This window comes from Anaerostipes sp. 494a, assembly GCF_001940315.1.
GTDB classification, from domain to species: domain Bacteria; phylum Bacillota; class Clostridia; order Lachnospirales; family Lachnospiraceae; genus Anaerostipes; species Anaerostipes faecalis.
The window spans coordinates 1,560,001-1,605,000 of record NZ_MJIF01000001.1; the positions used below are offsets into that span (position 1 = coordinate 1,560,001).

At 33.0% G+C, this 45,000-nt stretch carries 49 protein-coding genes (1 of these 49 only partly in view); 28 read left to right on the forward strand and 21 right to left on the reverse strand.

The window, feature by feature from the left end; genetic code table 11:
- Nucleotides 1-19: 19 nt before the first annotated feature.
- The 11 genes from xylB to dnaA all read right to left on the reverse strand — a co-directional run bounded on the left by xylB (nucleotide 20) and on the right by dnaA (nucleotide 13,255).
- Entirely contained in the window at nucleotides 20-1,489 is a 1,470-nt protein-coding gene (gene xylB, locus BHF70_RS07870; protein ID WP_075759710.1) for a xylulokinase, read from the reverse strand.
- A gap of 87 nt (nucleotides 1,490-1,576) precedes the next feature.
- Nucleotides 1,577-2,134, reverse strand: a complete 558-nt coding sequence (locus BHF70_RS07875) for a Fe-S-containing hydro-lyase (protein WP_075759711.1) — start codon at nucleotides 2,132-2,134, stop codon at nucleotides 1,577-1,579.
- A gap of 12 nt (nucleotides 2,135-2,146) precedes the next feature.
- Complete coding sequence (locus BHF70_RS07880) at nucleotides 2,147-2,989, reverse strand: fumarate hydratase (RefSeq protein ID WP_075759712.1); 843 nt, start codon at nucleotides 2,987-2,989, stop codon at nucleotides 2,147-2,149.
- Nucleotides 2,990-3,010: 21 nt separating this feature from the next.
- Nucleotides 3,011-3,574: a TcaA NTF2-like domain-containing protein gene (locus BHF70_RS07885; RefSeq protein ID WP_075759713.1), complete on the reverse strand. Its 564-nt coding sequence runs from the start codon at nucleotides 3,572-3,574 to the stop codon at nucleotides 3,011-3,013.
- Between the two features lie 83 nt (nucleotides 3,575-3,657).
- On the reverse strand, nucleotides 3,658-4,722 hold the full coding sequence (locus BHF70_RS07890; RefSeq protein ID WP_075759714.1) for a vWA domain-containing protein: 1,065 nt from the start codon (nucleotides 4,720-4,722) through the stop codon (nucleotides 3,658-3,660).
- Nucleotides 4,723-4,808: 86 nt separating this feature from the next.
- Nucleotides 4,809-7,283, reverse strand: coding sequence for a DNA gyrase subunit A (gene gyrA / locus BHF70_RS07895; RefSeq protein WP_075759715.1), 2,475 nt, complete (start codon nucleotides 7,281-7,283; stop codon nucleotides 4,809-4,811).
- Nucleotides 7,284-7,297: 14 nt separating this feature from the next.
- Nucleotides 7,298-9,220, reverse strand: coding sequence for a DNA topoisomerase (ATP-hydrolyzing) subunit B (gene gyrB, locus BHF70_RS07900; protein ID WP_075759716.1), 1,923 nt, complete (start codon nucleotides 9,218-9,220; stop codon nucleotides 7,298-7,300).
- Between the two features lie 9 nt (nucleotides 9,221-9,229).
- Complete coding sequence (gene recF, locus BHF70_RS07905; RefSeq protein WP_075759717.1) at nucleotides 9,230-10,315, reverse strand: DNA replication/repair protein RecF; 1,086 nt, start codon at nucleotides 10,313-10,315, stop codon at nucleotides 9,230-9,232.
- 11 nt (nucleotides 10,316-10,326) lie between these two features.
- On the reverse strand, nucleotides 10,327-10,536 hold the full coding sequence (locus tag BHF70_RS07910; protein WP_075759718.1) for an RNA-binding S4 domain-containing protein: 210 nt from the start codon (nucleotides 10,534-10,536) through the stop codon (nucleotides 10,327-10,329).
- A 14-nt stretch (nucleotides 10,537-10,550) separates the two neighbouring features.
- Nucleotides 10,551-11,654, reverse strand: a complete 1,104-nt coding sequence (gene dnaN, locus BHF70_RS07915; RefSeq protein ID WP_075759719.1) for a DNA polymerase III subunit beta — start codon at nucleotides 11,652-11,654, stop codon at nucleotides 10,551-10,553.
- A 269-nt stretch (nucleotides 11,655-11,923) separates the two neighbouring features.
- A complete protein-coding gene (dnaA, locus tag BHF70_RS07920; protein WP_075759720.1) occupies nucleotides 11,924-13,255 on the reverse strand; it encodes a chromosomal replication initiator protein DnaA in 1,332 nt (443 codons plus the stop codon).
- A 503-nt stretch (nucleotides 13,256-13,758) separates the two neighbouring features.
- Between dnaA and rpmH the strand changes: the two genes are divergently transcribed.
- The 8 genes from rpmH to rsmG are packed head-to-tail and all read left to right on the forward strand — an operon-like array spanning nucleotide 13,759 to nucleotide 20,344.
- Entirely contained in the window at nucleotides 13,759-13,893 is a 135-nt protein-coding gene (gene rpmH / locus BHF70_RS07925; RefSeq protein ID WP_008392981.1) for a 50S ribosomal protein L34, read from the forward strand.
- Nucleotides 13,894-13,941: 48 nt separating this feature from the next.
- Nucleotides 13,942-14,283 carry a ribonuclease P protein component gene (gene rnpA / locus BHF70_RS07930; protein WP_075759721.1) on the forward strand — a complete coding sequence of 114 codons (342 nt, stop codon included), beginning with the start codon at nucleotides 13,942-13,944 and terminating at the stop codon, nucleotides 14,281-14,283.
- A 6-nt stretch (nucleotides 14,284-14,289) separates the two neighbouring features.
- Nucleotides 14,290-14,532 carry a membrane protein insertion efficiency factor YidD gene (yidD, locus tag BHF70_RS07935; protein WP_075759722.1) on the forward strand — a complete coding sequence of 81 codons (243 nt, stop codon included), beginning with the start codon at nucleotides 14,290-14,292 and terminating at the stop codon, nucleotides 14,530-14,532.
- On the forward strand, nucleotides 14,529-15,533 hold the full coding sequence (locus BHF70_RS07940; RefSeq protein WP_075759723.1) for a YidC/Oxa1 family membrane protein insertase: 1,005 nt from the start codon (nucleotides 14,529-14,531) through the stop codon (nucleotides 15,531-15,533). The genes yidD and BHF70_RS07940 overlap by 4 nt, the downstream gene beginning before the upstream one ends.
- 2 nt (nucleotides 15,534-15,535) lie before the next feature.
- The gene (gene jag, locus BHF70_RS07945; RefSeq protein WP_075759724.1) at nucleotides 15,536-16,324 is read left to right on the forward strand and encodes an RNA-binding cell elongation regulator Jag/EloR; all 789 of its coding nucleotides are present in this window, start codon (nucleotides 15,536-15,538) and stop codon (nucleotides 16,322-16,324) included.
- Nucleotides 16,325-16,371: 47 nt separating this feature from the next.
- Nucleotides 16,372-17,745, forward strand: a complete 1,374-nt coding sequence (mnmE, locus tag BHF70_RS07950) for a tRNA uridine-5-carboxymethylaminomethyl(34) synthesis GTPase MnmE (protein ID WP_075759725.1) — start codon at nucleotides 16,372-16,374, stop codon at nucleotides 17,743-17,745.
- Nucleotides 17,711-19,630, forward strand: coding sequence for a tRNA uridine-5-carboxymethylaminomethyl(34) synthesis enzyme MnmG (gene mnmG, locus BHF70_RS07955; protein WP_075759726.1), 1,920 nt, complete (start codon nucleotides 17,711-17,713; stop codon nucleotides 19,628-19,630). Before mnmE ends, mnmG begins: the two co-directional genes overlap by 35 nt.
- A gap of 3 nt (nucleotides 19,631-19,633) precedes the next feature.
- Complete coding sequence (rsmG, locus tag BHF70_RS07960; protein ID WP_075759727.1) at nucleotides 19,634-20,344, forward strand: 16S rRNA (guanine(527)-N(7))-methyltransferase RsmG; 711 nt, start codon at nucleotides 19,634-19,636, stop codon at nucleotides 20,342-20,344.
- Here the strand turns inward: rsmG and BHF70_RS07965 are convergent.
- Nucleotides 20,341-21,291 (reverse strand): alpha/beta fold hydrolase, encoded by a 951-nt coding sequence (locus tag BHF70_RS07965; protein WP_075759728.1) that lies wholly within the window; start codon nucleotides 21,289-21,291, stop codon nucleotides 20,341-20,343. The two genes, rsmG and BHF70_RS07965, sit on opposite strands and share 4 nt — an antisense overlap.
- Nucleotides 21,292-21,422: 131 nt before the next feature.
- On the opposite strand from BHF70_RS07965, the gene BHF70_RS07970 reads away from it, so the two are divergent.
- From BHF70_RS07970 to BHF70_RS08000, 7 genes are all read left to right on the forward strand, one after another.
- Nucleotides 21,423-22,178: a hypothetical protein gene (locus tag BHF70_RS07970; RefSeq protein WP_075759729.1), complete on the forward strand. Its 756-nt coding sequence runs from the start codon at nucleotides 21,423-21,425 to the stop codon at nucleotides 22,176-22,178.
- Between the two features lie 12 nt (nucleotides 22,179-22,190).
- Complete coding sequence (gene argS, locus BHF70_RS07975) at nucleotides 22,191-23,876, forward strand: arginine--tRNA ligase (protein ID WP_075759730.1); 1,686 nt, start codon at nucleotides 22,191-22,193, stop codon at nucleotides 23,874-23,876.
- Between the two features lie 156 nt (nucleotides 23,877-24,032).
- A complete protein-coding gene (locus BHF70_RS07980; protein WP_075759731.1) occupies nucleotides 24,033-24,803 on the forward strand; it encodes a ParA family protein in 771 nt (256 codons plus the stop codon).
- Nucleotides 24,803-25,714: a ParB/RepB/Spo0J family partition protein gene (locus tag BHF70_RS07985; protein ID WP_075759732.1), complete on the forward strand. Its 912-nt coding sequence runs from the start codon at nucleotides 24,803-24,805 to the stop codon at nucleotides 25,712-25,714. Before BHF70_RS07980 ends, BHF70_RS07985 begins: the two co-directional genes overlap by 1 nt.
- Nucleotides 25,715-25,730: 16 nt before the next feature.
- A complete protein-coding gene (locus BHF70_RS07990) occupies nucleotides 25,731-26,222 on the forward strand; it encodes a DUF4446 family protein (protein WP_075759733.1) in 492 nt (163 codons plus the stop codon).
- Between the two features lie 12 nt (nucleotides 26,223-26,234).
- Entirely contained in the window at nucleotides 26,235-27,512 is a 1,278-nt protein-coding gene (serS, locus tag BHF70_RS07995) for a serine--tRNA ligase (RefSeq protein ID WP_075759734.1), read from the forward strand.
- Nucleotides 27,513-27,525: 13 nt separating this feature from the next.
- The gene (locus tag BHF70_RS08000; protein WP_075759735.1) at nucleotides 27,526-27,735 is read left to right on the forward strand and encodes a response regulator; all 210 of its coding nucleotides are present in this window, start codon (nucleotides 27,526-27,528) and stop codon (nucleotides 27,733-27,735) included.
- A gap of 176 nt (nucleotides 27,736-27,911) precedes the next feature.
- On the opposite strand, the gene BHF70_RS08005 is transcribed toward BHF70_RS08000, so the two are convergent.
- On the reverse strand, nucleotides 27,912-28,127 hold the full coding sequence (locus BHF70_RS08005) for a hypothetical protein (RefSeq protein ID WP_075759736.1): 216 nt from the start codon (nucleotides 28,125-28,127) through the stop codon (nucleotides 27,912-27,914).
- A gap of 43 nt (nucleotides 28,128-28,170) precedes the next feature.
- Complete coding sequence (locus tag BHF70_RS08010) at nucleotides 28,171-28,521, reverse strand: cupin domain-containing protein (RefSeq protein WP_075759737.1); 351 nt, start codon at nucleotides 28,519-28,521, stop codon at nucleotides 28,171-28,173.
- Between the two features lie 232 nt (nucleotides 28,522-28,753).
- On the opposite strand from BHF70_RS08010, the gene BHF70_RS08015 reads away from it, so the two are divergent.
- The 4 genes from BHF70_RS08015 to BHF70_RS08030 all read left to right on the forward strand — a co-directional run bounded on the left by BHF70_RS08015 (nucleotide 28,754) and on the right by BHF70_RS08030 (nucleotide 32,336).
- Complete coding sequence (locus tag BHF70_RS08015; RefSeq protein ID WP_075759738.1) at nucleotides 28,754-29,497, forward strand: DeoR/GlpR family DNA-binding transcription regulator; 744 nt, start codon at nucleotides 28,754-28,756, stop codon at nucleotides 29,495-29,497.
- Complete coding sequence (gene pfkB / locus BHF70_RS08020) at nucleotides 29,498-30,403, forward strand: 1-phosphofructokinase (protein ID WP_075759739.1); 906 nt, start codon at nucleotides 29,498-29,500, stop codon at nucleotides 30,401-30,403.
- Nucleotides 30,404-30,493: 90 nt separating this feature from the next.
- Nucleotides 30,494-31,045 (forward strand): 5-formyltetrahydrofolate cyclo-ligase, encoded by a 552-nt coding sequence (locus BHF70_RS08025; protein WP_075759740.1) that lies wholly within the window; start codon nucleotides 30,494-30,496, stop codon nucleotides 31,043-31,045.
- 130 nt (nucleotides 31,046-31,175) lie between these two features.
- Nucleotides 31,176-32,336, forward strand: a complete 1,161-nt coding sequence (locus BHF70_RS08030) for a hypothetical protein (RefSeq protein ID WP_075759741.1) — start codon at nucleotides 31,176-31,178, stop codon at nucleotides 32,334-32,336.
- Nucleotides 32,337-32,424: 88 nt separating this feature from the next.
- Here the strand turns inward: BHF70_RS08030 and BHF70_RS08035 are convergent, their stop codons facing one another.
- Both BHF70_RS08035 and BHF70_RS08040 read right to left on the reverse strand, forming a co-directional pair.
- A complete protein-coding gene (locus BHF70_RS08035) occupies nucleotides 32,425-33,495 on the reverse strand; it encodes an undecaprenyldiphospho-muramoylpentapeptide beta-N-acetylglucosaminyltransferase (RefSeq protein ID WP_075759742.1) in 1,071 nt (356 codons plus the stop codon).
- A 13-nt stretch (nucleotides 33,496-33,508) separates the two neighbouring features.
- Nucleotides 33,509-33,754 (reverse strand): TIGR03905 family TSCPD domain-containing protein, encoded by a 246-nt coding sequence (locus BHF70_RS08040; RefSeq protein WP_075759743.1) that lies wholly within the window; start codon nucleotides 33,752-33,754, stop codon nucleotides 33,509-33,511.
- 219 nt (nucleotides 33,755-33,973) lie between these two features.
- On the opposite strand from BHF70_RS08040, the gene BHF70_RS08045 reads away from it, so the two are divergent.
- The 5 genes from BHF70_RS08045 to BHF70_RS08065 all read left to right on the forward strand — a co-directional run bounded on the left by BHF70_RS08045 (nucleotide 33,974) and on the right by BHF70_RS08065 (nucleotide 37,479).
- Complete coding sequence (locus tag BHF70_RS08045; protein ID WP_075759744.1) at nucleotides 33,974-34,411, forward strand: PTS sugar transporter subunit IIA; 438 nt, start codon at nucleotides 33,974-33,976, stop codon at nucleotides 34,409-34,411.
- A gap of 147 nt (nucleotides 34,412-34,558) precedes the next feature.
- The gene (locus BHF70_RS08050; protein ID WP_075760563.1) at nucleotides 34,559-35,251 is read left to right on the forward strand and encodes a 5'-methylthioadenosine/adenosylhomocysteine nucleosidase; all 693 of its coding nucleotides are present in this window, start codon (nucleotides 34,559-34,561) and stop codon (nucleotides 35,249-35,251) included.
- Between the two features lie 84 nt (nucleotides 35,252-35,335).
- Nucleotides 35,336-36,025 (forward strand): hypothetical protein, encoded by a 690-nt coding sequence (locus tag BHF70_RS08055; protein ID WP_075759745.1) that lies wholly within the window; start codon nucleotides 35,336-35,338, stop codon nucleotides 36,023-36,025.
- 44 nt (nucleotides 36,026-36,069) lie between these two features.
- A complete protein-coding gene (locus tag BHF70_RS08060; RefSeq protein WP_075759746.1) occupies nucleotides 36,070-36,876 on the forward strand; it encodes a delta-lactam-biosynthetic de-N-acetylase in 807 nt (268 codons plus the stop codon).
- 84 nt (nucleotides 36,877-36,960) lie between these two features.
- The gene (locus tag BHF70_RS08065) at nucleotides 36,961-37,479 is read left to right on the forward strand and encodes a dUTP diphosphatase (protein ID WP_075759747.1); all 519 of its coding nucleotides are present in this window, start codon (nucleotides 36,961-36,963) and stop codon (nucleotides 37,477-37,479) included.
- A 358-nt stretch (nucleotides 37,480-37,837) separates the two neighbouring features.
- On the opposite strand, the gene BHF70_RS08070 is transcribed toward BHF70_RS08065, so the two are convergent.
- The 4 genes from BHF70_RS08070 to BHF70_RS08085 form a co-directional block, all read right to left on the reverse strand.
- The gene (locus BHF70_RS08070) at nucleotides 37,838-38,245 is read right to left on the reverse strand and encodes a hypothetical protein (RefSeq protein ID WP_075759748.1); all 408 of its coding nucleotides are present in this window, start codon (nucleotides 38,243-38,245) and stop codon (nucleotides 37,838-37,840) included.
- A gap of 254 nt (nucleotides 38,246-38,499) precedes the next feature.
- Entirely contained in the window at nucleotides 38,500-39,198 is a 699-nt protein-coding gene (locus BHF70_RS08075) for a DUF4367 domain-containing protein (RefSeq protein WP_075759749.1), read from the reverse strand.
- A complete protein-coding gene (locus tag BHF70_RS08080) occupies nucleotides 39,191-39,742 on the reverse strand; it encodes an RNA polymerase sigma factor (RefSeq protein ID WP_075759750.1) in 552 nt (183 codons plus the stop codon). The genes BHF70_RS08075 and BHF70_RS08080 overlap by 8 nt, the downstream gene beginning before the upstream one ends.
- 137 nt (nucleotides 39,743-39,879) lie before the next feature.
- On the reverse strand, nucleotides 39,880-40,143 hold the full coding sequence (locus BHF70_RS08085) for a hypothetical protein (protein WP_075759751.1): 264 nt from the start codon (nucleotides 40,141-40,143) through the stop codon (nucleotides 39,880-39,882).
- A gap of 142 nt (nucleotides 40,144-40,285) precedes the next feature.
- On the opposite strand from BHF70_RS08085, the gene BHF70_RS08090 reads away from it, so the two are divergent.
- Nucleotides 40,286-41,341 carry a PTS transporter subunit IIC gene (locus BHF70_RS08090; RefSeq protein ID WP_083638375.1) on the forward strand — a complete coding sequence of 352 codons (1,056 nt, stop codon included), beginning with the start codon at nucleotides 40,286-40,288 and terminating at the stop codon, nucleotides 41,339-41,341.
- Here BHF70_RS08090 and yyaC read toward each other — a convergent pair.
- Nucleotides 41,307-41,879 (reverse strand): spore protease YyaC, encoded by a 573-nt coding sequence (gene yyaC, locus BHF70_RS08095; RefSeq protein ID WP_242946351.1) that lies wholly within the window; start codon nucleotides 41,877-41,879, stop codon nucleotides 41,307-41,309. The genes BHF70_RS08090 and yyaC overlap by 35 nt on opposite strands.
- Before the next feature lie 161 nt (nucleotides 41,880-42,040).
- Between yyaC and BHF70_RS08100 the strand changes: the two genes are divergently transcribed.
- The 3 genes from BHF70_RS08100 to BHF70_RS08110 all read left to right on the forward strand — a co-directional run.
- Nucleotides 42,041-43,198, forward strand: a complete 1,158-nt coding sequence (locus BHF70_RS08100) for a LysM peptidoglycan-binding domain-containing protein (RefSeq protein WP_075759752.1) — start codon at nucleotides 42,041-42,043, stop codon at nucleotides 43,196-43,198.
- An 82-nt stretch (nucleotides 43,199-43,280) separates the two neighbouring features.
- Nucleotides 43,281-44,474, forward strand: a complete 1,194-nt coding sequence (locus tag BHF70_RS08105) for a DUF5711 family protein (RefSeq protein WP_075759753.1) — start codon at nucleotides 43,281-43,283, stop codon at nucleotides 44,472-44,474.
- 13 nt (nucleotides 44,475-44,487) lie between these two features.
- A protein-coding gene (locus BHF70_RS08110) for a CvpA family protein (protein WP_075759754.1) crosses the window boundary here: on the forward strand, nucleotides 44,488-45,000 show its 5' portion. It continues 6 nt past the right edge of the window; the window shows 513 of its 519 coding nt (coding positions 1-513); its start codon is at nucleotides 44,488-44,490; the stop codon falls past the right edge of the window.

A 45,000-nucleotide genomic window follows, 5' to 3' on the forward strand; every position in this document is an offset into this window, starting at 1 on the left:
TACTTATTTCTTCTTTTATTTATTTTAATTTTTTAAACAGATTTTTCACTGTAGGATAGATTTCTTTAAATATCTGATATTTTTCTTCATATTTTTTTGCCAGTTTTTCATCAGGTTCAACTGTATCCACTACTTTTACCAGTTTTTCAGCAGCTTCTTCTACATTTTTAAATTCTCCACATCCTACCGCTGCCAGCATTGCACCACCATAACCTGGTCCTTCTTCACTTTCTATACTATCTACTTTTATATTTAGTACATTGGCTACAATTTTTTTCCATAATTGACTTTTGGCTCCTCCTCCACATATTCTGGTCCTATTGATTTTAATTCCAAGAGATTTTGCAACTTCAAATGAATCTCTAATTGCAAAAGCAACACCTTCTAAAACTGCCTGTGTCATATCTGCTCTTGTTGTATCCATTGTCATACCTATAAAAGTACCTCTTGCATCCGGATCATTATGTGGTGAACGTTCACCCATAAGATACGGAAGAAAGAATACATGATTTTCTCCTAAATTTTCTATTTTCTTCTGTTCCTCTTTATATTCTTTTGTCCCTATTATATTATCCATCCACCACATATTACAAGATGCAGCACTTAACATACATCCCATTAAATGATAATTACCATCAGCATGTGCAAATGAGTGAAGTGCATTATTCTTATCCACTCCAAATTTTTTACTTGAAATAAATACTGTTCCTGATGTTCCAAGCGAAATATTACATTTTCCATCACCAACAGTCCCTGTACCAACTGCGGCGGCTGCATTATCACCAGCACCTGCTATTATCTTCACTTCATGTGAAATACCTATCATATCTGCTATTTCCGGCTTAATCTTACCTACTACCTGATAACTTTCATAAACTGTAGCCAGCTGTTCTTTTTTTACATGACATATATTCATCATTTCTTCAGACCAGCATTTATTCTCTACATCAAACAACAGCATTCCCGAAGCATCTGATACATCTGTACAAAATACTCCTGATAACTTGTAAGCAATATAATCTTTCGGCAACATTATTTTATCTATTTTTTTGAAATTCTCTGGTTCATTATTTCTTACCCATAAAATTTTAGGAGCGGTAAATCCAGTAAAAGAAATATTTGCTGTATATTGGGATAGCTTTTCCTGTCCAATCTCCTGATTCAAATAATCACATTCTTTATACGTTCTTCCATCATTCCATAATAATGCCGGTCGTATGACTTTATCATTCTTATCAAGAATTACCAGACCATGCATCTGTCCACCAAAACTAATGCCGCCAATATCATTTTGTCCACAATCACTTGTTAATTCTTTCATTCCATCCACAAAAGCATTCCACCAGTCTTGTGGATTTTGTTCTGACCATCCTGGATTTGGAAAATAAATCGGATATTCTTTTGATACAATTTTTTTGATTTCACCTGAACCATCCATTAATAAAAGCTTTAATGCCGATGTACCTAAATCTGCCCCAATATACAACATATAATTTCCTCCGTTCTATAAAATATTACTACTTTATGTTTAAAAGGGTATGAAACACCTTTTTTCTTATGCCTCATACCCTTTTCTTTAATTATTCATTTTTTTAAATTCTTCCACTGCTGTTTCATACAAATTATGTCCATGACTATCGATTACAACAATTACAGGAAAGTCTTCTACTCTCAGTTTACGAATTGCTTCTGTACCAAGATCGTCATAGGCAATAACTTCTGAATCTTTTATACATTTAGAAAGAAGTGCACCTGCACCACCAACTGCTGCGAAATAAACCGCTTTATTTTTTACAATAGAATCAATAACCTCAGGTGATCTTTTTCCTTTACCAATCATTCCTTTTAATCCCTGTTCCAGCATAGTTGGCGTATACTTATCCATTCTGCTACTGGTTGTCGGGCCTGCCGATCCAATTACCTGACCCTCTTTTGCCGGAGTTGGTCCCAAATAATAAACAAACTGATTTTCTAAAGATACTGGTATATCCTCGTTATTATTCAGAGAATCAAACATTCTTTTATGAGCAGCATCTCTTGCTGTATATATGGTTCCTGATAAATACACATAATCTCCAGAATTTAAATTTTGTAATTCTTCCTCTGCTGCCGGCACATTTAAATGCTTTTCCATAATTGTTCCTCCTTACAAAACCCTATGAGAATGACGATTCACATGACAACATATATTCACTGCAAGGGGCATTCCCGCAATATGTGTTGGATATGTTTCAATGTTAAGTCCTAATGCCGTTGTATTTCCTCCCAATCCTCCAGGACCGATTCCCAACTGATTAATTTCTTCTAATAATTCCTTTTCCAGTTTAGCTATATGCTCCTTTGCGGAAGGCTGATCCAGATTTCTTGTTAATGCTTTTTTAGCAAGAAAAGCTGCCTTTTCAAAACTTCCTCCAAGACCTACACCTATGACCATAGGCGGACATGCATTTGGACCTGCATCCCTTACAGCCTCTATAACAGATCTCTTTATTCCTTCCTCACCATCTGCAGGTTTTAACATAAAAATCCTGCTCATATTTTCACTTCCAAAACCTTTTGGAGCAACCAGTATTTCCAGATTTTCTCCTGGAACGATATCAATATGTATAATAGCCGGTGTATTATCTTTTGTATTTTCTCTGATCAAAGGATCTTTTACAACTGATTTTCTAAGATAACCTTCTTTATATCCCTGACGTACCCCTTCATTTACTGCATCTTTCAAAGGCAATCCTTCAATATGGAGATCTTGTCCAACATTTAAAAATACAATTGCCATTCCTGTATCCTGGCAAATGGGAGTTGCATCTTCTTTTGCAATTTCCATATTTTCCTGAAGTTGTCCTAAAATCTGCTTTCCAAGAGGACTTTTTTCATTTTCATATGCCTTTTGAAATCTGCATTGCATATCATCTGTCAAAGATAAATTAGCTTCAATACACATCTCTCTGACATTTTTAATAATTTCATCTGTATGAATTGTTCTCATGTTGCCCTCCAACTATTATATTTAATATTTTATTTTTTTCACAACAGTCATGTCTTTTGGATAAGAATGTACCTGCCATTCTCCATTACTGTTCTTCATAAGTTTATAATAACTATCAATAGTTCTCATATGAAGAGGTTCTTTTTGATTTTGAATTTTATAAGTTTCCTGCATATGAATGATACAAGTATTTTTTGATGGATAACTTACTTTTAAGAAATTATAAGATAATAATTCTTCAGTAATGTCTTTTTTAATATATTCTTTGTTTTCTTTATAAACCGGCCCATCTTTCACCATATATTTTTCAATATAAGAGAAATTATGTTCATTAATTGCCTTGATAAAAGCATTTAAGTAATTATGCATCATTTTTTCAGGCTCAGACAATCCACTGGTTGAAGCAGAAGCTGACATTAATGTATCTGGTTTATAAGAAGAATATTGTTTTCCACCTATCTTTCGATCCTGATACTCTACCATAAGATTACGAAGGTCTGTTTTATTTTCGCTATTACTTACTTTATATTCAACTAAATATAATTCCTTCTGTTGTCTATAAATTTCATTATAAATTTCAGCCATATTATCGATATTATCGATACTACGATAAAATCCGCCTGTTTCAGTGCATATTCTCTGTACATCATATGTTTTTATGGTACTTCCTATTCCAATGATAAAAACCGGAATTTTATATTTTTTGCAATTTCTATAACATCCTCTGGTTTACAATAGCTGTAATTATCTGCACCATCTGTAAAAGCAACAACACATTTTGCCCCATTTTGAACTGCTGTTGTATTAACAGCTGCAAACAATGCATCATATAAACTTGTCATATTATCTGTTGTAAGATTCTGTATTTTTTCATCAAGAGTCGTTTTATCTTTTGTAAATGAAACTGCTGTCTGAACTCCTGTAGAAAATGTTGTTAATTCAACCTGATCTCCAATAGAAAACTGAACACTATTCAAGAAAGTCTGCATAATATTTTTCGCTTTTAACATTGGAGACCCATTCATGCTGGCACTCACATCAGCAACCATATTAATATTTAGGGCTTCTTTCTGATCCAGCTGAGATGCTTTTATAATAGTCTGTCTTTCAAAATTTTTGCTTCCTGTTTTTTCTTTCAGATAAAAATATTGCTTTTTCAATCCGGAAGGCACCTTATCTGTTGTTTTATCTCTGATATCCAGATAAATTTTTACCTTTGGATACTGTGATGTATCAACCTGAACAACCTGAATAGCTAAATTATCGTATTCAATCTGAATAGATGCTAATAATTTTTCCCATTTTATTTTCACTTTTCTGGCATTTTTAAATTGATTATCATCAATATATTTCTGCATTTGCTTTTCATAATTTTCGATTGATTTTAGTTCATTGTCAAAAGCTTTAGATGTATCACTTTCTTTTAATTTTTTTAAATCATTATCTGCATCTGTTTTATTCTCTTTTACAATCTCCTTTTCAAATTCATCCAGCTCCTTTTGTGCAGTCTTTGCTCCATCAATATTTTTTCTTGAAATAGCATATTCAAAATTTGCCAAAAGTCTTTTATATTCTCCATCATTATTATTTAAGTAATAATTATTAAAACGTTCCTGACTTTCTTCAAATTTCTTTTCCATAGCATGGATTTTATGATTTCTCTGAAATACAAAGATACCGATAACAGATAATGCTATTACTACAAGAATACCTGTAATTTTCTTTTTTCCCATACATTCTCCTCCCTATTATCTATTAACACTATTATATAACGAAATCAGAGCACAGACAATCAATCTATGCTCTGATTTTCTATAAATTATTCTTCTTCAGATAATTCTTCCTGGACTTCTTCTTTTCTTACCTTGGCAATACTTGCAACTTTAACATTTTCATTGACATTCATTACCTTAACTCCTGAAGTATTTCTTCCAAGAACTGATATACTTCCCACTCTTGTTCTAATAATAACTCCTTCTGTTGTTATCATCATGATTTCGTTATCGTCATTTACAGCTTTTACGCCTACAACATCACCTGTCTTTTCTGTAATCTTATAGCATTTAACACCTTTTCCACCACGATGCTGAGAAACAAATTCATCCATCATAGTTCTCTTACCCATACCATTTTCAGATACGATCAATAGTGCTTCTCCCTGAGTATCAAGCTGCATGCCGATAACCTCATCATCTCCTGTAAGATTAATTCCACGTACCCCCATAGAAGTACGTCCAATACAACGTACATCTTTTTCATTAAATCTGATACATTGTCCATTTTTTGTAACAAGAAAGACATCTTTGTGATCATCTGTGAATTTTACTTCAATCAACTGATCATCATCTTTTAATGTAATAGCAGCCAACCCTGTTTTTCTTATATTAGAGTAATCCATAATAGATGACTTTTTAACGATACCATGTTTTGTAGCCATCATTAAATATTTTCCATCTTCATATTTTTCAATTGGAATCACAGCTGTGATTTTCTCTCCTGACTGTAGCTGAAGTAGATTTACAATTGCGCTTCCTCTTGCTGTACGGCTGCTCTCCGGAATTTCATATGCTTTCAGACGATATACTCTTCCCATATTGGTAAAGAACATAATGTAATGATGAGTCGTTGTCATAAATAACTCTTCAATATAGTCTTCATCAATGGTCTGCATTCCTTTAATACCTTTACCACCACGATTCTGACTCTTAAAATTATCCACTGTCATTCTCTTAATATAACCAAGTTTTGTCATGGTAATTACAGTATTTTCTCTAGGAATCAGATCTTCTATGGAAATATCATCTACATCAAATCCAATTTGTGTTTTTCTTTCATCACCATATTTATTACGAATTAAGATAAGCTCATCTTTGATAACTCCAAGAAGAATCTTTTCATCTGCAAGAATTGCTTTTAATTCTTTAATACGCTCCATTAATTCATGATATTCTTTTTCCAATTTGGCACGTTCCAAACCATTTAATGCTCTCAGACGCATATCTACTATTGCCTGAGCCTGAGCATCTGTTAATCCGAAACGTTCCATTAATTCAAGCTTTGCAGCCTGAATATTAGCTGCCTCACGAATAATTTCTATAACTTCATCAATATGATCCTGTGCAATCAGCAGACCTTCCAATATATGAGCTCTTTCTTCTGCTTTATTCAACTCATATTTTGTTCTTCTGGTTACAACATCTTCCTGATGCTTTAAATAATAATTAAGCATCTCAAAAAGATTCAATATTTTGGGTTCATTATTTACCAATGCCAGCATGATAACCCCAAAAGTATCCTGAAGCTGGGTATGCTTATATAATTGATTTAAAATGACATTAGCATTTGCATCTCTCTTTAACTCAATACATATTCTCATACCACTTCTATCTGATTCATCTCGAAGTTCAGTAATTCCTTCTATTTTCTTCTCTCTTACAAGACTTGCAATTTTCTCAATTAATCTTGCCTTATTTACCATATAAGGAAGTTCTGTAACTATAATTCTCTGTTTTCCATTGGCCATAGCCTCAATATCTGTTACAGCACGTACTTTTATTTTTCCGCGTCCTGTCCGATATGCTTCATTTATTCCTCCACGACCAAGAATAGTTGCTCCTGTTGGAAAATCAGGACCTTTTACTATTTCTAAAAGTTCTTCCATGGTTGTAACTCTATTTTCAGTTACTTTATCATCAATAATTTTAATAACTGCATTAATAACTTCTGTCAGATTATGAGGAGGAATATTAGTCGCCATACCTACTGCTATTCCCTGTGTTCCATTCACCAGAAGATTTGGAAAACGAGATGGAAGAACGGAAGGTTCCTTTTCTGTCTCGTCAAAATTCGGCACAAAATCTACTGTATTTTTATTTATATCTGCCAGAAGTTCCATGGAAATTTTACTTAATCTTGCTTCTGTATAACGCATTGCTGCAGCGCCATCTCCATCTACAGAACCAAAATTTCCATGTCCATCTACTAATGGATATCTGGTAGACCATTCCTGTGCCATATTAACCAGCGCACCATAAATTGAACTGTCTCCATGAGGATGATATTTACCCATGGCATCACCGACGATACGTGCACATTTACGATGTGGCTTATCCGGACCGTTGTTTAATTCTATCATTGCATAAAGGATTCTTCTCTGTACTGGTTTCAAACCATCTCGTACATCTGGAAGGGCCCTGGAAGCAATAACGCTCATGGCATAATCTATATAAGAATTTTCCATGGTCTCTTTAAGATCAATATCATGAACCTTATCAAAAATTGTATTTTCGTCCATTATCTTCTTCCTTCCTAAATATCTAGATTCTTAACATATTTTGCGTTTGCTTCAATAAATTCTCTTCTAGGTTCGACCTGATCTCCCATTAGTGTAGTAAATGTCAAATCTATTTCAGAAGCAGAATCTTCATCAAGATTAACTCTTAATAAAATTCTCTTTTCCGGATCCATAGTTGTATCCCAAAGCTGTTCTGCATCCATCTCTCCAAGACCTTTATAACGCTGAATTTTATTGTTATTATCTCTTCCAATGTCTGTGAGAATATTATTTAATTCCTCATCACTATATGCATACCAGAACTTTTTATTTTTTTCAATTCTGTATAAAGGTGGCTGTGCCAGATATACATATCCCTGTTTTATTAGTTCCGGCATAAACCGATATAAAAATGTTAAAAGCAATGTAGCAATATGTGCACCATCCACATCGGCATCTGTCATAATAATTATTTTATGATAACGCAGCTTGCTTATATCGAAATCATCATGAATTCCTGTTCCAAATGCTGTAATCATTGCCTGAATTTCTTTATTAACAAGAATTTTATCCAATCTTGCCTTTTCAACATTTAAAATTTTACCTCTCAACGGGAGAATTGCCTGTGTCGCACGGGAACGAGCAGTCTTTGCTGAACCTCCTGCAGAATCTCCTTCGACAATATAAATTTCACAATTTTCCGGATTCTTATCAGAACAATCAGCAAGTTTTCCAGGAAGACTCATTCCATCCAATGCTGTTTTTCTTCTAGTTAAGTCTCTTGCTTTTCTTGCTGCATCTCTGGCTCTTTGTGCCAGTACTGCCTTTTCACAAATAACTTTTGCCACAGCAGGATTCTGCTCAAGAAAATATGTCAGCTGACTGGAAACTACACTATTTACTGCTCCTCTGGCCTCACTATTACCTAATTTCTGTTTTGTCTGTCCTTCAAACTGAGGTTCACCAATTTTTACACTGATAACAGAAGTCAATCCCTCTCTAATATCCTCACCTGACAGATTATCTTCTTTTTCTTTTAACAGATTATTTTTTCTTGCATAATCATTAAATGAGGATGTAAGAGCAGTCTTAAAACCAGATAAATGGGTTCCACCTTCCGGAGTAATAATATTATTTACAAAACTTAGAGAATTCTCATTATAGGAATCATTATGCTGAAGTGCAACCTCTACATACACTCCATCTTTTTCGCCTTCACAATAAATAACATCTTCATAAAGGCTTTCTTTCCCTTTATTAAGATATTCTACAAATTCTTTAATTCCACCTTCATAATGGAATGTTTCCGCAACTCTCTCATCTTCTCTCTCGTCAATTAAAATAATTTTAAGATTTTTTGTTAAAAAAGCAGTTTCGCGTAATCTTCTTTTTAAAGTTTTATAATCAAAATCCACCGTCTCAAAAATTGTATCATCAGGCATAAATGTTACCTGAGTTCCGGTCTTATCTGTATCTCCTATTTCTTTCAAAGGATAACAAACTTTTCCTCTCTCATAACGCTGTTGATAAATATGTCCATTCTCATATACTTTTACTTCCAGCCATTGTGATAATGCATTTACTACAGATGATCCTACACCATGGAGACCTCCTGATACTTTATATCCTCCGCCTCCAAATTTTCCTCCGGCATGAAGTATTGTAAATACGACTTCAACACTAGATACTCCTTTTTTCTTATTGATGCCTACCGGAATACCTCGACCATTGTCTAACACGGTTACAGATCCATCTTTATTTAGAGTCACATGGATAGTATCACAATATCCAGCCAATGATTCATCCACCGCATTATCAACGATTTCATATACCAGATGGTGAAGCCCTTTTTCAGAAGTACTTCCAATATACATTCCCGGCCTTTTTCTAACTGCTTCTAAGCCTTCCAATATTTGTATTTGGTCTGCACCATATTCACCCTGTTTTTGTGTACCCATAGCTTCCTCCTAATTTTTTTTAACGATTTTTCCTGCTCTAATTTGAAACATACGCTGAATTGGCAGATGTTTATCAATAAATTCATCTAAACCTGTACAGGTTATCATGGTCTGTGTATCTTTAATACTTTCCAGTAAATACTTTTTACGATGACTGTCAAGTTCTGACAGAACATCATCTAATAATAAAACAGGCGAATCTTTCATTACCTCTTTTACCAACTGAATCTGCGCAAGCTTTAATGATAATGCTGCTGTTCTCTGTTGTCCCTGCGATCCATATTTTCTTATATCGATATCATTAACGATAAAGCTAATATCATCCCTGTGGGGACCCACTGTTGTAGTAGAATATTTTAAATCAATATTTCTTTTTTTTATAAGTTCTGTCAGAAATTCATCATAATTTACGTTATTATCATATTCCAGTCTGATTTCTTCTTTATTTCCGGTAAGTTTTCTATGAATTTCCTTAATAATAACATTTAAATGTTTAATAAAAGCCTCTCTATACCGAACAATTTCAGAACCATATTTTACAAGCTGTATATCCCAGGCTTCTAAAGTATCAATTAAACTCTTCTGAAAATTAATCTGTTTCAGCAAATTATTTCTTTGAACTAATATTTTATTATATTTTGACAAATGATATAAATATAAACTTTCCAGCTGGGATAATTCAATATCCAGAAACTTTCTTCTTTCACTTGGTCCGTTTTTAATTATTTTCAAATCTTCCGGAGAAAAAAATATAATCGGAATCTGTCCAAGCAGATCACTTGATTTACGGATAGGTATTTTATCAATGGCGACACCCTTAGCCTTGCTCCTTTTCAAATGCATATCCAGCTGATGCATAATATCCTGCTTTTCATAATGCATTCTTATGTGAGATTCATTTTCTTTAAATCTTATAATTTCCCTGTCCTTGCTTCCTCTGTGAGATTTTGTAGTGGCTCCAAGATAAACAGCCTCCAGAATATTTGTTTTACCCTGAGCGTTATCTCCATACAAAAGATTCGTCCCATTTGCAAAATCAATGGAAAGATTTTCATAATTTCTATAATTCTTTAATTCCAATGATTTTATATACATAATTCACCCAACTACTTAATAATATTTATTTCTTCACCATTAAAAGAAATGACTTCTCCTCCAAACAATTTTTTTCCTCGTCTGGTTTCCACTTCTCCATTGAGAAGAACTTCTCCTTCTTGTATCACGATTTTAGCATCTATGCCTGAACCAACAAGTCCCGCTGCTTTAAGAGCCTGTCCAAGCTTAATATATTCACCTTTTAATTTTATTTCATTCATAACAATATCTTCTCCTAATGATTAAAATTTACCGGAAGTATCAGATAAGTGTAACTTCCTGCATCATCCTTAATGAAACAAGGAGCTTTTGGATTTACAAGATAAATATTAATCTCTTCATCGTCAATAACTCTTAATACATCCATCAGGAATTTTGGATTAAACCCTATTAATAAATCTCTTCCTTCTTTTGTGATCATAATACTTTCTTCCATAGTTCCAAAGAAAGAAGAAATATTTAATTGAAGTGAATTATCCGTAATATTAATTATAATAGGTTTTTTATCAGATTCTCTTATTAAAAGACTTGCTCTGTCAATACAGCTCAAAAATTCTTTCTTGTTAATTCTGATTTTTGTTTCATAATCACTTGAGAGCATCTGGCTTATTTTATAATATTCCCCTTCCAAAAGTCTTGAAACAACTTTTGTATTATCAAATTCAAATAAAATATGCTTAGATGTAACATATATGGTAACTTCTTCTTCTGTTTCGCCTGATATAATTTTAACAATCTCCTGAAGTGTCTTTCCAGGAACGACAACCTTGAAAGAATCATAGCTTTCCTTTAGCTGAATATTACGAATGGATATTCTATGACCATCCAGGGATACAACGCTTAGCTTATTATCCTTAACTTCAAACAGTTCTCCAGTCATCAATTTTGTATTTTCATTATCTGAAATAGAAAAAATTGTCTGACGAATTATTTCTTTTAAAGAATATTGTGATAAAGTGATACTTTTTTCTCTTTCTATTTCAGGAAGATAAGGAAATTCATTTCCTTCCTGTCCCATAATCTGGAAACAAGCTTTTTCACAGGTAATTGTTGCTTTAAAATCTTTATTTGTTTCAATAGTAATATCATTATCTGGAAGTTTACGAACAATTTCTGAAAAAAGTTTGGCATCCAATGCAATTTTTCCTTGTTCAAGTATAGTTCCTTCTATAGTAGTTTCAATTCCAAGTTCCATGTCATTGGCTGTTAAAGTAATAGTTCCAGCACTTGCCTCTATTAAAATACATTCAAGTATTGGTAATGTTGTTTTATTGGAAACAGCTTTTGAAACAATACTGACTCCATGAACAAGATGGTTCTTATTACATATAATCTTCATAAATGTGAATAACTCCTTTCGGTGTGAAGTTGGCTTAAATAAATAAATAAAATTCGTAGTAATAGTCGTAGTAGGTGTGGATTTGGGGATAACCTTAAAAAACCGCTAAACATAAAGCTTTTAAGGGTTGATAAAATGTGAAAAAAACTCTGAAAAACAGAGGATAATCAGGAAATTATCAACATTGGAAAATATTAAAAAATAATAAATACACAGGATATCCACAAGTTATCCACAGATTTTGTGGATAACTGTCCTGTTAAATATGTTTATTCCATTTTTTTAAGGATTACATTAATAATGCTTTCCAATTGAGGATCATTTTTTAGATCTTTTTCAATTTTCTCTACTCCATGAATTACAGTAGAATGATCTCTTTTTCCTATAATTTCTCCAATTTTAACAAGGGAAGCATCAGTCTGTTTTTTACATAAATACATACAGATCTGTCTTGGATATGCAATATCATGGCTTCTCTTTTTGGAAATAATATCATCTGTTTGTATGTTAAAATGTTCAGCAACTGTCTGTAGAATTAATTCCGGAGTAATTTTCTTCTTATTTTTACTATCAATTAAATCCTGTAGTGCTATTTTAGATAATTCAAGATTAATTGGCTGTTTATTCAGTCTTGAATATACTTTAATTTTGTTAAGAGCCCCTTCAAGATCACGAATATTAGATTTAATATGTGTAGCAACGTAATCAAATATTTCATCATCGATGTGTAAATGGTCTAATTCTGCTCTTTTTCTTAATATTGCAACTTTTGTTTCATAATTTGGTGGCTGAATATCAACCTGAAGCCCCCAGCTGAATCGGCTTCGCAGTCTTTCTTCCAATACATCCAGTTCTTTCGGCGGTTTATCAGATGAAAGAATAATCTGTTTATTAGCATTATACAATGCATTAAATGTATGGAAAAATTCCTGCTGGGTACTTTCTTTTCCTATAATAAATTGAATATCATCGACCAGTAGGACATCGATATTACGATATTTGTTTCTTAGTTCTTCCTGTTTTTTATGCTGAATGGAATTAATAACTTCATTGGTAAAATCTTCACTGGTTACATATAATACATTCAGCTGTTTGTTGTGTTCAATAATGTAATGGGCAATAGAATGCATCAGATGGGTTTTACCTAATCCGGCACCTCCATAAAGGAAGAGAGGATTGTATGCTTCTGCTGGAGCTTCCGCAACTGCAATACTGGCAGCATGGGCCATCTGATTATTATCTCCAATAACAAATGTATCAAAAGTATAACGGGGATTTAAATTATTATTATCCTGAACAGGCTCTTTTTTCGAGATTTTTTCCTGAGCCTCCTCTTTTTCCAGTTCAAAAGAAATATCGTATTTTGTTCCTGTAAGGTCCTGAATTGCTAAAGATATATAAAAATCATACATTTTCTTTTTAATAAACTGGATACCTCTTTCATCATATTTAGCATCCAATGAAAGTATAATATTATTATCTTGAACATCTTTAATATGAAGTGGTTTAATCCAGGCATTAATTGCTGCACTGGAAACATCATGCTCTTGTTCCAGCTTTATTAATACATCATCCCAGATTTTTTCAATGTTATTTTTCATGAATAAAGTAAATCCCTTTCTACGTAGTTTTAAAAATTGTACTCTTTTCCCTTTTTTCGAAGAATTTTTTTATAAAGAATTCCTCGTAATGGGTAGACATAGTCCACGAGGGTATATGAGTGCACTATATTTATAGTATAACAAAAAAACTTTTTTTTCAACTTTTGTTTGTTACTTATCGGGAAGAAAAAGGAAAGTTAATAACAGTGTGTGGATAACTTGCTCCACAGTATTAACATAACGAAAAATGTGGAAAAACAGAGGAAAATCAGATAATATATAATTGATATTAACATTTTATCACCAAGTTATGCACAAGTTACCCACAAATTGTGGATAACATTATATATACCCACAATATCTATGAAAGTACCTATTTATCTTAAAAAAAGCAATTATTTGCTTGACTTTAAGGTATGTATTTGGATATAATAGAAGCGATGTTTTTACGAATATATTATTCATATATATAATCAGAAAAATTTGTAAGGAGGTGTTTGCAGATGAAAATGACATTTCAGCCAAAGAAAAGACAGAGATCTAAGGTTCATGGATTTAGAAAAAGAATGAGCACTGCTAATGGAAGAAAAGTTCTTAAAAGCAGAAGAGCAAAAGGAAGAAATAGATTATCAGCTTAGGTCGCAGAGATGTGACCTTTTCTTTTCTCTATTAATAAGGAAGAGAATATGAAAAATTATCATTCATTAAGTAAGACAAAGGAATTCCAAAAAGTCTATAATAGTAGAAAATCCAAGGCTAATAAGTATCTTGTGATGTATTATATAGAAAATGATTTGGAATATAGCAGATTAGGAATATCAGTAAGTAAAAAAGTTGGGAATAGTGTAGTAAGACATCGTGTAACACGATTAATTCGTGAAAGTTATCGTTTAAATGAGAAAAAATTAAAGAAAAATTACGACTTGGTGGTAATTGCAAGAAATAACACTAAAGATATAGGCTATTATACTATGGAAAGTGCATTTTTGCATTTAGCAGATTTGCATCATTTAATAAAAAAGAGTTGAGTATAGTTGAAAAAAATTTTAATTTCTTTTATTAGATTTTACAGAAAGTATTTATCTAGATTAAAGGGAAGAGGAACATGTATTTATGTTCCAACTTGTTCGGAATATGCTATTGAAGCCCTGGAAAAGCATGGAGTTATTAAAGGAAGTCTGCTTTCTATTTACAGAATTTTGAGATGTAATCCATTCTCCAAAGGCGGATATGATCCTGTTCCGGAAGTCAGGAAAGGAAAAAGGTACGAAAAATGATGTTATTGTCACAGGCTCAGAATGTGGGCAATGGAGGAATTTTATATCCAATTGTCAGAGTATTTGGATGGGTAATTGAAGGAATCTATCATGGTTTAGCTGCAGTAGGAATTCATAATGTAGGTTTGTGTATTATTTTATTTACATTAATTTCTAAATTAATTTTATTACCATTAACTATGAAGCAGCAGCGTTCAATGAAAATTAACCAGATTGCTCAGCCTGAAATGAATAAGATTACAAAGAAGTATAGAAATAAAAAAGATCAGGCATCTATGATGAAACAGCAGGAAGAGATGCAGAAGGTCTATGAAAAATATGGAACAAGTCCTACAGGCGGATGTTTAACAACATTTATTCAGTTTCCGATTATCATGGCTTTGTACTATGTTATTCGTGCAGTAGAAGTCTATATACCACAGATTTCTAAAGATGTGGCAACTATTGGAAAAAGTGTTTATGAAATTGTTCCAGGACTTAATATTCAGGAAACTCCAGGATTTAGATTAAGTATTATGATGATCGTTCCTGTTTTATCATTTGTATTTCAGTTTTTGAGTGCAAAAACATCTATGTCAAATTCACAGATGGATGATAGCACACCTGGTGCAGGTATGACAAAGAGTATGATGTACACAATGCCTTTAATGTCTTTCTTTATGTGTATTACACTTCCGGCTGCATTAGGTATTTACTGGGCTGCAAGTGCTTTATTCCAGTGGATTCAGCAGATTGCTTTTAATTATTATTATGATCATGCTGATATGGACAAAATTATTGAAAAGAGCCGTGCAAAGGCTGCTAAAAAGAAAAAGAAAAAAGGTCCTTCTTTATATGAAAAAATGTTAGGTGCAGGAGCTGCATCTGACCAGCCAAGCGGTGCATCTATTAAAAAAGGTGCAAGTGCTAAATCAACAAAGAATTTTGATTACAGTGGAAATACAAAAGGAGGAATTGCTTCAAAAGCAAATGCTAATAGAAAAAATAAGGGAGGTAAATAATAATGTCAGTAAAACAATTTACTGGGAAAACTGAATCTGATGCAGTAATAAATGCCGCTATGGAATTGGGAATTCCAAGTACCGACCTTGATTATAAAGTCATTGATCCAGGAAGCAATGGTTTTTTAGGATTATTTAAAAAACCTGTAATTATTGAAATTATAGAAAAAGCTGAAAAGAAATCAGCAGTTTCCAATAAAACTAAAAAGAAAGTAGAAAAAAAGCAGGATAATGTAAAAACTGAAAAGAAATCAGCAAATAAAAAGACTGCCAATAAAGTAAAAGAAGCAGCTCCTGTTAAGGAAACAAAGAAAAATAAAGCTCCGGAGAATCTTGATGAAATTGTAAATAATACAGAAAAATATCTCGATGAAGTATTAAGAGCTATGGGATTAGAGCCTAAATTAAATCTGTATTATAATAGAAGAGATAATGTTTTGAATATTAATGTGTCTGGAGAAAAGATGGGTGCATTAATTGGAAAACATGGACAGACTTTAGATGCACTTCAGTATTTAACAAGTTTGTTCGTTAATAAAGAAAGCGATTCTTTTATTAAAATAAAACTTGATACAGAAAATTATAGAGAAAGAAGACAGCAGACTTTAGAAAAGCTTGCAGGAAGCATTGCTTATAAGGTAAAGAAAAATAAAAAACCTATTTACTTAGAGCCAATGAATCCAAATGAAAGAAGAATTATTCATTCTGCATTGCAAAAAGATCCATATGTAGTCACAAAGAGTGAAGGTAAAGATCCTTATCGTAAAGTTGTTGTTATGTTGAAAAAATAGAAATTCAGGCTGCCTTAGTTAAGGCAGCCTTTTTTGAGGTAAAAGATATGAAGTCAGATACGATTGCAGCAATTGCTACGCCAATGACCAATAGTGGAATAGGTATTATTAGAATCAGTGGTAATGAAGCATTGAATATTATTGAGAAAATATTTAAACCAAAAAAAGATAAAAAAATAAAGGAAGTTCCAACTTATACAGCACATTATGGTCATATTTTTGATAATGAGATGATGCTGGATGAGTGTATAGTACTTATTATGAAGGCACCTCATTCCTATACGACAGAAGATGTGGTAGAAATAAATTGCCATGGTGGTGTCATTGTAATGAAAAAAATACTGGAGGCTGTCATAAAAGCAGGAGCAAGACCGGCAGAACCAGGTGAGTTTACCAAAAGAGCATTTTTAAATGGAAGAATTGATTTATCAAAAGCGGAAGCTGTTATGGATTTAATTCATTCTCGAAATGAATTTGCCATGACTAGTTCTTTAAAACAGTTAGATGGTGTTTTAGGTGAAAAAATTAATTTACTGAGAAAAGAAATTATCCATAGTGTTGCTTTTATTGAATCAGCGCTGGATGATCCGGAGCATTATTCTGTTGATGGCTTTTCAGATGAATTAAAATTACAGGTAGAACATATTTCTGGTGAATTAAATGAATATTTGAAAAATGCAGATAATGGAAGAATATTAAAAGAAGGTATTCAGACTGTAATTGTTGGAAAACCTAATGCAGGAAAATCTTCAGTATTAAATGTATTGTTAGGAGAAGAACGAGCAATTGTAACCGATATTGCAGGTACTACCAGAGATACTTTAGAGGAATCTATTCAGATTAATGGAATACCTCTTAATATTATAGATACTGCGGGAATCAGAGAAACAGAAGATTTTGTTGAAAAAATAGGTGTGGATAAAGCAAAAGAATTGTTAAAAAAAGCTGATTTGGTATTATATGTTGTGGATAGTTCTACACCAATATCTGCTGAAGATCAGGAAATAATTGAGCTGATCAAAGATAAACAGGTTATTGTTTTATTAAATAAGGCAGATTTAGAATCTGTTGTAAGTGAAAAATATTTGAAAGAACGAGGTTTTGAGCATATCGTTGTTATCTCTGCACGAGAGCGTACAGGAATGGAGCAGCTTTATGAAAAAATTAATCAAATGTTTTTTAATGGAAATGTGTCTTTTAATGATGAAATATATATTACGAATATGCGTCACAAAAATGCGGTTTCCAATGCCTTGGATAGTTTAAAACTAGTGTTAAAAAGTATTGAAGATAATATGCCTGAAGATTTCTTTTCTATTGACCTGATGGATGCTTATGAACAATTGGGTTATATTACGGGAGAGTCTGTAGGGGAAGACCTTGTTAATGAAATATTTGCAGAATTTTGTATGGGTAAATAATATGAATAATTTAGAAGAACAATATGATATTATAGTAGTTGGAGCAGGACATGCCGGATGTGAGGCTGCACTTGCAGCTGCAAGAATGGGATTTAAGACTATATGTTTTACCGTTAGTATGGATAGTATTGCGCTTATGCCATGTAATCCGAATATTGGAGGAAGTTCCAAGGGGCATCTTGTTCGTGAAATTGATGCATTAGGCGGAGAAATGGGTAAAAATATTGATAAAACATATCTTCAGTCTAAAATGCTTAATCAGTCAAAAGGACCTGCGGTTCATTCTTTAAGAGCCCAGGCTGATAAAAAAATGTATTCTATGTCTATGACTCAGATTATGGGAAATACTCCAAATCTGACTGTCAGACAGGGTGAAGTAACAGAAATCATTGTAGAAGATGGAATAATTAAAGGAATAAAAACTTATTCCGGTGCTGTATATCATGGAAGAGCAGTTATATTAACAACAGGAACTTATTTAAAAGCCAGATGTATTTATGGAGATGTAAGTAATTATACTGGACCTAATGGACTTCAGGCAGCAAATTATCTTACTGACTCATTAAAAGAGAATGGTATTTCCATGAGAAGGTTTAAGACAGGTACACCAGCGAGAATTGATAAAAACTCTATTGATTTTAGTAAAATGTCTGAACAGCTGGGAGATGAAAAAATCGTACCTTTTAGCTTTACAAATCGTGAAGAAGATATAAAAAGAGATCAGATTTCCTGCTGGTTAACTTATACTACAGAAGAAACACATAAGATTATAAATGAGAATATACATAGATCTCCGTTGTTTTCTGGGGCAATTGAGGGAACAGGCCCAAGATATTGTCCGTCTATTGAGGATAAGGTTGTAAAATTTCCAGATAAAAACAGGCATCAGGTATTCATTGAACCAGAAGGAGAATTCACCAATGAAATGTATGTAGGTGGAATGTCCAGTTCCCTGCCAGAGGATGTTCAGTATCAGATGTATCATAGTGTGCCTGGTTTGGAAAATGCTAAAATTGTTCGCAATGCATATGCAATTGAATATGATTGTATTGATGCCACACAGTTAAAACCTTCTTTGGAATTCAAAAATATTCAGGGATTATTTAGTGGCGGACAGTTTAATGGAAGCTCAGGCTATGAGGAAGCCGCTGCACAGGGACTTATGGCGGGAATTAATGCAGCAAGAAAACTTCAAAATAAAGAACCTGTAGTATTAGATCGATCCCAGGCATATATTGGAGTACTGATTGATGATCTTGTAACAAAAGAAACTTCAGAGCCTTATAGAATGATGACTTCCAGAGCAGAATACAGACTTCTTTTAAGACAGGATAATGCAGATTTGAGATTAACAAAAATCGGTCATGAAATAGGATTGATAGAAGATGAAAGATATGAAAATCTTTTAATAAAGGAAAAGCAGATTGAAGAGGAAATGAAAAGAATAGAAGGTCTTATGGTTGGAGCTTCAAAAGATGTTCAGAAATTACTGGAGCAGCTTGGAAGTTCAACTTTAAAATCTGCAGCAACTATGGCAGAACTTGTAAGAAGACCAGAATTAACCTATATGGATCTTGCTCCAATTGATAAAGATCGCCCTGATTTAGATATTCAGGTTCAAGAACAGGTAAATATTAATATTAAATATGAAGGATATATTAAACGACAATTATCTCAGGTAAGACAATTTAAAAAAATGGAAAAAAGAAGAATTCCTGATGATATAAATTATAATGAGGTTGGAAGCCTTAGAATAGAAGCAAAGCAGAAACTGTCTAAGATTCGTCCTGCATCTATTGGACAGGCATCCAGAATATCAGGAGTTTCACCAGCTGATATTTCTGTATTGTTAATTTATCTTGAGCAGATGAATCATAGGAGATAGATAATGGAGAGATTAAAACAAAAAGCATTAGATATGGGAATTGCTTTAACAGATGATCAGATTTTTCAATTTGAAAAATATTATGAAATGCTCATAGAAAAAAATAAAGTAATGAATTTGACAGCTATAACAGAAAAAGAGGAAGTAATTGATAAACATTTTGTAGATAGTCTGGCATTTGTAAAGATGAAATTTGATTTATCAGGAAAAAAAATGCTGGATTTAGGTACAGGAGCAGGATTTCCTGGAATTCCATTAAAAATTGCATTTCCAGAACTGGATATTGTATTACTTGATTCTTTAAATAAAAGAGTTCGTTTTTTAAATGAAGTTATTGAGGAACTGTCACTGGAGAAAATTTCTGCAATTCACGGAAGAGCGGAAGATTTTGCAAAACAAAAAGATTATAGAGAAAGTTTTGATTTTGTGGTATCCCGTGCAGTTGCTAATTTAGCTGTGTTATCAGAATATTGTATTCCTTATGCCAAAGAAAATGGATATTTCTGTCCATATAAATCTGGAGAGATTCAGGATGAGGTAAAAAATGCAGAAAAAGCAATTTCTGTTCTGGGTGGAAAATTGGAAGATATCATTTCGTTTGAAATACCTGATACAGATATGAAAAGAACGATTTTAAAGATAAAGAAAAGAAAGGCAACCCCAAAACGCTTTCCTAGAAAAGCGGGATTGCCTTCAAAAGAACCTATTTGCTAGAAAAATATTCTGCAGATATTGTATACACTTTCAGGATCCTCCAATGAAGGAAGATGTTTTGTATTGTTCAAAAAGCTGCTTTCAATGGATGGATTCAATATCTGATACTGATCCAGCGTATTTTGTGCATCAGGCAGATTTGAACTGATTGCAATATACATACTTTGATTGATATTCTTTAAAGATGTAATAAGATTGCTGTTTAGATAATCTGATTTTAAACTTGCATACAAGTATTTTGCATTTGATCCAGATAAATGTGCAGCCTGATAGTAGGCATCAATATAATATCTTTTAATATTGGCTGGTGACTGAAAATACTTAGTATAAAATCTTTTTTCTACCATAGGCATGGATTGAATAAGGTTATAAGTAAAAGTACCTATAATAGGACATTCCAGTAAATATTTTAAGATTTGTTTTCTTTTATTTGGAAAATATTTGGAAACAGCCATATTTTCAGGATTGATAAACAAAAGTTTATGAAAATTATCTTTTTCCATGTTACATGCCTGAATTACTAAAGAAACAGATTTTCCTGATGCAATAATATCAGTTTTAGACTGAATAATATCTTTAATAAAATCATTAATAAGCTGGACATATATATAACTTGTATATGTTATTTTGGGTTTTTCAGAGCGTCCACATCCAAGCAAATCTAAGGCATAAACTGTATGATGTTTAGAAAGAGGTTCAATTAATTTATAATATTCCATAGCGGAACTTCCACTGTTTAAATGGTGGATTAAAAGTATTGGAGAACCTTTCCCGTGTTTAGTATAAAAAATGTTACCAAAACGCCACTTATAAGTATGTTCGTTTGTAGAAGGAAGAGCATCTTTTAAACTGCATATGAAAGTTATTGTGCGGTTGATTGCATAAATTCCAGCAACTGCCAGACTTCCTAATAATGTAATGTTTTTTAGTTTATTATATTTTTTCATAGGTAGCTCCTTTCTTTATCGGGTACCAGTTTATAGTCTATATTACTATTATATGCTAAATAAAGTTTTGATACAATAATACTTTGATTTCTTCTGCTTTTCGTATATGATAAATAAGAGGTGGTGATAGAATGGAAAAGAAAATAGATAAAGATCATTTGATTAATCAGCTTTATGATTACCTGATAAATGAGGTAAATTGTCTTAAAATAGAAAAAGATAAAATTAGTACAAAACTAAATTTTTATAAAGATGATAAAAATAAAAAATTAAATGTTGTTAAAGACGGAAATAAAATCTATCGTATCCGTAAGATTTTTTCACCACTTGATTTTAATCAGGAAGACGAAAATCAGAACAATTTCATTGATACATCTGAAATAGACCATTCTATACGGTTAGAAGAAAAAAATCTACAAGAGATTAATAATAAAATAAATATCTTATCAGAATATTTACAGGGGCTAGAGGAAAATTATTTCGTTGCGGATTCAGATTATACTGCTGATGAAGATGAAAAAGTTCCGTTTATTCCGGCTTTTGACAGATTAGTTAAACATGTAAAAATGATTCATCCTGAAATAAGAATAAATAATAGTTTAACAGGCAATACATCTGAGATTTTGATGAATTTTTCTTTTTTAAAAGGATTTCAGGTGCTGATCGATTATCTGATTTTTGAGACAGGTGTGTATGTAATTAATATCGAGAAATATATAGATAAATATAAAATATTAATAAAATTTAATATAAAGCCTAAATTGCCAAAAGATATTGCTGTTTTTAAGAATAGTAAAAGAATTTTGGAGGAAAAGCTTTCAAAAGAATATTCTGTTATCAGATGGAAGAGTAATTCAATAATAATACAGGCTCTAATGGAGTCATAGAAAGGGAAGATTATGAAAAATAAGATTATTAATTTGATTGATGATGCAATTGAGGAATTGGATAAAGATACAATTGCTGGTATTTTGGAAATTCCACCAAAAGAAGATATGGGAGACTTTGCTTTTCCTTGTTTTCAGCTGGCAAAGATTTTCAGAAAAGCTCCAAATATGATTGCTGAAGAAATCGCTGGAAAGATTGAAGTTACAAAAGATTTATCAAAGGTTGTTTCTATGGGACCATATGTTAATTTCTTTGTTAATAAGGAAATCTACGTAAAAGAAGTTTTAGGAAAAGTTGGAGAGAACTATGGTGCTTCTGATATTGGAAAAGGTAAAACAATCTGTATTGATTATTCTTCTCCTAATGTTGCAAAGAATTTTCATGTAGGACATTTAAGAACAACAATTATAGGAAATTCACTTTATCATATTTTTGATAAACTTGGATATCATGTGGAAAGAATTAATCATCTTGGTGATTGGGGAACTCAATTTGGTAAACTAATTGTAGCTTATAAAAAGTGGGGAAGTAAAGAAGCTGTCGAAGAAAAAGGAATTCCTGAATTACTTGATCTTTATGTAAAATTTCATAAAGAAGCAGAAGAGGATGACTCTTTGAATGATCAGGCGAGAGAATGGTTTGCCAAAATGGAACAGGGTGATCAGGAGGCCCTTTCTATTTGGGAATGGTTCAAAGATATTAGTTTAGTTGAATATAAAAGAATTTATAATGTTTTAAATGTTGATTTTGATCATTATACAGGTGAGAGTTTCTATAGAGACAAGACTAATGCAGTTGTAAAAGAACTGGATGAAAAAGGACTTTTGAAAGAAAGTGAAGGAGCAATGATTGTAGATCTTGATAAATATGATATGGCTCCTTGTCTTGTGACAAAGAAGGATGGTAGTTCTATTTATGCAACAAGAGATCTTGCAGCAATTTTTTATCGTAAGAATACTTACAATTTTGATAAATGTATTTATGTTACCGGTTTGGAACAAAAATTACATTTTGCACAGGTTTTCAAAGTTGTTGAATTGATGGGATATGAATGGGCAAAGGATCAGTTAATACATGTTCCTTATGGTCTTGTAAGCTTAGAAGGCGGTAAACTTTCTACCCGTAGTGGAAATATAGTTTATGCAGAGGATATTCTGAAAGAATCAGTTTCAAAAATTAAAGAAATCATTGAACAGAAAAATCCAGATCTAGAAAATAAAGATGAAGTAGCAAAGAAAGTTGGTATAGGTGCAATTATATTTAATGATCTTTATAATCAAAGAATTAAAGATGTAACTTTCACCTGGGAAAAAATTCATAATTTTGATGGTGAGACATGTCCATACGTACAATATACTTATGCAAGGGCTGCAAGTGTATTGCGAAAGACAGGTATTACTGAAGTTGGAGAGATTGATGCATCTTTAGTTACTGATGAGACTTCTGTTGCATTATTAAAAGAAATTGAAAGATTTCCTCAGATTGTAAAGACAGCGGCAGAACGCTTGGAACCATCTGTAGTATCCAGATATGTAATGGCTGTTGCTCAAGCATTTAATAGATTTTATCATGAAAATCAATGTAATGTAGAAGATGAAAATCTAATGAAAGCTCGTGTGAAATTAGTAATTGTTGCAAAACAGGTTATTAAAGATGGATTAGAGTTATTAGGAATTCAATGTCCTGAACAAATGTAAAGAAGAATTAAAGAAGATAATGTTTCACGTGAAACATTATCTTCTTTTTTTATCTAAAAGTAAATTGTACAAAATAAAAAATTAGGAATGTTTCACGTGAAACATATAGAAAAGGAAAAAAATTAGTGCTATAATAAATCTCAAAAGGAGAATAACATGGGAAGAATTATTGCAATTGCTAACCAAAAAGGTGGAGTTGGGAAAACAACAACAGCAGTGAATCTTTCGGCATCATTAGCAGAAAGAGGTAAGAAAACGCTAATTATAGATATGGACCCACAAGGAAATACCACCAGTGGATTAGGACTAGACAAAAATGAATTGGAAAAAACTACATATGAAGTCATAACAGATGAATATTCTATTAAAGAATGCATTAGAGAAGAAATATTTGAAAATCTGTCGTTGTTACCTGCAAATAGAAATTTAGCAGGAGCAGAAATTGAGTTAATGACAGTTGATAAAATGCAATATATTTTAAAAGATAATTTGAAAGATGTTAAAGATTCATATGATTTTATTATCATTGATTGTCCACCGGCACTTGGAATGTTAACAGTAAATGCAATGACAGCTGCTAATACAGTTATTGTACCTATACAGTGTGAATTTTATGCTCTAGATGGTTTGACACAGCTGATTTATACAATTGAACTGATTCAAAAAAGCTTGAATCCGCAACTGAAAATTGAAGGAGTAGTATTTACTATGTACGATGCCAGAACAAATTTATCTCTGCAAGTCGTGGAAAATGTTAAGTCCTATTTGAATCAGAAAATCTATAAAACAATCATTCCAAGAAATGTGCGTCTTGCAGAAGCACCAAGTCATGGACTTCCAATTAATTTGTATGATCCACGCTCTGTTGGAGCTGAAAGCTATGGATTTTTAGCAGAAGAAGTAATTGAAAACGGGGGTGCAGAATAATGGCAGCAAAGAAAAAAGGTCTGGGAAGAGGACTTAATACATTGATTCCAAGTGTGCCAATCGAGAATGATAATGTTAAAAAAACAGTAAAACAAAAAGAAGAATCTGAAACTGTTTCGGAAAAAGGGGAGATTCAATTATCAATTAATAAAATTGAACCAAATCCTGATCAGCCTAGAAATCAATTTGATGAAGATAGTCTGCAGGAATTAGCAGATTCAATTAAACAATATGGTGTACTGCAGCCATTACTTGTTAAAAAGAGAGATGATTTCTATGAAATAATTGCAGGAGAACGTCGTTGGAGAGCTGCAAAAATGGCGGGATTAAAAGAAGTTCCGGTAATTATTAGAGACTTTACAGATAATGAGATTGTAGAAATCGCATTAATAGAAAACATTCAAAGAGAAGATTTGAGTCCTATTGAGGAGGCTTTGGCATATAAAAAACTAATGGAAGAGTTTGATTTGAAACAGGACGAAGTTGCAACCAAAGTAAGTAAAAGCAGAGCAGCCATAACTAATTCATTAAGGCTTTTAAAACTTGATAAAAGAGTACAGAATATGTTAGAAGATGAAATGATAAGTACAGGACATGCAAGAGCATTACTTGCTATTCACGATGTAAATCAGCAATATGAAATTGCAATGAAAGTCTTTGATGAAAAACTCAGTGTAAGAGATATTGAAAAGCTGGTAAAAGAATTAAATAAGCCAGAGAAAAAGAAAAAAGAAAATAATAAAGAAAATGAACATAGTTTTTTATATACAAATCTGGAAGAGGCAATGAAACAGGTTTTGGGAAGTAAAGTAAGTATAAAAAATAAAAAGGATAATAAGGGAAAAATAGAAATAGAATACTATTCCCGCGATGAGCTTGAGCGAATTGTGGATATGATAAAATCAATTTAGGAGGAACATAAGAGGAATGATGGACTTTTTACAAGGTGTAGACATGTTGTATATCATCATGGGATTAGGCGGTTTTGTAGTTCTTGAATTTATTCTCATTATTATACTTTTAGCTAAAGTGGGAAAACTGAAAAAGAATTATAAAACATTTTTATCGGGAAATGATGGCAAATCATTGGAAAAAAGCATATTTGAAAAATTTGATCAGCTGGAACTTATGAAAAACGAACAAGAAGAAATTAGGAGAGAAATAAGAAAAGTTGATGAAGAATATGCAAAATCATTTTCTAAAATGGAAGTATATAAGTACAATGCATTTAGGGAAATGGGAGGAGATACAAGTTTTGTTATCGCGTTGTTAGATAAAAATAATAATGGTACTTTAATAAATGGAATGAATAGTCAAAAAGCCACCTATGTTTATGCGAAGGAAGTAGTGAATGGTGAGTCTAAAGTAGCATTATCAAAAGAAGAATCAGAAACATTAAAAAATTGTATGAATCAATAATTGGAGGAAAAAATGTTAGATATTAAATTTTTAAGAGAAAATCCGGATGTGGTAAAGCAGAATATTAAAAATAAATTTCAGGATCATAAGTTACCACTGGTAGATGAAGTAATAGAACTGGATAAAGAAAATAGAGAAATAAAACAGGAAGTACAGGAATTACGTGCAAACCGTAATAAGTTGTCTAAACAGATTGGTGCATTGATGGGACAAGGAAAAAAAGAAGAAGCAGAAGAAGTGAAAAAACAGGTTACTTCACAGGCTGGTCGTATTGAGGAATTATCTGCAAAAGAAAAAGATGTAGAAGAAAAAATCAAAAAGATTATGATGACAATTCCAAATATTATCGATCCATCTGTACCAATTGGAAAAGATGATAGTGAAAATGTAGAAGTAGAGAAATTCGGTGAACCTGTAGTACCTGATTTCGAAATTCCTTATCATACAGAGATCATGGAAAAATTTAACGGAATTGATTTAGACAGTGCAAGAAAAGTTGCAGGAAATGGTTTCTACTATCTTATGGGTGATATTGCAAGATTACATTCTGCAGTTATTTCCTATGCAAGAGATTTTATGATTAACAGAGGATTTACTTATTGTGTACCTCCATTCATGATTCGAAGCAATGTTGTTACAGGAGTTATGAGCTTTGATGAAATGGATGCAATGATGTACAAAATTGAAGGTGAAGACTTATACTTGATTGGTACAAGTGAACATTCAATGATTGGTAAATTTATTGATACAACATTAGAGGAAGAAACACTGCCAAGAACCTTAACAAGTTATTCTCCATGTTTCCGTAAAGAAAAAGGTGCTCATGGAATTGAAGAAAGAGGAGTATACAGAATCCATCAGTTTGAAAAACAGGAAATGATCGTGGTATGTAAACCTGAGGAAAGTAAGGAGTGGTATGAAAAACTGTGGAAAAATACAGTTGATTTATTCCGTTCTCTGGATATTCCTGTTCGTACATTGGAATGCTGTTCAGGAGATTTAGCAGATTTAAAAGTTAAATCAGTAGATGTAGAAGCATGGTCTCCAAGACAGAAAAAATATTTTGAAGTTGGAAGCTGTTCTAATTTAGGTGACGCACAGGCAAGAAGATTACGTATTCGCATAAAAGGTGAAGATGGTAATTACTTTGCTCATACATTAAATAATACAGTAGTGGCACCACCTAGAATGTTAATTGCATTCCTGGAAAATAATCTTCAGGCTGATGGAACAGTTCGTATTCCAGAAGTACTAAGACCATATATGGGTGGAATGGAAGTTATAAAATAAAAGAGGAAAGCATATGGAAAAGGGAAAGATTCTAATAATAGAAGATCATGAACCTATCCGTGCTGAAATATGTAAGTCTCTTGGTAAGTACGGTTATCGTACAATAGAGCTTACAAGGTATGAAACAATAATTGAAGATTGTGTTAAGGAACAGGCAGATTTGATACTATTAGATATCAATCTGCCTGTTTATGATGGTTACTATATATGCAGAAAAATTTGAAAACGATCAGATATTCCGATTATTGGTAAAAGAATCTGATTTAAAAGAAATTGTGGAAAATCCATAAAAATTAATGTAAGAATGTTGATAACATCTAAAGTGATGGTAAACAATATTCAGAAAGAATTATTTTGATTATATAGGATAATAGAAAATGAAAGAATAGAGGATGGGAGTTAATCACTCCCTCCCGGTTTATCATCTGCATTTGGAAGAATTGGCGGTTTATACGGCATAATATCTTCATAAGCTTCATCTTCATAGTCATTTGCCGGTTCAACGCGAATTAGTCCGGTACATTCTGTTGCAGAGCAGACACTGCACATGTCAAAAATATTCTCGTCAATCTGTTCGTTAGTTAGTTCTTTTTGATTTTTAATTTTTTTATCCATAAAAAAATCAGCCTCCTTTATTAAAGTATGGCTGATTTTTATTTTATTTATCCAATAAGATTAAAGCGATTAAAATTAAATCTTCGTCACCGATATTCTCAACACCATGTCCGCATCCATCTGGTGTATAAGTTGTATCACCGGCTTTTACTTCGTATTCATTGCCGTTATCATTGTAGAGGCCTTTACCCTGGAGAAAATGATAAGCTTCGCCTTCTCCGTGATGTTCATGATATCCAAAGGAACATCCTGGAGGAATTACAACCTTTCCAAAAAGGCGGCTACTGTCTTTCATCTCTTCTTTTGTTAGAAAACAAGTTTTGTAAATAGTACCTTTTCCGCCGCGGGCGTTTTCTACAGCTTCCATTACTACATCTTCACTTTTTAAATACATAACACTACCTCCATACCGGTTTATTTAGATAAGTCTAGTATAAATGCTTTGAAAAGAAAAAACAATGGTAGTCTTAAATGACAAGAGCTGTGGATTGGATTAGCTTTCAGGAAGTAAAAGTATGATGAAGGAATAATAAATTCTAATGGTTATTTGTGACTGAAAATGATTGACTTTGATTGAATTGGTGGTATAATGAAAGAATAACAGATAAAAAATCAGAGGTGATCGTATGCTGGCTCAGGAAAGATTTGAGAAAATATTGGAACTGCTGAGAAAAGAACAGTCAGTGTCTGTGTCAGATTTGACGAGACAATTGAATACTTCAGAATCTACCATTCGTAGAGATTTAACAGCATTGGATAAGCAGGGATTGCTGATCAAGGTTCATGGAGGAGCAACGGCTGTTAAAAGCGTATTTGCACTGGAAGAAGCTGTAACTTTAAAATCCAAAAAGAATCTGGATGAAAAAAGGAAGATTGCTCAATATGCAGCCGATCTGGTAAGTTCCAACGATTTTGTTTATATTGACGCCGGAACAACGACAGAATTTATGATTGACTATCTGAAAGAACAGGATGTAACTTATGTAACCAATGGAATCGGACATGCAAGGAAACTGATGAATGCGGGATTTCATGTGATTCTGATTGGAGGAGAGATCAAAGCTGTGACAGAGGCTGTCGTAGGAGATGATGCTTTGGAAAATCTGGAAAAATATAATTTTACCAAAGGATTTTTTGGAACCAATGGAATAGATGGAGATCGTGGTTTAACAACCCCTGATTTGAAAGAAGCATCGGTAAAGAGAAAAGCTTTGAGTCATTGCAGAGAAGTTTACATTTTGGCAGATCACTCCAAATTTCATCAGATATCATCTGTAAAGTTTGGAAATATTGAAGATACAATTATTATTACAGATCAGTTAAAGAATAAAGATTTTTATCACCTGACAACTATTAAGGAGGTATTTTAAATGATTTACACAGTAACATTTAACCCGGCTATTGACTACGTAATTAAAGTTGATGATCTAACACTTGGTATGGTAAATCGTACAACAAGAGAGGATATGTATTGTGGAGGAAAAGGAATTAACGTGTCCAATGTTTTATCTAATCTTGGAATTGATAGTGTAGGACTTGGATTTATTGCAGGATTCACAGGAGATGCTATTGAAGCCGGAGCAAAAGAATTAGGATTTACTCCTGATTTTATCCGTCTCCGTGAAGGTATGACAAGAATTAATGTTAAGATTAAATCCAATGAAGAAAGTGAAATCAACGGATTGGGACCTGTAATTCATGATGATGAGCTGGAAAAGATGTTTGATAAACTGGATCAGCTTAAGGACGGTGATATGCTTGTTCTTGCAGGAAGTATTCCGGCAAGTCTTCCAGAAGATATTTATGAAAGAATTATGAAACGTCTTCAGGAAAAAGATATTCAAATCGTTGTAGATGCAACAAAAGATTTGTTATTAAATGTATTAAAATACCATCCGTTTTTAATTAAACCAAATAATCACGAACTGGGTGAGATGTTTGGGGTAGTATTAAAAAATAATGATGAAATTATTGAGTATGCGAAAAAACTTCAGGAAAAAGGAGCAAGAAATGTACTGGTATCCATGGCAGGAGATGGAGCAATCCTAATTACAGAAGCGGGAGAAGTACATATTTCCCCTTGTCCAAAAGGTGAAGTTAAGAATTCTGTAGGAGCAGGAGATTCCATGGTTGCAGGATTTATAACAGGATATTTAAGAAGTAATGGAGATTATAATGAAGCATTAAAGATGGGAACTGCTGCAGGAAGTGCAAGTGCATTTTCAGAAGATCTTGCTACTGGTGAAAAAATTATGGAATTATATAAACAATTGTAATATTTATCCAAGAGTAATAGAAATGTAATATAAATATGATAGAATGAGCTTGAGTGAACAACCAGGCTCATTTTGTTTTAGGAGAAGATTATGACAAAAAATCAGGCAAGAAAATTAGTTAGTCAGAGAAAAAAAGAATTGTCTATGGAGTATAAAGAAAAGGCAAATCAGTCAATTTTAAGACAGGTTTTGCAATTGACTGAATATAAGAATGCAGAGACGCTTTTTTGCTATGTGAGTATGGAAGATGAAGTTAATACATGGCCAATTCTGGGATTTGCCCTGGAACAGGGAAAACGGGTTGGCGTACCTTTATGCATCAGTAAAGGAGTTATGGAGATAAGACAGATAAATTCATTTGATGATTTGGAAAAAGGGGCTTATGGAATCATGGAACCAAAAAAAACATGTCCTTTAATAGATGCTTCTGATATAGAACTTGGTATTATTCCTTGTGTCTCAGCAGATATGGAGAAAAGAAGACTTGGGCATGGAGCAGGGTTCTATGACCGTTATCTTCAGAATACAGTTTTTCCCAAAGTCCTTCTATGCTGGAAAAAGCTAATGATTTCTCAAATTCCAACGGATGAACATGATATAAAGATGGATCGGATTATTTTTGAAGCAGATGAAATATTTTGAAGCTGAGATTTGTATTAATATAAAAAGAAGAAAGGAACATTTTATATTAAGGTTTCTGAGGATGGAAAAACATCCGATGGTGTCTATGCTGTTTATTATGGTCATTGTTATTTTTTGAGGAGGTAGAATAATGAAAAAAATATTGAAAGTATGTCTGGCTATTATATGTTGCGTTATATTGTTATTTCCTGTTACGTATGTAAGTGCTGCAGAAGATTTTATTGCTCCACAGGATGTTTTTAAGATTGCACAGAAAAAGATTGAAAAGAAAGGCAAAAAAACTGAACCTGAAGAATGGAACAGACCAGAAATCAAATCATATCGTTTTGATTCTGCTATTGATGCGTTAAAATATATGTTAACTGGAGGAATGAAATATTATAATGAGAATTTTTTTAAAGAAAATAATAAAATAAAAGTAACTGTTGTGGAAAGTGGTACTTTATTTTTATCAGTTTCTTATGAAAATCAGGGCAGAACAGCTTTGTATAATAAGGATATGAAGTTCATGGGGAATATCCCTGAAGATACGGGAACATATATAGAAGTTGATGCAAAAGCCGGAGATGTTTTCTATGTAGAGATGCCTTCTCATACTAAAGAAGCCTTTGTAATGACATATACTTTGAAAAATGATTTTTATACATTAACAGATGATAGTATTCATCTGCAAAAGGGAAAAGGAACACCGACTTATCATACATTTACATTAAAGAAACGTTCTGTTGCATATATGAAACTGTCACCTGTTACAGAGAATGGAGGGACTGTAGTATCTTATATTCAAAGAAGAATAAAAGGAAAATGGGTGCCAATTGGAAAGACTTATTATACAACGGCTGAGGACATTACAATCTGCACATATGGATTGAAAGCAGGCACTTACCGACTGATATTAAAGGCAGGAACCAATCAGGCGTGTACAGTTGAATATATCAATGAACCTCACAAAAAAAGTGTAACCTATAGTAAATCAAAAGCAGTTAATATCAGATCAAGGGAGACCAAAGAGAATGTTTATACAACCGGAGAAAAAGCATCCCGATGGTATAAAATAAAAGTAACATCTGCTAAAAAGAGAAGAGCTATTGTATTAAATGGTGATGCAGATAATGGAAAGTTTAAATTTACTATTTACCGTTATGGAAGAAAAAAACCGGTAAAAACCAAAACACTGACAGGCGACAGTACATATTCATATAAGCTGCCAAAAACAAAGGCAACATATTATGTCAAAGTCTCAAAAGTTGGGAAAAGAACCAATGGATATTACTATGTGAAGTTTAAATAGAATATAAGAATGATACAACATAAAAAAGGGCGTGTTGCAGAAGCTGATATTTAATCAGCATCTCTCACGTCCTTTCTTTGTACAGATATTACCTTTTTGAAGCCAGTTTATTTGCAAGATTTACAATGGTCTCAATTGGATTAGCCAGTTCACTCTGGTTCATAGCATCAATGTAACTCTGGCGGTTGGCATATACTGTGTTAACAGCATTTAGCAATGTTTCGCTGGTCACATCTTTTTCCTGAAGTACATAGCTGTATCCTTGTTTTTCGAAAGATTCAGCATTGAGAATCTGATCACCACGGCTGGCTTCCAGTCCAAGTGGAATCAGAATATTTGGTTTTCTTAAAGAAAGAAGTTCACAAATAGCATTAGCTCCAGCCCGGGATACAACAATATCTGCGCAGGCAAAATAATGTTTTAATTCCTTCTTGACATATTCAAATTGTTTATAGCCTTGTGTGTCAGCTAATGTCTGATCCAGATTACCACGACCACATAGGTGGATAATCTGGTATTTTTCCAGGAGCTGATCCAGATTATCACGGATGGCACGATTTATTGCCACAGAGCCAAGGCTTCCACCAATAACAAGAAGAACTGGTTTATTTTGTGAAAAGTTACAGAGTTTTAAACCTTCTTCCTTTTTTCCCTGGAATAATTCCTCGCGAATTGGAGATCCGGTAAGTACAGCTTTGCCTTCCGGAAGATGTTCTACAGTTTCAGGAAAATTACAGCAGATTTTGCTGGCACTTGGAATACTAAGCTTATTGGCAAGACCAGGAGTCATATCAGATTCATGAATGATAACCGGTATTTTTCTTTTTTTGGCTGCCATTACAACAGGAACAGTTACAAAGCCGCCTTTTGAAAAGATTACATCTGGTTTTAATCTGGATAAGAGTTTTCCTGCTTCAAAATATCCTTTAATAACACGAAATGGATCGGTAAAGTTTTTTAAATCAAAATATCTGCGGAGTTTTCCTGAGGAAATTCCATAATAAGGGATTCCAATATCTTCTATCAATTTTTTTTCCATACCATTGTAAGAACCAATATAGGAAATTTCATACCCTTCATCAATTAATTTTGGGACAAGAGCCATATTTGGGGTAACATGGCCGGCAGTACCTCCACCTGTTAATACAATACGTTTCATAACGCCTCCTGATTTACTGATTTTGTTTATATGCCTTTAATGCCAGTGATAACTGGTCAGGGCAGGATGTACCACGGAAACCACATTGGATACCGGATAATTTGTCAATGACTTCATCTACTGGCCGTCCTTTGGCTAAAGCTGCCACGCCGGTGGTATTTCCCTGACATCCGCCATGAAATTTAAGATCAGTAATAATACCTTCTGCTATTTCAAATTCAATGGCACTGGAACAGGTTCCTTTTGTTTTATATATCATGATGTATACCTCCTGTTTTTATATAATATGTTAATAATAAGAATATAATAATTTTAGTCTTTCTGGATATTATATCATAGTCCATGAAAAAAGAAAAATTTGTCACGATGAAAATTGACAAATCTATAAATTCTTTTACTAGCCTGTTAATTTTTTGTATGCTACCATTATTATATAAATAGAAAACTGGTATTACAAAGAAGTGTGAGGTATAGGTATATGGGTAACGTATTTGATGAGAATAGCATTTTATTAAATGAATCTTTTGATAATAAGATTACAGCTATTAAAAAAGCAGGACAGATGTTATTAGATCGTGGATGTGTAGATCCGGAGTATATTGATGCAATGATTGAGAGAGATGAAAAAGTCTCTGTTTATATTGGAAATGGAGTGGCAATTCCTCATGGTGTTGCAGGTTCAGAAAAATTTATTAAAGCATCAGGTGTATCTTTTATTCAGGTTCCAGAAGGTGTTGATTTTGGAGAAGGAAAGAAAGCCTATATTGTAATTGGAATTGCGGGTGTCAATGATGAACATTTGGATATCCTTGCAAAATTGGCGATTACATGTTCTGATCTGGATAAAGTTGAACAGCTTCGCACAGCAGATTCTAAGAAAAAGGTACTTGATATTTTATCAGATGTAGATGTATAAGGAATTTAAAAACATTTTATTTTAAAATTGAAATGTTCTGTATAAATATATACAGAGCATTTTTTTGTTGTTACATATATTGACATGTGAAAAGAAAATAGGCAATATAAACATAGAAAATGAATAGTTTAGGAGGAAATATAAATGATTATTGGAATCATTGGTGCAATGGAAGAAGAGGTCAGTTTACTGATTGATGAAATGGAAGACAAGGAATCTTCATTTCAGGCAGGAATGACTTTTTATAAAGGTATTTTAAAGAAAAAAGAAGTGGTTGTTGTACAAAGTGGTATTGGAAAAGTTAATATGGCAATTTGTACACAGATTTTAATTGATAAATTTCAGGTGACTCATTTGATTAATACGGGTGTAGCAGGAGGTTTGTTCAAAGATATTGAAGTAGGAGATATTGTGATTTCCAGTGATGCTATTCAGCATGATATGGATGCTACAGCTTTTGGATATGAATTGGGAATGATTCCAAGGATGGAAGTTTCTATATTTGAAGCAGATCAGCAGCTGGTTGAGCTTGCACAGGAAACATGCAGGGAGGTAAATCCGGAAATTCAGTGTTTTGTTGGAAGAGTTGTAAGTGGAGACCAGTTTATTTCTGATAATGAAAAGAAACATCAGTTGATTGAATGTTTTGATGGATATTGTGCTGAAATGGAAGGCGCAGCTATGGCTCAGGCCGCTTATTTAAATAAAATTCCGTTTATTATTTTACGTGCTATCTCCGATAAGGCCGATCAGGAAGCAACAGGAAGCTACGAAGAATTTGAAAAAGCAGCAATTAAACATATTGTTCGTCTGGTTCTTGGTATTTTGGACAAAGAGTAGTCTAACTTTGCAGGATGATTTTTCTTAATTTTCTATAAGCATGCTTTTATAATAATAATCAAAGAAATAAAAGGAGACAGGCGTATGGGAATTTTAAGGGAAACATATTTTGTACAGGGATTATGTGTGTTGGCAGCAGTTGGTCTTTTGACAAAACTGCTGGTATGGAAAAGTTACCGGAAACTTCTTTTGGCTTCTGACCATATGGAACAACCTTCAAGAAACTGGATTGGTGTACTAAAGAAAAAGTTTGAAAATTATTATCAGCTGGATGCAAATGTACATAATATTGCATGTATTGTGGATAAGTATTTTGAAAATCATAAGATACTGGGGATAAATGCATCCTTCTGGGAGCAGATTCCTGGTTTCTGCAGTATTTTATGTGTTCTGCTGGGATGTATAGGATCTGTAAGGGGAATTGTTGCTGGAGCAGATCCTTTTTTGTGGATACAAAGTCTGATGATAAGTATTTCGGCGGGTATAGGCATTTTCATGTTAGATTACCTGTTTCGTCTTGATCATACAAAACAGTTGATTCGTGCAAATCTGATACATTTTCTGGAAAATGTTATGCCTAATCGGGTTGATAAAACAATAGCAAAAAACCAGAAAAATAAAAAAGAGCAGCTAAGGCAGAAGGCTGTAATCCAAGAGGAAAAAGAAAAGACGGAGCAAATAGTTGATCATTGGGAGCAGATTGCCAGTGCAAAGGAATTTCATCTGACACAGGAAGATTTGCAGACATTAAAAGATTTTATAAATGACTTATAAACCCCGGAATGTTTCATACAATAGTAAAAAAGGATTTATGTGTTATGAAACATGAAATTTTAGTATTGATTGTCATGATAATACTTTCAATCAGTGGCTGTAGCCGACAAAAAAACAGCGAAATCCGAAAGAGTCAGGAGACTTTGGCGCAGGGACAAGATGAGAAAGAGAGCTGGTGGATAAAAAGAAACCAGGATCATGCAATTCCTCAGGCATCAGATAAAGTTGATTTATCAAGATATGATGCCTACTATGTAGATCCAAAGGCGGGGAAGAAAAAATGTATGTATTTAACCTTTGATTGTGGATATGAAAATGGATTTACACCGAAAATTCTTGATGTTTTAAAAAAGGAAAAAGTACCAGCTGGTTTTTTTGTAACGAAGGCATTTATTCGTGAAAATCCGGATTTGGTGAAACGAATGAAAAAGGAAGGACATGTGGTGGGAAATCACACAGTTCACCACAAGAGTATGCCTTCTTTAAGCGACAGGGATATAAAGCAGGAGATTAATGATTGTTCAGAATTTTGTAAAGAGGCTACTGGATATGAAATGGATAGATTTTTTCGACCGCCAATGGGAGAATATAGTGAACGCACATTGAAAGTAGTTAAGGAGATGGGATATAAAACCATTTTCTGGAGTATAGCTTATTTGGATTATGATGTAAATAATCAGCCGGGAGAAGAATATGTGATTAATCATTTTAAACAAAATTATCATAATGGTGCTATTCCGCTGATCCATAATGTTTCTAAATCCAATGCAAATGCTTTAAGCAGAGTGATTTGTACTCTTAGAAAAAAAGGATATCAATTTCTTTCTTTGAAAAAATTGCCGGACTATTGAAAGGGAATTTGTTGTTTGATAAAATATATGTAACATTTTAGAGTTTAGAAGGAAAAGATTTATAAAGAGATTATAGGAGACACCATGAAGAAAATTGCACAATTTCACAAAGTAAGTTATGCACAGTTTGAAGAAAGCTGGAAGGATAGTTTTCCAGAAACTTCATTAGAGGATATCAGAAAGATTTATGATGATATCCAATTGCCAAAGAGAGCAACCAGGGGATCAGCAGGATATGATTTCTTCAGTCCGGTAGATTTTACCCTCGAACCAGGAGAAACCATAAAAATTCCTACAGGAATCCGGGTTTTTATTGAGGAAGACTGGGTATTGAATATTTTTCCAAGAAGTGGCTTAGGATTTAAATTCCGTCTTCAGATGAATAATACTGTTGGAATTATTGATAGTGATTATTTCTATTCTGATAATGAGGGTCATATTTTTGTGAAGCTGACAAATGATACCAATGAAGGGAAGACCGTATCTGTGGAAAAAGGAACAGGAATGGTGCAGGGAATCTTTATGCAGTATGGAATCACTTTAGATGATGAAGTGACAGAAATACGCAACGGTGGATTTGGCAGTACAACTGTTAAAAAGTAAATTAATAGAAAATAGGCCGGAGTCGTGCGAGGACTCCGGCTTTTTTTGAGAGAGGGATGTGACTCTTCAAAGAGATATAAAAATAAGTAATAATGCATCGCCTCCCTGCCTGTAAATTTGAGTGGTTAGGTGAGAAACTTTGCTTTACATTTTTGCTTGATTATTTGTTACTAATATATATTGTCAAATCCCTCTCACTTTATAAACTAATTTTTGTGACAAAAGGGGAACTAAAATTCAAAAAAATTTAAAATATTTTTATCACGCCAAAAAGGCAGACATTTGTCTGCCACCCGAAGGATTAGATTTTGACGAGTAAGGATTTTTAAAACAATGTTTTTTAGTTAATTTTTAATAATTATTTATAGCTACGTTTAAAAATAAAGGTATCACTGTTAATCTTAGCACCGCCTTTGGATTTATAAATGGTTGCTTTACTGTAAACACGATAGGTGTAGCCTTTGGTAACGTAGTAGTCACGACTGTACAAATTTACACCGGTATCACCATAAGTGCCACTGGTTAAAGTGTGCCATGATCCTCCGGAATAACGTTGTAATTTCATGTTAATGGTAGAGTAATAAGTTCCTTTGCTTGGAATAACCGTGGTATAAAAATTAGCTTTGCCAAGTGTACCAAAGGATAAACCAATAGTTACATCTTGGAAGCCTGCCCAGCTATCAGCAGCAGAAACAGGAGTAATACTAGATAAAAAGAGTAGTGTGCAGACAGAGCATAAAACTAATATTTTACGAATTTTTTTCATATATACACCTTTCTATCCTTACTAATATTTCAATATTTTTTTGATAGAAAGAATGAAAAAAATATAAAATTTTTTAGTTAAAAAGATGTCCTTTTATTTGATTAATAAAGATACTTGGAAAAATAGATTTTTCAAATATCAAATCTGATTTTTAGATGATAAAATGAGATGAAAATAGTTTTTAAATAAAAAAGAAAGATCTTCTTTAAAAAAGAAGATCTTTCTTTGTAAAAGTTTTTTTGATTTTTTGCCATTTAATTATTTAGTTTAATACCTTCTGCGATTTTAATCATTTCTGATTGTGATTCTTCTGAAATAATGGAAAAGATGGTTTTATTTTTATAAAAAATTAAAGAATTTTGAGATCCATCTAGAAAGAAGAATTCTTTTTTGTTATGATATATTTTCTCATAATCAGAAGAAGTTTGCTTAATATAATTATCATAAATTGTATTAATTTGTATTTTTATGATCAAATATTTTTTTTCTTTTGATACAAATGTATAAATGATTTGTTCATTTCCATTAGAAAAGTGTATTTTAGAACACCTATAATCTGTAGGAATATATTCAAATTTATAAGGATTTTTTTTGGAATTTGAAATATGAACAGTTGTTTTGTTGTTTTCATTATTTTTCTTAAATATAAAATTCAGCACAGGCTCTCGAAAAGCTTTTACATTCATAGCTGTTATAGATGTAATGCCTAAAACAATAATTGCAATAGCTGCAACTTTTTTTGCAAATTGCATGTGTTCTTTATGTACTTCCTTTTTATAGGCTTTTTTGAACATTTTATCCATGCGCTGGTTGAATTCATCAGATAGTTCCAGTTCAGGAATTTGATCGAATTCTTCAATTTCATCATCTATGTACTGTTTTCCGCCGTATTCGATAATATGATCGAGAAGTTTATCCTGATCTTCAATTTTTTTGTTAATATTTTTACTCATAGAAATCCTCTTTTCGAAACATTGTTCGCAGCTCCTTTTTAGCGAGAGCAATTCTTTTCTTTATTGTGCGTTCAGAAACATCAAATGCAGCTGCAATTTCTTTATATTTAAATCCATAAACGTAATGGAGAAGTATTGCATCCCGTAAAGGAGGCTTCAGTGCAGACAGCTTCTCTTTAATAGATTCCAGACTGATAAAATGTATGTATGCATCCTCAGGGTCTTCCAGATAGTAAGATTCATTGCCGTCTTCATAATCAAGAGAAAGATGATAGTGTTTCTGTTCTTCTTTTTCGATTGTTATCATTACATTACGAAGTATAGCCAGAAGAAAATAAAGTATCTGTTCCTCTGGAACTTTTGATATGGCTGCCGGATATTTCATTACTTTTTCAAAAACAATCTGAACTGCATCTTCAGCATTATTTTTCTGAGAAGTGTATTTGAAAGCAGCATTATATAATTTATTAGAATACTGACAATAGTATTCAGCAATGATTTGCGAATAATATCTTCCGTCAGGATGTAGGTTCAGTAATTCCATATTAAGATATCTCCAAAACATATATAATAATTATAGTATAATTACCGGGTTTGGAAAAGCTGAAATTATGATTTTAGTATACTTAAATAGAAGAAAACTGTAAATAATTTCACAAAAAATGTTTTGTAAATCCAATATTATTCTTCTATAACCTGAATTTCCAGATAATCAAAATCAATAGATTCCATAAAACTGTCTTGTGTAAAACGGGTTTTGCTGTGACGAATAAAATCCTGCTTGTTTGTTTCAAGCCATAAAGGTTTTTGCAGGTCAAACTGGTAACAGATTTCCTCTAGAGCCTGATATACCTTTCTGGTACGATTTAAATCATTATCAATACATATAACAGTATCCATCAGCATATGGTGATTGCTGAATAATTTTCCCCACATTCGAAACATGACATTTCCTGCTTTCTTTAATTTTTATCTTATATTATTACAAACACTTACTTCTGAGATTTTAGTATAGATTTATTTTTGTTTCTTGTAAAGAATAATCGGTGTGATATACTTAAAAAAAGAAAATAAAGGAGAAAAATACATGAAGCTTTTGAGAAGAATCTTTATAGATGGTTTATCAGGTATGGCACTTGGTCTTTTCTCTACATTGATCATAGGAACCATTTTAGAGCAGATAGGAAGTTTTGTTGGTGGAGATATAGGGAATACCGTTGTCGCTATTGCAGCAGTTGCAAAGGCACTGACAGGTGCAGGAATTGGAGTAGGAGTTGCAAGCAGATTTAAAGAAACTCCATTAGTATGTGCTTCGGCTGCAACTGCAGGTATGATTGGCGCATTTGCATCAAAATTAATGAGTGGGTCTGTGGTGATCAAAAGTGGTGTTTTGCTTTCAGGACCGGGAGAACCATTAGGTGCATTTGTGGCAGCTTATATGGGAATTGAATTGGGCCGGCTTCTGGTTGGAAGGACAAAGCTGGATATTATTTTGACACCTATGATAACAATTTTGGCTGGTGGGTTTGCAGGACTTATGATTGGTCCATACATATCAGATTTTATGAAACAGATTGGAGAGATGATTCAGTGGGGAACACAGCAACAGCCATTTCTTATGGGAATTATCGTTTCTGTTTTAATGGGAGTTTGTCTGACACTTCCAATCAGTTCAGCAGCTCTGGGAGTTATCCTTAATCTATCAGGAATTGCAGCGGGAGCGGCTACAGTGGGCTGTTGTTCCCAAATGATAGGATTTGCAGTGGCAAGTTTTCGTGAAAATAAAGTAGGAGGGCTTCTGGCGCAGGGAATTGGAACATCAATGCTTCAAATGCCAAATATTATAAGAAAGCCTTGGATATGGATACCTCCTATTTTAACAAGTGCAATTCTTGGACCTGTTTCAACAGTAATCTTAAAAATGACAAATAATGCTATTGGTTCTGGAATGGGAACTGCAGGACTGGTTGGTCCTATTATGGCATATAAGACTATGCTTGCGGAAGGGACATCTGCAGGAGCGGCTGCAGCTATGATTCTGATTATGCATATCATTGCTCCGGCGTTTCTTACTTATTTTATTTCGGAAGCAATGCGTCGTGCAGGAATCATAAAATCCGGCGATATGAAGTTGGATATATAAGAGGAAAAGACGTTTCTATCGCAGAAGAAATAAAAGAAGCCAGTTTGACCACTGTGTGAAGTCTGGTATTTTGTATTTTTTCTTCATTGAAATCAGAAAAAGTATTTACAATTCCTGTAATAGAGATGTTTCCAATAGGAGGAAGCTTTTTTGACACTCCCTGACCAGGAAGAAGAGGCATGTTGGAAAGTGTGATATAACCAATATGTTCAGTACACCCAAGGCAGGCATCTATGGCGATAATGAACGGATCGGTATGCAGCTGATAAATATGCCGGATAGTTTCTGTGAGATTTTGGGCATGGACAGGATGTGATAGACAGCCATAAACAGAAAAATAGGAAGTGTTATGTTGAAGATATTGTCCTACAAGAGGACCAAGGCAGTCGCCGGTTGCACGATCTGTACCAATACAGACGATAACCAGCGGCTGATTTTTTTTTCGCTGGGTGAGGATTTTTCGTTTTAAATCTTTCTGAAAATTTTTGAAGGCTTTATGATCGCTTGGATAATAATATGAAACTTTACTGGTAAACAAAATAATTTCCTCCTGCTCTGGTCTGCTTTGCCTTCCTAGTTTATACAAAAGAATAAAAAGTATGTAGAAAAAAAGAGAGTTTCTTTCGACGAGGTTTGATAAAAAAAGTAAAAACAATATGATAAAGTCTCTTTATCAATAGAAGAAAGGGAGGCTTTTTTGTGAAGACAGAGCAGCAGTTACCAAAAAATATCCGGCAGATCGGCAGTCCGGTGGGACATACAAAAGTTTACATTGAAGATTACGTCATTACTTTTTTGAATAGTATTGCAATTGACAAAAATACATTTGTGCGTGGAGCAATTTTGTTTGGAGAAAAAAAGTCTATAGGAAGTGACACGGTGATTTTTGTTCGCGGGGCCATTGAAGGACAGAATCTGGAACTGGATTTGGATGAAACTGTGTTTGATGATAATGTCTGGAGAGAAATTTATCAGCAAAAGGACAGATTCTTCCCTGAGCTGGAAGTAATGGGGTGGGTTTTATCCAGAATGGGATTTTCGGTACGATTAAATGATAAAATCAAAAAAACTCATTTTGAAAATTTCCCAGGGGAAGGAAAAATCCTTTATATGATGGATTATCTGGAACAGGAAGATGCATTTTATGTTTTTCGAGGACAAGACCTGGTACGTCAGAATGGATACTATATATATTATGAAAAGAATCCTATGATGCAGGAATATCTGATAGAGCGAAATCAAAGAATTAAAGAAGCTCAATCTTATGAAAATATGCTTGAAGCAAAAAGAGATGAAAAGGTAATCCGTCAGTTTCGAGAGAAGATTTCTCAAAAGACCAAATCAAGTCAGCGCAAAGGTCTGATTCGAAAAATGTCATCTGCAGCAGCTATGGCACTTATTATATTTATGGGTGGAACCATGTATTATTATGTACAAAATGATACGACAGTAAATTTTAAAGATATTGTCCGTGGGGCAGTTAATACAATGGGAAAGGGAGTTAAAGAACAGGTAGATTCAACAGATAAAGAAATGCCATCTACACTGGATACTGAGTCAGAAGAAAAAGAAACATCAGATTCTTCTACCATACAGAGGGCAACGACCACAACGGAATATAATTCTGAAACGACCACAACGGAAAGTCCGAAAAACAGCACTGAGAATACGGTTACCCAGTCTGCCGGTGCATATCAAAGATACATTGTTCGAAAAGGAGATACTCTGGTTTCTATTAGTAAAAGAATATATGGAACGCAGACAATGGTTAAAAAAATAAAGGAAGCCAATGGATTGAGTAATGAAAATCAGATTTATCCAGGACAGAAATTGCTTGTTCCTAAAAGCATAAACTAGAAGAGGGATTGTCACCACCTTTGGAAATGTTGTATAATACCCATATTCAGATGCTAAGTTAATGTAGATTGGAAGGGGTTCTATGGAACAAAAGACGAAAGCAGGTTTTTCTCTTTATATTAATAGTAATGAAAATTTTCAAAAGGCAGCTATTATTCAGGATAAGAAGAAAAAATATCGAAAGGTGCTTCTTATAACATTGGCGGTTGTTTGCGTACTGAGTTTTTTTGCTTATCGATATCGGACTTATCACAGTATGAAGGTTGTAAAGTCTATAACAAAAGATTTATCTGAGTCAGTGAAATCTTTTGCGTATAAGAGTGGAACCATTAGTTATAGTGAAGATGGTGTATCATTTTTAGATGGAAATGGGCAGACCAAGTGGAATCAGACTTTTTCTTTGAAAAATCCTATTGCTTCGTATTGTAAAGAATATATTGTTATTGCTTCAAAAAATGGAAATGAGGTTGTTTTACTGGATGCAGATGGACATATAAAACAATTCAGTGTATCATATCCAATCATAGATGTTGAAGTGGCAAGCCAGGGAGTTATTGCATTGATTCTTCAAGGAGAAAATGCAAATTATATTGAGCTATATGAATCAGCACAGAAAAAATTAGTAAGGATAAAAACAACCGGAGATCAGAATGGATATCCGATGGATATAGATTTATCTAGTGATGGAGAGAATCTTGCAGTAAGTTATCTGGTAGTAGATGGAATCAAAACAAAAAGCAGGATTGCTTTTTATAATTTTGGAGAAGATGGTCAGGAAAAAGAAGATCAGCTGATTGCTGGATTTGATGAATCTGATACAATTATACCTAAAATTAATTTTATGGGAGATTCAAGGCTGTGTGCAGTAGGTGATGGGAAACTTATCATTTTTAAGGCTGGCAAATCACCATCAAAACAGAAGGAAGTTAAAATAGAAAAATCCGTGAAGAGTGTTTCTGTCAATGATAAATATATTGCGATGATTATTGAAAATCAGAAAAAGAATGATGAAGAAAAGTTTGAGGCTAAAATATATAATAAATCGGGAAGAGAGATTATGTCCAAAGGCTTTTCATCAGAATATAATAAAGTAGTGCTTGGAAAAAAAGAATTAATGGTAACAGGAAATTATCATTGTTCCATTTTTAATTTTGCCGGACATGAGATGTTTGATAAGGATTTTAAAAAAAGAATTTTGGATATATCACCAACTGGAAAAACACGTAAGTATTTAGTGGCTTATGAAAATAAGACGGAGTTAATTTGCTTACGATAAGGAGTGAAGTACTATGGGAGAAATTATTTTAATTATTTTTGGGGTGTATTTATTATTTCAGATTGTTGTTGGTTACCGAAGAGGCTTTTTAAAATCATTGTTAATGCTGGTTGCATGGATTTTAACTTTTGCTATAGCTTTTTACGGGGCTGATGAGGTGAAGCCGTTTGTGATTAAATATTTTCCGCAGATTCAAGGGAACATATTATCAGATCACATAACTTATGTTATTGCATTTATTATTACAACTATTATAGTAAGACTTATATTTTCTGTGATTTTACATTTTCTGAACAAGGTAAATGATCTTCCGGGAATTGGATTTGTGAATAAGGCAGCAGGAGGTCTTTTAGGTTTTACAAAAGGAGTATTGGTTATTGCTTTTCTTTTATTTTTTGTTTCTATGATGCCTTTGGTAGGAATGACAGATACATATAATCAGATTATGTCTAGTGACGAAAAAGTAGCATATATGATTCAAAATAATCCTTTTGAGGAAATACTTAATTATTCGAAATTGAATAAT

Bases quoted from the DNA above. Each gene is read 5' to 3' on its own strand.
- BHF70_RS07940 (WP_075759723.1), top strand. From the start codon at position 14,529: ATGATGTTATTGTCACAGGCTCAGAATGTGGGCAATGGAGGAATTTTA.
- BHF70_RS08075 (WP_075759749.1), bottom strand. From the start codon at position 39,198: ATGAGTAAAAATATTAACAAAAAAATTGAAGATCAGGATAAACTTCTC.
- BHF70_RS07985 (WP_075759732.1), top strand. From the start codon at position 24,803: ATGGCAGCAAAGAAAAAAGGTCTGGGAAGAGGACTTAATACATTGATT.
- rnpA (WP_075759721.1), top strand. From the start codon at position 13,942: ATGAAAAATTATCATTCATTAAGTAAGACAAAGGAATTCCAAAAAGTC.
- BHF70_RS08105 (WP_075759753.1), top strand. From the start codon at position 43,281: ATGGAACAAAAGACGAAAGCAGGTTTTTCTCTTTATATTAATAGTAAT.
- BHF70_RS08010 (WP_075759737.1), bottom strand. From the start codon at position 28,521: ATGTATTTAAAAAGTGAAGATGTAGTAATGGAAGCTGTAGAAAACGCC.
- BHF70_RS07880 (WP_075759712.1), bottom strand. From the start codon at position 2,989: ATGAGAACAATTCATACAGATGAAATTATTAAAAATGTCAGAGAGATG.
- BHF70_RS08055 (WP_075759745.1), top strand. From the start codon at position 35,336: ATGGGAATTTTAAGGGAAACATATTTTGTACAGGGATTATGTGTGTTG.
- BHF70_RS07990 (WP_075759733.1), top strand. From the start codon at position 25,731: ATGATGGACTTTTTACAAGGTGTAGACATGTTGTATATCATCATGGGA.
- dnaA (WP_075759720.1), bottom strand. From the start codon at position 13,255: ATGAAAAATAACATTGAAAAAATCTGGGATGATGTATTAATAAAGCTG.
- dnaN (WP_075759719.1), bottom strand. From the start codon at position 11,654: ATGAAGATTATATGTAATAAGAACCATCTTGTTCATGGAGTCAGTATT.
- rpmH (WP_008392981.1), top strand. From the start codon at position 13,759: ATGAAAATGACATTTCAGCCAAAGAAAAGACAGAGATCTAAGGTTCAT.
- argS (WP_075759730.1), top strand. From the start codon at position 22,191: ATGAAAAATAAGATTATTAATTTGATTGATGATGCAATTGAGGAATTG.
- BHF70_RS08000 (WP_075759735.1), top strand. From the start codon at position 27,526: ATGGAAAAGGGAAAGATTCTAATAATAGAAGATCATGAACCTATCCGT.
- BHF70_RS08090 (WP_083638375.1), top strand. From the start codon at position 40,286: ATGAAGCTTTTGAGAAGAATCTTTATAGATGGTTTATCAGGTATGGCA.
- BHF70_RS08025 (WP_075759740.1), top strand. From the start codon at position 30,494: ATGACAAAAAATCAGGCAAGAAAATTAGTTAGTCAGAGAAAAAAAGAA.
- rsmG (WP_075759727.1), top strand. From the start codon at position 19,634: ATGGAGAGATTAAAACAAAAAGCATTAGATATGGGAATTGCTTTAACA.
- gyrB (WP_075759716.1), bottom strand. From the start codon at position 9,220: ATGGGTACACAAAAACAGGGTGAATATGGTGCAGACCAAATACAAATA.
- BHF70_RS07965 (WP_075759728.1), bottom strand. From the start codon at position 21,291: ATGAAAAAATATAATAAACTAAAAAACATTACATTATTAGGAAGTCTG.
- BHF70_RS07875 (WP_075759711.1), bottom strand. From the start codon at position 2,134: ATGGAAAAGCATTTAAATGTGCCGGCAGCAGAGGAAGAATTACAAAAT.
- BHF70_RS08015 (WP_075759738.1), top strand. From the start codon at position 28,754: ATGCTGGCTCAGGAAAGATTTGAGAAAATATTGGAACTGCTGAGAAAA.
- BHF70_RS08070 (WP_075759748.1), bottom strand. From the start codon at position 38,245: ATGAAAAAAATTCGTAAAATATTAGTTTTATGCTCTGTCTGCACACTA.
- BHF70_RS08080 (WP_075759750.1), bottom strand. From the start codon at position 39,742: ATGGAATTACTGAACCTACATCCTGACGGAAGATATTATTCGCAAATC.
- BHF70_RS07970 (WP_075759729.1), top strand. From the start codon at position 21,423: ATGGAAAAGAAAATAGATAAAGATCATTTGATTAATCAGCTTTATGAT.
- BHF70_RS08085 (WP_075759751.1), bottom strand. From the start codon at position 40,143: ATGTTTCGAATGTGGGGAAAATTATTCAGCAATCACCATATGCTGATG.
- xylB (WP_075759710.1), bottom strand. From the start codon at position 1,489: ATGTTGTATATTGGGGCAGATTTAGGTACATCGGCATTAAAGCTTTTA.
- BHF70_RS08045 (WP_075759744.1), top strand. From the start codon at position 33,974: ATGGGTAACGTATTTGATGAGAATAGCATTTTATTAAATGAATCTTTT.
- recF (WP_075759717.1), bottom strand. From the start codon at position 10,315: ATGTATATAAAATCATTGGAATTAAAGAATTATAGAAATTATGAAAAT.
- BHF70_RS08005 (WP_075759736.1), bottom strand. From the start codon at position 28,127: ATGGATAAAAAAATTAAAAATCAAAAAGAACTAACTAACGAACAGATT.
- mnmG (WP_075759726.1), top strand. From the start codon at position 17,711: ATGAAATATTTGCAGAATTTTGTATGGGTAAATAATATGAATAATTTA.
- gyrA (WP_075759715.1), bottom strand. From the start codon at position 7,283: ATGGACGAAAATACAATTTTTGATAAGGTTCATGATATTGATCTTAAA.
- jag (WP_075759724.1), top strand. From the start codon at position 15,536: ATGTCAGTAAAACAATTTACTGGGAAAACTGAATCTGATGCAGTAATA.
- BHF70_RS08065 (WP_075759747.1), top strand. From the start codon at position 36,961: ATGAAGAAAATTGCACAATTTCACAAAGTAAGTTATGCACAGTTTGAA.
- BHF70_RS07885 (WP_075759713.1), bottom strand. From the start codon at position 3,574: ATGGCTGAAATTTATAATGAAATTTATAGACAACAGAAGGAATTATAT.
- BHF70_RS07890 (WP_075759714.1), bottom strand. From the start codon at position 4,722: ATGGGAAAAAAGAAAATTACAGGTATTCTTGTAGTAATAGCATTATCT.
- BHF70_RS08060 (WP_075759746.1), top strand. From the start codon at position 36,070: ATGAAACATGAAATTTTAGTATTGATTGTCATGATAATACTTTCAATC.
- BHF70_RS07910 (WP_075759718.1), bottom strand. From the start codon at position 10,536: ATGAATGAAATAAAATTAAAAGGTGAATATATTAAGCTTGGACAGGCT.
- mnmE (WP_075759725.1), top strand. From the start codon at position 16,372: ATGAAGTCAGATACGATTGCAGCAATTGCTACGCCAATGACCAATAGT.
- serS (WP_075759734.1), top strand. From the start codon at position 26,235: ATGTTAGATATTAAATTTTTAAGAGAAAATCCGGATGTGGTAAAGCAG.
- BHF70_RS08030 (WP_075759741.1), top strand. From the start codon at position 31,176: ATGAAAAAAATATTGAAAGTATGTCTGGCTATTATATGTTGCGTTATA.
- BHF70_RS08035 (WP_075759742.1), bottom strand. From the start codon at position 33,495: ATGAAACGTATTGTATTAACAGGTGGAGGTACTGCCGGCCATGTTACC.
- BHF70_RS08040 (WP_075759743.1), bottom strand. From the start codon at position 33,754: ATGATATATAAAACAAAAGGAACCTGTTCCAGTGCCATTGAATTTGAA.
- BHF70_RS07980 (WP_075759731.1), top strand. From the start codon at position 24,033: ATGGGAAGAATTATTGCAATTGCTAACCAAAAAGGTGGAGTTGGGAAA.
- pfkB (WP_075759739.1), top strand. From the start codon at position 29,498: ATGATTTACACAGTAACATTTAACCCGGCTATTGACTACGTAATTAAA.